Source organism: Microbacterium sp. PF5, assembly GCF_004794315.1.
GTDB classification, from domain to species: Bacteria; Actinomycetota; Actinomycetes; order Actinomycetales; family Microbacteriaceae; genus Microbacterium; species Microbacterium sufflavum.
Genome location: NZ_SSDQ01000151.1, coordinates 1 through 57671, shown reverse-complemented (window position 1 = coordinate 57671; position 57671 = coordinate 1). Strand labels below are relative to the sequence as shown.

Below are 57671 nucleotides of genomic sequence, written 5' to 3'. Positions count from 1 at the left end.
CCGCGCCCTGGAGATCGCCGCCGACGTGGCCCGCACCACGCTCCCGGCCGACCCGTTCGACGTGGGCACCTCGATGGGCGCGATCGTCAGCGAGAAGCAGCTCTCCGGCATCGCCGGCTTCGTGGAGCGGGCACAGGCCGAGGGCGGCGAGCTGGCGGCCGGCAGCCCCGAGCGCTTCGCCGCGGTCGACGGCGGCAGCTACTTCGCCCCCGTCGTGCTCGGGGTCACCCCGCAGCACGAGGTCGCACAGCGCGAGGTGTTCGGCCCGGTGCTCTCGGTCATCGCGTACGACGACGTGGAGGAGGCCCTGGCCATCGCCAACGGCACCGAGTACGGGCTCGCCGCCGCGCTGTGGAGCACCGACCTCAACGCCGTGCACACCCTCTCGCGGCGCCTGCGCGCCGGGGTCGTGTGGGTCAACTGCTTCGAGGAGGGCGACATGACCATCCCGTTCGGGGGCGTCAAGGGCTCCGGCTTCGGGCGCGACAAGAGCCTGCACGCGATGGAGAAGTTCACCGACCTCAAGACCACCTGGATCGAGCTGTCGTGACCCGCCCGCTCATCGGCATCACCACGTGGCGCCGCCTCATCGACACCGACCTCGGCACGGGTCGCCCGGCCCACACGCTCGGTGCCGAGTACGCCGCGCCGGTCGAGGCGGCCGGCGGCGCCGTCGTCCTGCTGCCGCCCACCGGCGGGGTGGACGAGGTGCTCGACCGACTCGACGGGCTGGTGCTCTCCGGCGGGGAAGACGTGCACCCCTCCCGCTACGGCGCGGCCCCGCAGGACGGCAAGACATACGACTCCGCCCGCGACGGCTACGAGATCGCCCTGGCCCTCGGCGCCCGCGACCGCGGCCTCCCCGTGCTCGCGATCTGCCGCGGCCTGCAGGTGAGCACCGTCGCCTTCGGCGGCTCGCTGATCGTCGACATCCCCGCCACCGAGCATCACCATCCCGTGCGCGGCGCCGACGAGCAGCTCTCGGCACGGCACCCCGTCGTGTTCGCCGAGGACAGCCGCCTCGCCGCCCTGTACGGCACGACCGAGCGGATCGTGAACACCATCCACCACCAGTCCGTCGATCGGTCCGCGCCCGGCCTGCGGCCCGTGGCCTGGGCGCCCGACGGCATCGTCGAGGCCGTCGAGACCGACGGCGAGTGGCCCTTCTGGGCGGTGCAGTGGCACCCCGAGAAGATGATCGACCCCGATGAGGCCGCCGGGGAGCGCCCGCTGTTCGCGGCGTTCGTCGAGGCCGCCCGTGAACGAGCGGCGGAATCCTCCGCCGCGAAGAAAGGAACCCGATGACCAAGCAGATCTTCCTCGAGTACGAGAACGGCGTCCGCGCCGTCGCCACGCTGTTCGAGGACCTCGCCCCCCGCACGTGCGAGGCGATGTGGGGCGCGCTGGAGAAGCCGGTCACCATGCAGACCATGCACGCGATGTACGCCGGGCCCGAGGTCATGATGGGACTGCCCGAGGAGGCGCAGAACTTCGACCCGGAGGCCGTGCCCGCCGAGAACCAGCAGGTCGTGCCCGCACCCGGTGATCTGCAGTGGTACTGGCAGCGCCCGATGCAGATGGGCGGGCTGCCGTTCGAGTGGTATGAGATCGGCGTCTTCTACGATCGTGGTGCCCGTATTCTCGGCCCGCTCGGATGGACACCCGTCAACATCTGGGCCGGCATCACCGAAGGACTCGCGGAGTTCGCTCAGGAGAGCGCCGCGATCCGCATCGACGGAGCGAAGCAGCTCACCCTCGGACGCCTCTAGGCGTCACCCCTCCCCCCGTGCTGGACCCATCCCGAAGGAGCAGTGCATGAACACCCGCAGAATCCTCACCGCCGGAGCGCTCGTCGCCACCGGCGCCCTCGTCCTCGCCGGCTGTGCCGCCGGTGACGACGAGTCCTCCGCGTCCGGCGGCGAGAAGGAGTTCGCCGGCGAGACCCTGGTCGTCACGTCGTTCGGCGGCGACTGGGAGAAGGCCTTCATCGAGGCCGTCGTCGACCCGTTCGAGGAGGAGACGGGCGCGAAGGTCGAGCTGATCACCCTGTACAGCGCCGACGCGCTCGCGCAGGTCACCGCCCAGAAGGCGAGCCCGCAGATCGACGTCGTGCACTTCTCCGGCGGCCAGGAGTTCACCGCCGCCGAGCAGGGCCTCATCGCGCCGATCGCCGCCGACGACCTGTCGGAGTCCGGCGACCTGATCGACATCGCGACCGCCGGTCTCGAGCGCGGCGAGGGCCCCGTCATCCAGCTCGCCCCGATCGGCCTGGTCTACAACACCGAGGCGGACGCTCCGGCGCCCACCTCGTGGGAGGACCTGTTCGACGACGCGTACGCCGGTCACATCGCGCTGACCGACTTCTCGAACACGTACGGCGTGCTGTCGATGCTGCGGGTGGCCGACACCCTCGGCGGCGGCATCGACGACCCGTCCGAGGCGATCTCGGAGCTCGGGGCCCTGGCCTCGTCGGGCGACGCGATCGTGGTGCCGACCTCGCCCGACCTGCAGACCGCGTTCGCCCAGCGCGACACCTGGCTCGCGCCGTACGCCATGGACTACGCGGGCACGCTGCAGGACGCGGGTCTCCCGGTGGAGTTCATCGTGCCCGAGGAGGGTGCGACGGCGTCGCTCATCACCGCGAACGTGGTCGAGGGTCGCGACAACCCCGACCTGGCGAAGCTGTTCATCGACTTCGAGCTGCGCCCGGAGGCGCAGGCCGTCTTCGCGGAGAACATGCGCTACTCCCCGGTCAACACCAAGGCCGAGCTGTCGGACGAGGCGGCCGAGTCCGTGCTGACCGGCGACGAGCTCGACGACGTCGTCGTCTACGCGCCCGGCGACATCGCCGCGTCGCGTCAGTCGTGGACCGACGAGTGGAATGCGCTGATCACCAAATGAGCGTCCGAACCCGTAAGGAGCCCTGGCTCCTGCTCCTGCCGGCGATCGTGCTGCTCGCGCTCGCCTTCCTCACCCCGGTGGCCGGCATGCTTCTCATGAGCGTGCAATCGCCGGCAGGCGGGTTCACCCTCGACAACTTCACCCGCTTGTTCGCGAGCGAATATCACCTCCAGGCGGCGCTGCGTTCGCTCCGCCTGGGGGTGATCCAGACGGTGATCACGCTGGTCATCGCCATCCCGCTGTCGTACATCATGGCCAGGGCCGGCTCGAAGGTGCGCTCGTTCCTGCTGATCGTGGTGATCCTGCCGCTGATGACCAGCGTCGTGGTGCGCACGTTCGGCTGGGTGGTGCTGATGGGTCCGTCGGGCCTGATGATGCAGATCCCCGGCGCGGAGCTCCTCGTCGGCGGCACCCAAGGCTTCCTCGGCACCGAGACCGGCGTGGTGATCGCGATGGTGCAGGTGCTCCTGCCGTTCGCGGTGCTCAGCATCCTCGGCGTGATCTCCGGCATCAGGCCGCAGCTGGAAGAGGCGTCGCGCACGCTCGGCGCCGGCTTCTGGCGCACGCTGCGCCACGTGGTGCTGCCGCTGTCGGTGCCGGGCATCGTCGCGGGCGCCTCGCTGGTGTTCGTGCTGTCGGTGAGCTCGTTCATCACCCCCCGCTTCATCGGCGGCTCGCAGATCCCCGTGTTCGCGCAGACCATCTACGTCGACGCGACCACCAACCTCGACTGGGCGTTCGCGGCGGCGCAGGCCGTGCTGCTGTTCGCGGGCGTCATGCTCGTGCTCGCGGCCACGTCCCGGCTCGGGAAGCAGAAGGTGTGACCATGGTCCGTTCCGTTCCGATCCTCGGCCGGATCCTCGCGATCCTCCTCGGCGTCGTCGTGACGCTGTACATGCTCGTGCCGCTGCTCGTCGTCGCCGGCGCCTCGGTGGGCGAGAACCGCTTCCTCACGTTCCCCGGTCAGGGCTTCACGCTCGACTGGTACGTGGAGGCGCTCACCTCCGACACCTACCTGGAGCCGTTCCGCCTGAGCCTCGTGGTGGGTGTGACGGTCGCGATCGTCGCCGCGGCGATCGGCACGGCGGCCGCGCTGGCGCTCACCCGCTTCCGCGTCCCCGGCGGAGCCGCGATCCAGGCGCTGCTGATGTCGCCGCTGACGATCCCCACGATCATCCTCGCCATCGGTGCGCTGTCGATCGCGTCCCTGACGATCGGCTCGCCGAACGTCGGCGTGCTGATCGCGATCCACGTGGTCATCGCCATCCCGTACGTGATGCGCACCGTGACCGGGGTGATGACGCGCGCCGACCACTTCACCGAGGAGGCCGCGCGCACCCTCGGCGCCAGCACCTGGAACCGCTACCGGCTCGTCGTGCTCCCCATCGCTCGCCCCGGCATCGCGGCCGGCGCGTTCTTCGCCTTCAACATCTCGTTCGACGATGCGGTCATCGCCCTCTTCCTGCGCACCCCGCAGCTGGAGACGCTGCCCATCGCCATCTACGGCCAGCTGGAGTTCAGCACGTCGCCCACCGTGGCGGCCGTCTCGACCCTCATGGTCCTGCTCACCGTCGTCCTCATGATCGTCCTCGAACGCATCATCGGCCTGGGAAGGTTGTTCGTCTGATGACAACGCTCACCATCACCTCACTCACCAAGGACTTCAAGGGGACGAAGGTGCTCAAGGGCATCGACCTCTCGATGCGGTCCGGCGAGTTCGTCTCGCTGCTCGGTCCGTCGGGCTGCGGCAAGACCACGCTGCTCCGCTGCATCGCCGGGCTCGAGTCGCCCACCAGCGGCACGATCGAGATCGCGGGACAGGACGTCACGAAGCTGCCGCCCGAGAAGCGGCACCTCGGCATGATGTTCCAGAGCTATGCGCTGTTCCCGCACATGAGCGTGGTCGAGAACGTGCGCTTCGGGCTGCGGATGGCCGGCGACAAGCCCAAGGCCGAGCAGAAGGAGCTCGCGGTGCGGGCGCTGGAGCGCGTGCAGATGGGTCACCTCGCCGACCGCATGCCCGCCCAGCTGTCCGGCGGCCAGCAGCAGCGCGTGGCCCTCGCCCGAGCGATCGCGTTCGAGCCGCGGGTGCTGCTGCTCGACGAGCCCCTGTCGAACCTCGACGCGCGACTGCGGGAAGACATGCAGGTGGAGCTGAAGGAGCTGCACCGCACCCTCGGCCTCACCACGGTGTTCGTCACGCACGACCAGGAGGAGGCCATGAGCCTGTCCGACCGGATCGTGCTGATGAACGGCGGCGTGATCGAGCAGGAAGGTGCGCCCGCCGAGCTGTACGGCTCCCCGCGCACCCCGTTCGCGGCGGACTTCATCGGGGCGGCGAACCTGCTCCCCGCGACCCGCTCCGGTGTGACCGCGACGGTCGACGGCACGGGCGTGCAGGTGCCGCTGACCGGTGCGGGCGCCGACGGCGCGGGCGAGGTGGTGCTGCGTCAGGAGGACCTGCACCTGGCGCCGACGGTCGGCGCGGACGCCCCGGTGGCGGTCGAGGTCGTGGCGCACGTGTACCGCGGTGCCGACGTGGTCTACATCGTCGAGTTCGCCGGGAAGCGGCTGCGCGTCGTCCGCCCCCGCCACGAGCAGCCGATCCCCGAGGGCCCCGCCGGCCTGGGCTGGCGCGACGGCGCGGTCCTCTGGATCCCCGCCGCCTGACCCGCCCTCGACCATTCACAACTCCGGAGTTCTCGGGCGACACGTCGTCTCCTGCGCTGCGATCCGGCCATGGGGCTCGATTTCTCCGGAGTTGTGAACAGCGCCCAACCCCTGCGGAGCCGCCCCGCCCGGTCATAGGATCGGCGCATGGCCGACGAAGACTCCCCCTCCCCGTCTCCCGCCCCCCGCGACACGTCCCGCCGCGGGTTCTTCAAGGTGGGGGGTGCCGCACTCGCGGGGGCCGTCATCGGCGGGGCCGGAGGCGCGGCGATCGGCGCGTCCGTGGCGGGGAACAACCCGCGCGACGGCTTCGCGACCGGCGATGATCCGTTCGCCGCCCTCACGCCGCGGAAGGAGCCGGGCTTCGACCACGTGGTCGTGGTGATGGGCGAGAACCGCTCGTTCGACAACCTGCTCGGGTACCTCTACACGAAGGACAACCTGCCGAAGGGCGAGACGTTCGAGGGTCTCGCGTTCGGCTCGCACAGCAACACGGCCGCCGACGGCACCGTGGTCGATGCGCATGTCTACCAGGGCGACACCGACCGGATCATGAGCCTGCCCGACCCCGACCCGGGCGAGGAGTACCCGCACGTCAACACCCAGATCTTCGGCACGGTCGACCCGAAGACCAACGCCGACCTGTTCGTCGACCAGATGTCCGCGCCGTTCAACGCCCCGACGCACGGTGAGAAGGCGACGATGTCGGGCTTCCTCGAGGACTACATCATCAACTTCCGGCGGCTCCGCGGCGGCACGGAGCCGAGCGTCGACGAGGCCCGGCACATCATGGGCTCGTTCTCGCCCGAGATGCTGCCGGTGCTGTCGACCCTGGCGTCGGAGTTCGCCGTGTTCGACCACTGGTACGCGGCCGTCCCCTCGCAGACGTTCTGCAACCGCTCGTTCTTCCACGCGTCCACCTCGCACGGGTTCGTCACGAACCAGGCCGGCGGCGGCTACAAGAAGTGGATCGACGCCCCCGCGGCACCCACCGTGTTCAACCGGCTGGAAGACGCGAAGGTCAGCTGGAAGATCTACATCGACAAGCTGCAGCTCGTGTCGTTCACGGGCATGCTGCACGCCGCGGTGCTGGAGAAGTACTGGCGCACCGAGCACTTCGGCACGATGGAGGACTTCTACGCCGACGCGAAGAACGGCACCCTCCCCGCCTACGCGTTCATCGAGCCGCGGATGGTCTACGACCACAACGACTTCCACCCGCCGTTCGGGTCGCCGCGGGAGAGCGTGGTCGACGGCGAGCCGGTGTTCGACAGCGCCATCTCGGACGTGCGCGCCGGTGACCGCCTGATCCACGACATCTACGAGGCGGTGCGCACGAGTGCGACGCCCGACGGCTCGAACGCCGTGAACACCCTGCTGCTCATCACGTTCGACGAGCACGGCGGCTGCTACGACCACGTGCCGCCGCCCGCCGCCACGAAGCCGACGCCCGACACGAAGGCCGGCGAGATGGGCTTCACGTTCGACCGTCTGGGCTGCCGGGTGCCCGCGATCGCGGTGTCGGCGTACACACGCCGCGGCACCATCATCCACGACGAGATGCACCACGGCTCGGTCACCGCGACGCTGTCGCGGTTGCACGGCCTGAAGCCGCTCAACGACCGCGACCAGTCGGCGAACACGCTCATGAACGTGGTGAACCTCGACAGGCCGCGGCATCCGGCCGACTGGCCCGTGACCACCCCGGCCTACACGCCGCCGAACCCCGAGGAGGGCACGCCGCAGCCGAACGAGGCGGACCACCTCAAGCCGCTGACCCCGCCGGCACGCGGGCTGCTCGGCCTGCTCATCGCGCGCTACGGCACGCCCGGCGAGCCCGAGCCGCAGACCTTCGCCGACGCGTACAAGCTCCTGCACGAGCACGGCCAGGAGCTGTTCGGCCCCGCGAAGGGCTGATCCGAGCCGCGGACGGCGCGGGGCGACCCCCGTCAGGTGACCGGGTCGCCCTGCACGGGTCCCTCGGTGTTCGGCTTCCACCCGAGCGCCGGGGCCACGTGCTCCGCGAACGCCTCCAGCACGTGCAGGTTGTACTCCGGGCCGAGCTGGTTGGGGATCGTGAGCATGAGGGTGTCCGCGGCCATCACGGCCTCGTCCGCGAGCAGCTGCTGGATGAGCACGTCGGGCTCCGCGGCGTAGGTCTTGCCGAACGTGGAGCGGAACCCGTCGATCACGCCGATCTGGTCGCCGTTCTCCTCGCTGCGCAGCCCGAAGTAGGCGCGATCCATGTCGGAGATCAGTGGGAAGACGCTGCGGCTCACCGACACCCGCGGGGTCCCGGTGTGCCCGGCCTCCTGGTACGCGGCGCGGAACAGGTCGATCTGCTCGCGCTGCAGCTCGTGGAACGGCTGTCCCGTGGCCTCGGTCACGAGGGTCGAGCTCATCATGTTGAGGCCCTGGCGTCCGGTCTCCTCGGCCGTGGCGCGCGAGCCGGAGCCCCACCAGATGTGGTCGCGGAGGGTGGGCGACTGCGGCTCGATGGCCAGGTACTGCCCGGCACCCACCATGCGCGGGTCGCCCGGGGCGAGGCGCTCCCCGTCGATGGCGCGCAGGAAGATCTCGAACTTCTCGCGCGCCAGCACACTGCCGCGCTCCGGGTCCTCGGTGTCGCGGAAGCCGAACGTCTCGTAGCCGCGCAGCGCGGTCTCGGGTGAACCACGGCTCACGCCGAGGGCGATGCGGCCGTCGGCGATGAGGTCGAGCGCGGCGGCCTCCTCCGCGAACTGGAAGGGGTTCTCGTAGCGCATGTCGATCACGCCGGTGCCGACCTCGATGCGCTCGGTGCGCGCGGCCATGGCGGTCAGCAGCGGCATGGGGGAGGCGGCCTGGCGCGCCCAGTGGTGCACGCGCACGTACGCGCCGTTCACGCCCAGCTCGTCGGCCCCCTCCGCGATCTCGATCGTCTGCTTCAGCATGTCGCCCGCGGTGCGGGTCGCCGAGCCGGGCACGTCTGCGTAGTGCCCGAAGGAGAGGAATCCGAAAGCCTTCATGATGTATTCGAACGCATGGATGCCGCGTCTATTCCCCCGGTGTCAGGAAGCCGTCGCGCACGAGGGAGCGGATCTTCGGCTCCAGGTCGGCCCACAGGTCCGCCAGCGGCACGTCGAACAGGTCGGCCAGCGCGCCGACGATCTGCGCCACCGTGAGCTCCCCGTCGCACGCGCCGACGAACCCGGCGAGCGCGGAGTCCACCCCCACCGTGCGCGCGAAGCCACCGCCCTGCCGCAGCTCGATCACGCTGGGGTCGTCGTCGCCCGGCATGAGGTGTCTGGCCTCGGTCACGTCGGGCGCCACGAGCAGCGTCGACGGCAGCCCCGCCGCGAGCACGTCGTGCGCGGCGAGCCCCGCGGCGAGCGCCGCGCCCACGTTCGACACCGACTGTCCGAGCCGTTCCACCCGCCGCAGAGGCTCGCCGTCGCCGCGGCGCAGCAGCACGTACCCGAAACCGACCGCGGTCACGCCGCGGGCCGCGAAGTCGTCGAGCCACGCGGTGAGCAGCGGCACGAACGCGGCATCGCGGGGCGTGGTGCCTCCGTCGCGGATCCACAGTTCCGCGTACGCCAGGGGCGTCAGCTCCTCGCGCTCGATCACCCACAGGTCGAGGTCGGCGGGCACCCACGCCTCGAGCCGCGCGAGCCCGGTGACGCCCTGCCGCGACTCCCAGTTGCCGAGCATCTGCGCGATGCCCCCGCGGGTGAGATGCGCCGGGGCCGCGCGCACGAACGTCTCCACCAGCGCGTCGCCGACGAGCCCGCCGTCGCGGTACTCGTACGCGGGCACGCCCTCGGTGCGCGGGGTGATCACGAACGGCGGGTTCGACACGATCAGGTCGAACGCCTCCCCCGCGACCGGGTCGAACATGCTGCCGTGACGGAAGTCGATGTTCGTCACGCCGTTGAGCTGCGCGTTGAGCTCGGCGTAGGCGAGGGCGCGGCGGGAGATGTCGGTCGCGACCACCGTGCCCGCGCGCCGGGCGACCAGCAGCGCCTGGATGCCGCAGCCCGTGCCGAGGTCGAGCGCGCGCTCCACCTGCACCGGCACGACGGTCTCCGCGAGGGTGCGCGACGCCCCGCCCACGCCCAGCACGTGGTCGGCGGGCAAGGGGCCGTCCAGCGCCACCTCATCGAGGTCGCTCGCGATCCACCACTCGCCCACCCCGTCGGCGTCGACGAACGATTGCGGGCGCAGCAGCGCGCACGGTGCGACCGTGTCGCCCTCGACGCGCGCGAGCCCCAGGGCCACGAGGCCGTCCACTCCGAGCGTCGGGAGGGCCGACGCGACGGCGGCCTCCGGCTGCGGGAGCCCGAGCACGAACAGGCGGCCGAGGGTCGCGAGCACACCGTCGTCGTCGGCGATCGCGCGGAGGATCGGCTCGCGCATGCCGCGGCCGAGCGCGTCGTCGGCCTCCGTGCCCCACAGCTGCCGGAGCGGGTCCGACCGCAGGTCGGCGGCGTCGAGATCGGCGGCGAGGCGGGCGCTGCGGACGGGGTCGGGGACGGGTGCGGGGGCGTCGGACACGGCCGTCACTCTACGCGTCTTCAGGGTTCTCCTCCCTCGCGCCTCCTAGAATCGCAGGGTCAGTACTCACGATCCGCCCCTCCCCGGCGTTCGAGGAAGACCTTCATGACCGCGATCACCCCCCACACGGGCCTCCGTGTGCGCCTGCGACGGCTGGCGGCCGCGGTGATCGCCGCCTCCGTGTGCGCTGTCGCGGTTCCCGCGGTCGCGGCCGCCGCGGATCAGAAGAGCGACGACGACACCCGCACGGTCGAGCTGCACGTCTCCGCCGGGCTGCGCGGCGTGGTCGCCCCCGGCACCTCCACGTCAGCGGTCGTCACGATCACCAACGGCACCGAGACCGAGCTGAGCGCCGGACGGGTCGAGATCGAGCTCGGCAGCACGCCCCTCACCACCTCCGACGCCGTGAGCGACTGGCTCGACGACGGTGAGACAACCGGCTCCTTCATCTCCCTCGGCGACGAGGCGTCGAAGGCCGCCGACCCGGACGGCATCGCCACGACCACGGTGTTCGTGCCGCAGGAGACCATCGAGACCCTGGCCCCCGGCGTCTACCCGCTGCGGGCGGCACTGACCGGGGCGCGCACGGGCGACACCGGCGGCGAGCGCGCGGCCACGTGGGACACCACGGCCACGAGCGTGCTGGTGGTCAACGCGCCCTCGGCGAGCCCGGTCGGCGTCCTCGTGCCCGTCACCGCGACCCCGGCCGGCGGCGCCCTGCTGACGGCGGAGGAGCTCACGACGCTGACCGCACCGGAGGGCGCGCTCACGGCGCAGCTCGACGGGGTCTCCGGCACCACGGCCGTACTCGCGATCGACCCCGCGATCCTCGCGTCGATCCGCGCCCTCGGCACCGCGGCACCGGAGTCGGCGAGGGAGTGGCTGACGCGGCTCGACGAGCTCCCCAACCCCCGGTTCGCGCTGCAGTTCGGTGATGCCGACGTCACGGTGCAGGCGCAGACGGGCCTGAGCGCGCTGCTGTCCCCGCTGCCGTTCGCCGCCCTCCTCGACCCCGCCGCGTTCCCGCAGCAGCAGGCCACCGCCGAGCCCACGTCCGCGCCGGGGTCGACACCGAGCCCCTCGCCGGGGAGCACGAACGCGCCCGCCCTGCCCGACGACGCGACGCTCACCGAGGTCGACGGCGCTCTCCCCCGCATCGTGTGGCCGGAGCAGGACCTCACCCAGGCCGACGTGACGGCGTTCGCGGGGTACCTCGGCCAGGGCACGACCACGGTCGTGTCGTCCGACACGGTCGGCGGACCCACCGCCGCACACGCCACCGCGGGCGGACAGGACCTGCTGGTGACCGACGCCGCGACGTCCGCTGCGCTCTCGGGCGCCGCCGGGGCGTCGGATCCGGTCGTGCGGCAGCGTCTGCTCGCGGAGGCCGCCGCGCAGCTGTTCCTGGCGCAGGGCGCCACGGGCGGCGCACCGCTGCTGGTCGGACTCGACCGCGACGAGACCCGCACGGCCGACGCACTGCGCGACGCGATCTCCGCCGCCGACTCCGTCGGGTTCGAGCTGTCGACGGTCCGCGCCGCCGCTCCCGTCGCGGTCACGCTGCCGGAGGCGGCCGCCGCCCCCCGCTCGGCCGACCTCGTGAACCTGCTCACCGACGAGCAGTCGCTCACCGCGTTCTCGTCGATCCTGAGCGAGCCCGACGTGCTGCTCGCCCCGGAGCGGATGCGCATCCTGCGCACGATCGCGGTGGGGTCGTCCGACGCCGCGTTCGCCGAGAAGGTCGCGGCCCACCGCGCCCGCACGACCACGACCCTGTCGAGCGTGAGCATCCCCCCGTCGAGCACCATCCAGCTCCTCACCGCGAACGCCGACCTGCCGATCGCGGTGCGCAACGACCTCCCGTGGCCGGTGACCGTGCGGCTGTCCGCCTCGCCGAGCGACCCGCGCCTCGAGGTGAAGCCCATGATCGAGACGGTCGTGCAGCCCCAGTCCAGCACGCGGGTCAAGGTGCCCGTGTCGGCGCGGGTGGGCAGCGGCGAGCTCGACCTCCGGCTCAGCCTGTCCAGCCCCACGGGCGTGCCCATCCAGTCCGAGCAGTCGGTGCGGGTGGCGGTGCGCGCGGAGTGGGAGACGATCGGGCTCGTGGTGTTCGGCGGCCTCGCCGTGCTGCTCATCGCCCTCGGCGTGGTGCGCACGGTGCGCCGCAAGCGCCGGGAGGCCATCGAGGAGCACGCGGTCGAGGTGGCCGTCGACGAGCTGATCGAGGAGAAGGAGGCCGAGGCGGCGGCGCAGGAGCGCGCACTCGACCGCGACGCCCCGCCGACGAAGGAGACCCCGTGACGAGCCTCGGACGCGCGAGCGCCATCATCGGTGCCGGCACCCTGGTGTCACGCCTCACCGGTCTGCTCCGCAGCATCGTGCTGGTGGGCGTGCTGGGCGCCGTGGGCTCGGAGGCCGCCGACGCCTTCACCTTCGCCAACACCCTGCCCAACAGCGTGTTCTCGCTGATCTCGGTCGGCGTGCTGACGGCGGTGATCGTGCCGCAGATCGTGAAGGCCACGGCCGACGCCGACGGCGGCAACGCGTTCATCTCGAAGCTGTTCACGCTCGGCACGGTGGTGCTGGTCGCGACCACCGCTGTCGCGACGATCGCCGCCCCGTGGCTGGTCGTGCTCGTCGCCGGCCGGGCGCCGCTGGAGGCGCAGGCCCTGGCGACCGCGCTCGCCTACTGGTGCCTCCCGCAGATCCTCTTCTACGGCCTGTACGCGCTGCTGGGCGAGGCCCTCAACGCGCGGCGCATCTTCGGCCCGTTCACGTGGGCGCCGGTCGTCAACAACATCGTCTCGATCATCGGCTTCCTGATCCTGGGGGCGCTGTTCGCCCCGGTGCCGACGAAGGCGGCGGAGTGGACGCCCGCGATGATCGCCACGCTCGGCGGCACGGCCACGCTCGGCATCGCGCTGCAGGCGCTGGTGCTGCTCGTGTTCTGGCGGCGCACCGGGCTGGCCCTCAAGCCCGACTTCCACTGGCGCGGCGTGGGCCTGGGCACGGTCGGCAAGCTCGCCGGCTGGACCTTCCTGATGGCGTTCGCGAGCCTGGCCGCCGGCGTGCTCCAGGGCAACATCGTGAGCGAGGCCTCCGGTTCGGGCGCCTCCGCGACGGTCACCGCGAACGCGTGGCTGATCTTCATGCTGCCGTACTCCGTGATCGTGCTGTCGATCGGGACGCCCTACTTCACGCAGATCAGCGAGCACGCCGCGGCCGGACGCGACCCCGAGGTGCGCGCCGACATCTCGCGCAGCATCCGCACGCTGCTGTTCTTCATCGTGGCGGCCGTCGCCGCCGTGGCCGCCGCTGCGATCCCCGCGTCGCGCGTGTTCACGAGTTCCGCGCCCGACGCCGAGGCCGCCGCGCTGGTGCTGCTCTGCTACCTCGTGAGCCTGATCCCGCTGACGATCCTGTTCATCGTGCAGCGCACCTTCTACGCCTACGACGACACTCGCACGCCGTTCTGGTTCACGATCTTCCAGTGCGTCCTCATCGTCGCGACGGCGCTGCTCGCGGGCGGGCTGTACCAGGCCGGGGTGATCCCGATCACGATGCTCGCGGCCGCGGTCGCCCTCGGCCAGTCCGTCGCGAGCACCCTGCAGACGATCGTCGCGACCTGGCTTCTGCATCGTCGCCTCGGCGGTCTCGGCGTGCGCACGTGGGCGACCTCGATCGGCCGCTTCGCTGTGGCGGCGATTCCCGCGGGCTTCGCCGGGTGGGGCGTGTTCCAGCTGATGGGCGGCGCCGACGGCTGGACCGCCTCGGACAAGATCCAGGGCGCCGTGGGCACGGCGATCATCGGCCTCGTCGTGGTCGCGGTGTACATCGCGCTGCTGGCGGCGATGCGGGCGCCCGAGCTGAAGGCGGCGGGGGGCCTGATGCGCCGTTTCCTCCCTGGTCGCTGAGGCCCGCGCGCGCCTGCCGCTGGGGAATGCCCCGCGGTTACCATGGGTTGAAGCAGTCGGACGTCTTTCGACGGCACCGCCTTTCTAACGGAGATCACATGCGTCAGGTCATCATCATCGGCTCCGGCCCCGCCGGATTCACGGCTGCCATCTACGCCGCACGCGCGAACCTGGAGCCGCTGCTCATCGCGAGCTCGGTCGAGGTCGGCGGTGAGCTGATGAACACCACCGAGGTCGAGAACTACCCGGGCTTCCCGGAGGGCATCCAGGGCCCCGAGCTGATGGCCAAGTTCCAGGAGCAGGCCGAGAAGTTCGGCACCGAGGTCCTGTACGACGACGTCACCGAGCTCGATGTCGCCGGCCCGGTCAAGAAGGTCACGCTCGGCTCCGGCGCCACGCACGAGGCGAAGACCATCATCTATGCGACGGGCTCGGCCTACCGCAAGCTCGGCATCGAGGGCGAGGAGCGCCTGTCGGGCTTCGGCGTGTCCTGGTGCGCCACGTGCGACGGCTTCTTCTTCCGCCAGAAGACCATCGCGGTCGTCGGCGGCGGCGACTCGGCGATGGAGGAGGCGACCTTCCTCACGCGCTTCGCCGACAAGGTGTACGTGATCCACCGCAAGGACACGCTGCGCGCCTCGAAGATCATGCAGGAGCGGGCGTTCGCGAACGAGAAGATCGAGTTCGTGTGGAACAGCGAGGTCGCGGAGATCCTCGGCGAGACCGCGGTCACCGGTGTGCAGCTGCGGTCCACGGTCGACGGCTCGCTGCGCGACCTGCCCCTCGACGGCCTCTTCATCGCGATCGGCAACGACCCGCGCACGCACCTCGTGCACGACAAGCTCGAGCTCACGTCCGAGGGCACGATCTGGGTCGACGGCCGCTCCTCCCGCACCTCGGTCCCCGGGGTGTTCGCGGCGGGCGACGTGATCGACCCGACCTACCGTCAGGCCATCACCGCCGCCGGCACCGGCACGGTCGCCGCGCTCGACGCGGAGCACTTCCTCGCCGATCTGGAGGACGCCTCGGTCGAGGTCCCCGCCGCGGAGGCCGCCGAGGTCATCACGGCCTGATCAGCGCCGGGAACACTTTCCCCTCGCCCGTTGTTGTAGCAGGCGAACCTCGAACAAGGAGAACTCTGATGAGTGCAAAGGCAACGAGCCAGGCGACCTGGGAGCAGGACGTGCTGCAGGCCGATGGTCCCGTGCTGGTGGACTTCTGGGCCGAGTGGTGCGGTCCGTGTCGTATGGTCGCGCCGGTGCTGGACGAGATCCAGGCCGACAACCCCGACAAGATCACCATCCTCAAGCTCAACGTCGACGAGAACCCCGAGCTCGCCATGAAGTACCAGATCACGTCGATCCCGGCGATGAAGGTCTTCCACGGCGGCGAGGTCAAGACGACCATCATCGGCGCCAAGCCGAAGTTCGCCCTCGAGAAGGACCTCGCCGACTTCATCGGCTGATCCTCCCGGACGACGAGAAGGGGCCGCACCTCCCGGGGGTGCGGCCCCTTCTGCGTCCCCGGCCCTCAGTGCCGCGGGGTCACGTCGTCGAGAAGCATCCCGAACGTCACGCCGTCGTCCGTCCGACGCAGCTCCGCGAAGCCGAGGCGACGGTAGAACGCGATGGCGCCGGTGTTGCGCGTCCCGGCGGTCAGCTGCATCCCCGGCACGCCCCGGTCGCGCAGCAGCGTCGCGAGCGTGTCGATCAACCGCCGCCCCCACCCGTGGCCCTGCGCCTCGGGCAGCAGGTCGATGTGCAGATGCGCGGGGTAGCGGTCCACGAACGGCACCCGACCCTCGCCGATCCTCCGGGCGAACGCGACGATGGTCGCATCCCTGCCCCCGTCGGCACGGTCGCCCCGGTGCCGCGCCTCGCGGGGAGGCCACCACGCGTGCCGGAACCACTGCTCGTACGCGGTCGTGTCGGGCGCGCACACCACGTACCCGAGTACGCGGTCGCCGGCGTCGAGCACGAGACACGTCTCGGGGCTCCACGCCGCGTAGGGCAGCGCGAACACCTCCCCCAGCAGCCGTGGCGAGCGGTAGAGGCCCGTGGCGTCGGCGCCCGAGTCTCCGGTGCGCAGGCACACGGCGGCGAGGTCGTCCTCGTCGCCCACGCGGAAGGGCCGGAGGCGCAGACGCACCTCCGGCCCTTCGGTCGAGCGCTCGGGGCTCACGGCCCTGCCAGCTCGGCGCCCTTGTCGCCGCGCTTGAAGCCGCACGCCCGGGTGGTGCCGGCCAGGCAGCCCTTCGCGAGCATGTTCGCGCTGTAGTAGTCGATGTACCGGAACCCGTAGGTCTCTCCGCGGGCGAAGGCCTGGCCCTGGATGGCTGCCCGCCAGGTCTCGAACGCGGCGTCGGGGATGTCCACGTACAGGTCGGGCGTGAAACCCTCCGCGTCTTCCCAGTTGTCCGCGTGCAGGAACTGCGAGATGCCGTGGCGTCCGTACGGGCTGTCCACGGGGAGAGACGCGAGGAACCGGCCGCGCTCCGCGAGGATCGCCGCGCGCTCGTGGTCGCGGTGGATGCTCGTGGTCCAGTGCGTGATGAGGATCTCGGGCTTCTCCTGCCGGATGATGTCGGCGATCTGCTCCGCGGCGGAGTCGTCGTCGGGCAGGAAGCCGTCGGAGTAGTCCAGCACGCGGAACTCGGCACCGATCGCCGCCGCGAAGGCCTCGCCCTCCGCCACCTTCTGCTTCCGATACTCGTCGGGCGCGATCGTGGGGTGGCCCCGCTCGCCGTAGGTGCACGCGAGGATGATCGCCCGGTCCCCCTCCTGCACCATCTTGGCGAGGGTCGGACCCGCCGTGAGGTCCATGTCGCCGATGTGCCCGCCGATGGCGAGTACGGTCCTACCCATTGTCATCACTCCGTTTCGTGGGGGTCACTTCATTCCGCTGAGCATGACGCCGCGGACGTAGTACTTCTGCAGGAAGAGGAAGATCAGCAGCACCGGGAGGGTGCTGATGACGATGCCGGCCATCACGATCGGCATGGTGCGGTTCGGGTCGATGAAGCTCTGCAGCATCTGGATGCCGACGGGCAGCGTCATCAGGTCGGGGTTGGCGGAGGCGATCAGCGACGACCAGATGTACTCGTTCCACTGGCCGACGAACGTGATCACGCCGAGGGTGATGGCCACCGGCGTCGCCTGCGGCAGCACGATGTTGAAGAACAGCCGCCACTCCCCCGCACCGTCGATGCGCGCGGCCTCGAGCATCTCGTCGGGCACGCCCACCATGAACTGGCGCATCAGGAAGATGCCGAACCCGCTGACGAGGAACGGCAGCATGAGCGAGACGATGTTGTTCGTCATACCGCCGAACCCGCCCTGGCCGAGGATGTTGTTGCCGCCCACCAGCGGCCAGTTCAGCATGATCAGGAAGTCGGGGATCAGCAGCAGGAACGGCGGCAGCATCATGGTCGCGAGCACGAACCGGAAGATCACGTCGCGACCGCGGAACCGCAGCTTCGCGAGCGCGTAGCCCGCCATCGCGGAGGTGATGAGCACCGACGCGGTGACCACGAGCGTCACGACCGTGCTGTTGAAGAACAGCTTGTCCAGCTGCAGCTGCTCGAACGCGGCGGTGTAGTTGTCCCAGGTCCAGTTCTCCGGGAAGAACCGGTACGGGAAGATGCCGTACTCACCGGGGCCCTTCAGCGAGCTGAAGACCGTGTCGAAGAACGGGACCACCATCATCACGCCACCGATGGCGACCACGAGGTAGGAGATCCACGGGAACGGGTGGCGCTTGCGCTGACGGACGCCCATCAGTCGTCTCCTCCGGTGCGACGGCTGATCCAGAGCTGGAGCAGCGTGATGATGAAGATGATCAGGAAGAGCACCATGGCCATGGCGCTCGCGGTACCCCAGGCGCCGAACTTGAACGCCTGCTGGTACATCTCGAACGCGGCGACGTTCGTGGCGTTCGCGGGTCCGCCGTCCTTGGTCATCACGATGATGAGCGCGAACGACTGCAGGCCGGCGATGCACTGGGTGATGAAGACGAACACCAGGGAGGGCCGCAGCAGCGGCAGCGTGATGCTCCAGAACGTGCGCCAGGAGTTCGCGCCGTCGATCTCCGCGGCCTCGTACATGGTCTTGTCGATGCCCTTGATGCCCGCCGTGAGGATGAGCACGGCCGCGCCGATCGAGGCCCACGCCTGCACCACGGCGACCGCGGGGAGGGCGAGGTTCGGGTCGGACAGGAAGCCGATGGAGTTCACGCCGAGGGCGTTGAGCACGGCGTTGATGAGGCCGGCCGGCTGGTAGAGCATCTTCCACACGTTGCCGATCGCGACCACGGTGGCCACGACGGGGAGGAAGTACAGGAACCGCCAGAAGCCCTGGAACTTGAGGCGTTCGATGAGCTGGGCGACGACGACCGAGCCGCCGACCGCGAGGATCACGGCGATGATCGCGAACAGGAACGTGTTGATGAGGATCGGCTGCACGAACGTGCTGTCGATCTGCAGGATCTCCAGGTAGTTCTGGAACCCGGTGAACTCGATCTTGGTGAGGTCGTATCCGCCCCAGGTCGACAGCGACAGGAAGATCGCGAAGAAGGTGGGCAGGATCAGGAAGACGGTGAAGAACAGCAGGGAGGGCGCGAGGAACAGGTAGCCGGCACGGGCTTCGCGGCGGAACCGACGCGAACGCGGCTTGGCCTTCTTCCCGACCGTCGTCACCGCGATCGTGTCCTCCGCGGCTTCCTGCGCCGCCGTCATGAGAGTGGGGTTGGCCATCGGCCCTCCGTGGGTGGTCTCGGGGTGGAGGGCGGGGACGCGCGTGGTCCCCGCCCTCCGGTGGTGCTACTGGGCGTCGATCTCCTTGACCAGCTTCGAGAAGGTGGTCTTCACGTCGGCGCCGTTGACGATGATGTCGTTGAGCGCCGTGTTGGTGGCGGTCTTCGCCTCGTAGGCGTTCGACGCGTTCGACTCAGCCATCGCGTAGTCGGCGGCGGCGTAGATCGCCTCGAGGTTCGGCTCCTCGGCGAGGTACTTCGGGCCGAGGATCTCCGCGTCCGTGGTGCGCGGCGGGATCAGCCCCTGCGTGGCGAGGAAGTCGCCGAGGGCGGTGACGCCGTCCTCGTTCTCGTGCGAGTTGAGCCAGCTGAGGAACTTCCAGGCCTCTTCCTGGTGCTGGCTGCCGGAGTTCACGCCGGTGAAGAAGCTGTAGGCGAGGGAGCCCACGTCACCGGTCTCCGGGCCGGGCACGGGGGCGACGCCGACGTTGGCGTAGTCGTCGCCCATCGAGGCCTTCAGGCTGCCGATCCACCAGCCGGCCTGCACGGCCATGGCCACGCCGCCCGTGGGGAACGCCTTCGTCGGCATGATCGAGGTCGAGGTGGCGCCGGTCTCGGCCAGGTCGGACTCGAGCTGCATCACGTCCTCGGCCTTGTCGTCCATGGCGGACTTCCCGTCGGCCGCGAGGAACTCGCCACCGGCGGAGTCGAGCAGCGACAGGAACGGGTGCACCGTGTGGTTGTCGCCGTCCTGGATGAGGGAGAGGCCCTGCACGATCGTGTTGCCCGAGCCGTCCTTCTTCGTGGTGGCGTTGGCGGCCTCGACCAGCTCGTCCCAGTTCGCCGGCGGGGCGTCGTAGCCCGCGTCGGCGAGGAGCTGCTTGTTGTAGAACAGCGCGTACGTGTTGAACTCGGTCGGGTATCCGAGGATCTCGCCGTCACCGGTCGTGACCGAGGCGAGCGCCGCGGGGCTGTAGTTGTCGGTGATGTCGGCCGCGACGTCCTTGGGCGGAGCGGAGAGCACGCCGTTGGCCTGCAGCTGCCCACCCCACAGGGAGTACGAGCTGACGATGTCGGCGCCGCGTCCGCCGGTCTGGCGCACGTTGAGGGTGGTGAGCAGCTCGTCGAAGTTGACGGCCTGCGAGGTCACCTGGATGTCGGGGTTCTCCTCGTTCCACTGGTCGATGAGGTCGCCGATCCCGGTCTTGAACGGGTCGCTGCCGTAGTGGCTGAGGAAGGTGAGCTTCACGACGCCGTCGTCTCCGCCCCCTTCCGCCCCGGTGGTGCATCCGGCGAGGGCGAGCGCGGCCGCGCCCGTGAGCGCGACGGTGGTCACCAGGCGTCGGCGGTGACGCTGTGCTGCAGACTTCATGTGATTCCTCTCGGGTGGGCCGCGTCAGGCGGCGGTGGGGGCGTGCAGGATCGTGAAGGTGCGAGTGATCTCGAACCCGGTGTTCAGGTACAGGTGTCCGGCGGCGGAGGTCTCCTCGGTCCACAGGAACCAGGCGCTGTGGGCGCCCAGGGCACGCATGCGCTCGAGCGTGAGGTGCAGCAGGATCTTCCCGAGTCCCGTGCCGCGGCTCTCCGGCAGCACCCCGAACGGGCCGAAGCGCTCCAGCACGTTCTCGTACGTGCCGTGCATGGCCCAGCCGAGCATGGCGCCCTCGGGGTTGCGGCAGACCATGATGCGCTCGAGCGACTGTCCGCCGAGCACGCCCTCGCGGATACCGCGCGACCAGTCGGCGTTGAAGGTGCCGGCGATCTCGATCAGGTCGACCAGGTCGTCGCCCGTCGGTGAGAAGAACGTCCAGCCCTTGGCGCGGAGCTCGGCGATGCGGGCGCGCACGTCGTCGGGCATGGCGTAGTCGTTGAGCGTGCGGTCCATGGCGACCGAGGTGTACTGCGTCTGGAAGCCGACGGAGCGCAGGAACGCGTCGGCTTCGGGGTAGCGGTCGGCGTCGAGCCCGGGGAGGAAGTAGTTGGGCGTGTACGACGAGAAGTAGACGGTCTCGACGCCGTGCCCGCGCAGCCACTCCTTCGCGGCGGCCATCAGGGTGGTGGCGATGCCGTGGCGTCGGGCGGACGGGACGACGAAGAAGAACGGGATCCAGCCGGAGGTGGGCTCCAGGTCGTCGCCGTCGGCCGCGATCTGGCGGCGGACGGCGTAGACCGCGCCGACGATGTCGCCGTCGGACTCGGCGAGGAAGAGGCCGTCGGCGTCGAAGTTGCGGTCGAGCAGGATCAGGTCGCGGAACCGCTCGTAGCTGATGCCGTCGGCGGGCGCCGCTTCGGTCCAGGCTCGCGCGATCTCGGGGCCGTCTCCCGCGCGGAAGGTCCGGACGATGCTCTCCATTGATATCTCCTCGGGTGAAGGGGGGTGCGGCAGCGCGATGGGAATGAAAGTACATTCACCGTCGCGTCGATGTCAATAAGTTTTGGTCACGATTAACATGACGGAAATAGTTTTCAGCGTGGGTAGAGCAGCACGTCGTCGCCGTACGCGTCCGCGACTCGCTGAGGCCCCGCGGACAGCGCCGCCAGGTCTCGCCCGGCGTTCAGCGCCTCACGGAGGCTGGTGGACCCCCACAAGCGGTCGAGCGCGTAGCCGGAGTCGCCTGGATCGAGCCGCTGTCCCGCATCCAGGCTGTGCACGTCCTCCGGCGCCGACGTACGGGCGGCCTCCAGCACCGCCAGGGCGGTCCCCACCGGGTCATACGCCCGGTGGTCGGTGATGTGCAGCTGCACGCCCCGAGCGGTCTCCCCCACGTGCTTGTGGAACGTCGGCTGGAAGGCGATGTCGCGGAACAGCACACCCGGCAGGTCGCGCCCGCGCAGGTCCTCCGCGAACGCGGCCGTCAGGAACGGAGCGCCGATGGTCTCGAACGGCCGCGTGGTGCCGCGCCCCTCGCTCAGGGTCGTGCCCTCGACGAGCCCGGTGCCGGCGAACGCGTACACCGAGTCGAGCGTGGGGATGTTGGGCGACGGCGGCACCCACGGCAGTCCGGTGGCGGTCCAGTCCCGCGCGGGGTCCCAGTCCGTCAGCGTCACCACGTGCAGGTCGAGCTCGAGGCCCTCCGCGGCGAGGTCGCGGCGCGCGAAGAGGCGTGCCAGCTCCCCGGCGGTGAGGCCGTGGCGCTGGTGGATGTCGCTGCGCCCCACGAAGCTCGTGAAGCGCTCGCCCTCGATCCCGGGGCCCGCGAGCACGGCGCCGCCCAGCGGATTCGGTCGGTCGAGCACGGTGAACGGCAGCCGGAGGCGCGCGGCGCTGCGCATCGCGTCGTACATGGTCCAGATGTAGGTGTAGAAGCGCACCCCGATGTCCTGCATGTCGAAGGCGAGGGCATCCACGCCGGACGCGGCGATCATGTCGTCCAGCGCAGCGCCCTCGGTGAGGTAGGTGTCGCTGAACGGGAGCCCGGAGCGTTCGTCGCGCTCGATCGCGGTGCTCTCCCCCGCCTGCACCGAGCCGTCGAGACCGTGCTCGGGGCCGAACAGGTGATGCAGTCGCACACCCGCGGCCGTGAACGCATCGATGTTCCGGGACAGGTCGGGCATGGTCCCGGTGAAGTTGGTGAGCAGGCCGATCCTGCTCCCGGGGATCAGGTCTGCCCGGTCTGCTGCACGCTCCGCTCCGATGCGTAGGCGTGACGTCATGGCGAACTCCCTTGTCTTTCATGAACACACGGAAGTGCCGGTCAGTGCCCGCCCCGCCGCGTTGCTGTCACCTTTTTACCAGCATGAAGCGATTTATGAAAATCATGTTCAGAAGTCTTGTGCGTCGCACCCGTCCCTGATCATCCGCCTCCGTCGCCCCGGCGCCGGCCGCGCACCCACCTCGCACTGCCCCCACACCGCCCCCCGCGCTGCAGCGGGCCCGGCCCACGCATCCCCCGCGCCGCCGCATCGCGCCCGCCTCACGCATTTCCCGCGCCGCCGCATCGCGCGCACACGCCGTCGCACCGCCCCACGCATCCACGCGTGTCGAGCCTCACCGCCGGTGCGTGCGGACGCCGCGCGGAGGAATCGAAAGAGCCGTCAGGAGGCGTCGGCGATGCGCGGGTCCCACCGGCGGTGGCGCTGCTGTTCGTCGAGCAGTCCCCACACCGCCGGGGTGAGCTCCGGGTACTCCAGGGCGATCTGTCGCAGCACGCGGTAGTGCCGCGCGGCGTTGGGTCGCACGCCGTCGTTCGCGGCGATGTTGTCAGCGCGGAGCAGGTACACCACGAGCTCGTCGACGCTCGGCAGCTCCTCCATGAACTCCCACGGGTCTTCCCCGCCCAGCAGCCGCTCCTGGATCAGCACCGCGAGTTCGTCGGCCGCTTCGGCGCGCAGCACTTCCAGGCTGGCGCGGCGTGGGACGGACTCGGTCATCCGTCCAGCCTACGCGCGTGCGCGACCCCGTCGGCGCTCGACCTTCGCGTCCTCGGTCATGTCCTCGAGCTCCCGGCCCTTGGTCTCGGGCACCTTGAAGAACACGAAGAAGAACGACAGCAGAGCGAAGAACGCGTAGAACCCGTAGGCGAAGGTGAGTCCGATCTCCGCGAAGGCCGGGAACGTCGTGGAGATGAAGAAGTTCGCGACCCACTGCGCAGCGGCCGCGACGGCGAGTGCGCCAGCCCGGATCGAGTTCGGGAAGATCTCGCCGAGGAGCACCCAGACGAGCGGTCCCCAGCTGGCGCCGAAGAACACCACGAATCCGTTGGCGCAGACGAGGGCGACGGTGGCCCAGGGGTCGGGCAGCGTCGCGGTGCCCTGCGCGTCCAGCGTGCCGAAGGAGAACGCGACCGCCATCAGTCCGAGGGTGACGGTCATGCCGACCGAACCGACGAGCAGCATGATCCGCCGGCCCACCTTGTCGACCAGGAGGATCGCCACGATCGTCACCACGATGTTCGTCACGGAGGTGATCACCGAGGTCAGCAGCGCGCTGGACTCGTCGAACCCGACCGACTGCCAGAGCGTCGTGGAGTAGTAGAAGATGACGTTGATGCCGACGAACTGCTGGAACACCGACAGCAGGATGCCGATCCAGACGATCGGCTTGAGCCCGAGGCGATTCCCTCGCAGGTCACGCAGCGACTCGGCGCGCTCGGTGTCGATCGTCCCGGTGATCTCCTTGATCTTCGCCTCGGTGTCGATCGTGCCCGTGACGGTCTGGAGCACCTCTGCGGCGCGTTTCGTCTCGCCCTTGCGCACCAGGTAACGCGGCGACTCCGGCAGCCGGAGCGAGACGAGCCCGTAGACGAGCGCGGGAATGGCCGCGACCATGAACATCCAGCGCCAGGCGGTGAGCCCCCACAGCGGCTGATCCGCTTCGCCGGCGATTCCCGCGAGCAGCGCGTCGGAGAGGAGGGCGGCGAAGATACCCGTGACGATCGCGAGCTGCTGCAGCGAGCCGAGTCTCCCACGGATGGCGGCCGGCGACACCTCGGCGATGTACGCCGGAGCGATGACCGAGGCTGCCCCCACGCCCAGTCCGCCGATCACGCGCCAGATGATGAGGTCGACCACGCTGAAGGCCAGACCGGAGCCGATCGCGGAGACGAAGAACATGGCGGCTGCGACGACCATGACCGGGATGCGCCCGAACTTGTTCGAGATCGGGCCGGCGAACCAGGCGCCGACCGCGCAACCGATCAGCGCGGACGACACGGCGAAGCCCTTGAGGCCGGTACCGAGGTCGAACCCGGACACGTCGCCCGCGAGAGCGTCGACGGCACCGTTGATCACCGCGGTGTCGAAGCCGAAGAGGAAGCCACCCAATGCCGCGGCGATACTGACCGCGATCACACGGCGCTTGATGCTCGCCGCGTCAGCTGCTCTGCTCATGACCTACCCCCGCATCGTCAAGATGACGCGAGTCTAGGCCCTCCCTGACACCGTGCGGGGTCAGCGCGCGGAGCCGTACCCTTCTTCGCCCAGCTCCTGCAGGATGCGGTTGAGGTCCTGGATCGACGCGAAATCGATCGTGACCTGGCCCTTTCGCGTCCCGAGCGAGATCTTCACCCGCGTGTTCAGGCGATCGCCGAGCTTGCCCGCCACCTCGTCCAGATAGGCCCGTCGCGCTCCCGGCGTGGCCTTCGGGGTCTTCCCCGCGCTCGGCTGCGCCTTGGCGGCGACCTCCGTCGCGCGCACCGACAGGTCTTCGTTCACGACCTTGTCGGCAAGGCGCTGCATCGCCTCCGGGGTGTCGAGACTCAGGATCGCGCGGGCGTGACCGGCCGACAGCACTCCGGCTGCGACGCGCTGCTGCACGGGGACGGGCAGTTTGAGCAGGCGGATGGTGTTGCTGATCTGCGGACGAGACCGGCCGATGCGGGTTGCGAGCTCTTCCTGGGTGATGCCGAAATCCTCGAGCAGCTGCTGGTACGCCGATGCCTCTTCCAGCGGGTTCAGCTCGGAGCGGTGCAGGTTCTCGAGGAGCGCATCGCGCAGGAGGTCCTCGTCGGCGGTGTCGCGCACAATGGCCGGGATCGCGTCGAGCCCGGCTTCGCGTGCAGCCCGCGTCCGACGCTCCCCCATGATGAGTTCGTAGTCGCCGTCGCCGTTCTTGCGCACGACCACCGGCTGGAGCACCCCGAACTCCCGCACGCTGTGCACGAGTTCGGCCAGGTCCTCCGGGTCGAAGTGCGTCCGCGGCTGACGCGGGTTCGGCACGATCGCGTGCGGGTCGACCTGCACCAGGTGGATGCCGGGGACCGCCTCGAGGGTAGCTTCCGCAACCGCGGCTGCGCCGGAGTCGGTCGTGTCCGGGCGCAGGCTCGCGCCGGGGAAGAACACGTCGACGGGTCGCTCCGCCTGATCCGCGGTCGGAATGAGGGCACCGATGCCCCGGCCGAGTCCAGTGCGCTTCGCCATTACTTCTCCTTGCTCTGCGTCACACGGGACGCGATCTCGACAGCGGCCTCGCGGTAGGCGATCGCGCCGGCGGACTGTCCGTCGTACGCGATGACCGTCTGGCCGAAACTGGGGGCCTCGGACACGCGGACCGACCGAGGGATGACGGTGTTCAGCACCTGGGTGGGGAAATGCGTCCGAACCTCTTCCGCAACCTGCTGCGCCAGCCGGGTACGGCCATCGAACATCGTCAGCAGGATGGTGGAGAGGTGCAGAGCCGGGTTGAGGTGCTTCTGGATCATCTGGATGCTTCCCAGAAGCTGGCTCAGACCCTCCAGCGCGTAGTACTCGCACTGGATGGGGATGAAGACCTCGGAGGCTGCGGTGAAGGCGTTGATCGTCAGAAGCCCGAGCGACGGCGGGCAATCGATGATCACGAAGTCCACCGGGTGGTCGACGAGGTAGTCCTGCAGAGCGCGTCGGAGCCGATGCTCTCGCGCGACCTGCGCCACCAGCTCGATCTCGGCGCCCGCCAGGTGGATGGTGCTCGGAGCACAGAACAGTCGTGGGCTCTCCGGGCTGGGCTGCACGATCTCCGCGAGCGGGAACTCATCGATCAGCACGTCATACACGCTCGGCGTGTCCGCGTTGTGCGGAACCCCGAGTGCCGTGGACGCATTCCCCTGGGGGTCGAGGTCGATCACGAGAACCGAGGCACCGAGTCCGGCCAGCGCGGAGGCGATGTTCACCGCACTCGTGGTCTTGCCGACGCCGCCTTTCTGGTTCGACACGGTAAGCACCCGGGTCTCCCCGGTGAACTCCACGTGAACGGCTTCGAGGGCCCTGCGGCGCGCGGAGAGGTCGGCGAGTTCGCGAGCAAGCGGGGTATCCATCCCGAACGAGTCGTTTGCCGGTGTCTTTTCGGACTGTTTCACGTGAAACATCCACTCCTTTCGGGGCCGCATCCCACTCTAACCGCAGGGACGGACCTCGAACCGCGCACGCCCGTCAGCATCGACCCTGAGCGCACTTCCGTCCGCGGCTCGTACCGGCCCACGACCGGCAGCCGCATCGATTCCGGGAGTTCCTCGTCGCAGCGAGCGAGCGCCGCGCGCTCCCGGTGCCGCATCGATGACCGCAATCGGTCGTCTGAAACAGCTGCCGGGCCTCCTCGCTCGCGCCGGAGATCCCCGACCAGGCGCATCCAGGATCACGTCTACATGAACCGCCGCGTGAGCTGCCCCCTCAGCACCTCCTCCCCCACCCGCGACGGTTCTTGAAGAAGCCCCGACCTGCCCCCCGGCGAACGCCGCCCCGCATGAGCGCCTTTCACCGTTTCACGTGAAACACTGCGCCTGTTCCGCGGCGTGTTCGGTCCGTCAGCGACCGCGTCGTCTCGCCCTTCATGGCCCCGACCTCGCGGCTCACCCAGCCCTCCCCGCGATCCAGCACACCCGGTCCCGTCTCCGTCCGGGCTTGCCCCCATCGGGCCAACACCGCACGTCCGCGCATTTCCCTGGTGCGGTCGGTCGTCCACTGCGTCTCGTGAGCCGACGGACCTCCGTGTTGTCGGGGCCCGCATGCCTCCACCCTCGGCGCCCGCTCTTCCCCACCCCGCTTCGTCCCCACCCCGCTTCTCCCCCACGCCCGCCCCTTCCCCGACGCCCGCCTCCTCCCCACGCCCGCCTCCTCCCCAGACCCGCCTCCTCCTCACGCCCACCTCCTCCCCCGCACAAACACCGCACCTTCCACGGTCGCGCCCGCTCGTCCGTCTTGCGCTCACCGACGACTCGCCACCAGCCCGCGACAGCCGGTCGGAGGCCCCCGCTCCTGACTCGGCAGCTCCGCTCATGGCCGTGCAGTCCCGTCTCCCCGTGCCTCGCCCCACAGCTTCCGGTGCGGAACGGCCCGATTCGGGCAGATGCTCTGCACTCACGGCTCGTGCAGCTGGCCCCTGATGTCCCTCGCGGCACCCGGGCACTCCGCCGACACCGTGCCGCCGGGTGCCACATGCCCTCCACTCCCCTACGCCATCGTCATCCGTACCGCGCACCCACCCCTCACGCAAGCAAGGCCCGCACGACATCCCCAGCTGAGCCTGGCGTCCCTCTCCGACCGACTCTCATGCTTCTCCTCACCCACAGGACACCCCGCACGACCCCCGCACCGCACCCACACGTCCCCGACTCCATCGTCATCCGCGCCCTGCCCACCCCTTTCACCTGAGCAACCGCACGCGCGGAATGCCCCGACCCTGCACGCCCGCACCACGTCGTCCCACCCGGTCGCCGCACCTCGCGCTCGTCCCTGCCCTCCCCACCCCCAGCCAGGGAACTGTGGACCCCCAGCTCATCGAAGCCTCAGTACACGGAGCCCTGTGGACATCAGCTCATCGAAGCCTCACCACACGGGTCACTGTCGACCCCAGCTCAGCGAACCCTCAGCACCAGAGGTGCAACCCCCCATCATCTTCCCCTCGTCGGCGCGAAGCCGTCACCCCCGGCGCCCATCACACATTCCCGTTCGATACAGGGACGCCTCAACTCCTCGGCCCGTGACAGCCCCTTTCTGAGGCGCCTCATCTCCCTCATCTGTAGTGCCCCGACTACCGGAGTCCCTGACGCTGCGCGACGTATGCAGCCGCACACTCCCTCACGCCCTACCGACTGCGCCACCGATCGCCCACACATCTCGAGTCCCCGCCCGTTCCGCTGTGTTTACAAGCGCGCCACCGCGCCGTGCCCGGCGCATCCGATCTCCCGCCACCCCGAAGCCTCCTCCCCTCCCGGGAGCCGACCACCATGAAGCTCACGCAGCATGGTCATCTCGCGCGTCGACGACTCGCGCACTCGGGCTGCTGGTCGTATTCACTCGGATCATCGGTTGCAGAGCCGTAGCGCGGTCAGGCCCGCACCACCCGACATCCAGGGCGCCGAAGTAGACCTGCGTTCCCCCGACACCGCTCCTTCTGGGGACACCCAGTGAATCCGCGGCCGCGGAAACTCTCACACGACTCGCCGCGGGGGCAGGATGCGCACCACCCCGCGGGCCCCCGTCGACACCGCGGCCAGTCCCTCCCTACGATTGCGACCCACCGGACCGGAGTTCGTCCGCAGCGCACGAACAGCGGCGCTCACCCCCTATACGCCCTCGGATCTGCTCATCAATCCACCAGCATCCCGCTGCCCATCGATCTCAACCGAGGGCCGCACTAAGACCACTCGGTCGCGATGCAAGCCACCTCACCGTCACCTGTCCGACCTCGCCGTGTTTCACGTGAAACATAGCCTCCGCCTGAGGTGCTGACGTCGATGTTTCACGTGAAACGGGCTGCCGGTGCGCTCGAACCGTAAGCACGTCAGGCACCGGGGAAGGGCGCGGGGCCTGCAACCAGCGGCTGGTGGCGCGGTCAACCACATCCCCACCTCGCGAGCCCGCGCCCGGTCAATCACCGGCTGCACCGCACACGATGACGATCCGCCATGCAACTGCGCTGGGCGTGTGTGTCTAGGAATGCCGCCGTCACACCCCTCACCAACGGCTGACGCTCCGTCGGCGGTCAGGGATCTGTTCGCATGTCGGGCACCACGTTCTAAACGCGAGGGGAGGACACGTGGCCACATAGGATCTCACCCCAAACCGGGCGGGACCCATCGCAGGGATCGCATCGCGCGACCGCGAGTCGCCGACGTCACGCTCGCCCGACCGACCGACCGTCGCCGTGCTGTCCGTGTTGGACGCGCTCGGTCAGACACGCCGCTCGGCGCGTGACGAAGACACGGCGGCGCCAAGTCATCCCCTCCGGCGAGAGTCGCCCGCTCCCGCACGTCGGATGCAGCCCGCACCCCCGGCAACCGCCGAAACTTCCGCGGCATAGTCGTGCCGAGTACGCCTCATCAGGCCGGATGTTTCACGTGAAACGGCGATGTCACCGCACGCGTGCACGCACGACGCGAGTCGTCTCGGGAACCACTCCCTCGCCGAGGACTTCTACCCGCACGTCGGAAAGGCGGTACTTCTTGATCTGCTTCTGCGCAGCCTCGATCTCGTTCGCCGCGTTTGCCCCCTTGAGCAGGGCGAGCTCCCCTCCGTCACGGACCAGCGGAGCTGTGAGGGGAAGGAGAGTCCGAAGCGCGCTCACGGCGCGAGCGGTCACGACGTCGAATCCATCGCCCGCCTTCACGTCTTCCGCGCGCGACCGCAGCACCGTGACGTTGTCGAGTCCCAGAGCCGCGACCTGCTCGTTCAACCAGGTGATCCGGCGTTCCATCGGCTCGACCAGTGTCCAGGTGACATCCGGTCGCGCGATCGCCAGGACCAGACCAGGGAGCCCGGCGCCCGACCCGATGTCCGCCACGGTGCCGTGGAAGAGGGGCGCGGCGATCGCGCTGTTCAGAATGTGACGGGTCCACAACCGCGGGAGTTCGAGGGGTCCGATCAGGCCCCGCTCCTCACCCTCACGAGCAAGAGCGGCCGTGAACTGTCGCGCGACGTCGATACGGTCGCCGAAGAGTTCAGCGGCGACGGCCGGCTCTGCTTCGACCACACCGGTTTCGGGTGCGCCGGGTTCGGTGGACGAGTCCGACGCCGACATCACCGACGACGCAACACAGTGTGGCGGTCCGCGCCCTCACCGTACGACTCGGAGACGAGGCCGCGGTCGGCAGCGATGTCATGCACCAGCTTCCGCTCGTAGCTCGACATCGAGGGAAGCGACGCCTGCGACGACCCCTCGTCGAGCTTCGCGGCCGCGGCGTCGACCAGCGTTTCGAGCTGCCGACGCCGGGTGTCGCGCGAACCACCGATATCGAGGATCAGCCGGGAGAACGAACCGGTCTTGTTCTGCACCGCCAGTCGAGTGAGCTCCTGCAGCGCCTGGACCGTGTCAGGTGCAGAGAGCACGGACAGTCCATCGCCCTCGGCCTCCACCGACACATAGGCGCGGCCCTGACGCACATCCAGGTTCAGATCGCCGTCGATGTCGGCGATGTCGAGCAGCTCTTCGAGGTAGTCGGCGGCGACGTCGCCCTCGAGCTCCAGCTGCGCCACCGTCGGCTCCGTGCTCCCGGTCACGACCTCGCTCATGAACCGCTTCCCTTCTTCTTCGCCCGCTTCTTACCCACGGGCTGCTGACGCTTCGGTGCCTCTGCCTTGGCCTTCTCGGCCTCCTCGAGCAGACGCTGCTGCTCGGCCTCGTACACCGACATCGGCACCACCTTGCCCGACGAATCGATGGCCTTGCCCTTGCGCGCCAGGCGTTCCTCGCGGGCCTTCGCCGCCTCAGAACCCGGGGTCGGCATCTCACGGATGACGAGGAACTGCTGCCCCATGGTCCACAGGTTGGAGATGAACCAGTACACGACGACGCCGAGCGGGAAGAAGACGCCCGAGAAGATGAAGCCCAGCGGCAGCACGTAGAGCATGATCTTCTGCATCTGGTACGCCTGGCCGGTCTTGGCCTCGGGCGAAAGGTTCTTGGAGATGATCTGCAGCTGCGTGAAGAACTGCGACCCGATCATGAGCACCACGAGCGTGACCAGGATGATGATGGCCGTCGTGTTCTGCGCATCGATCGCGTTGCCCAGCGTCTCGTGCAACGAGGCGACGCCGAAGAGCTTCGCGTCGTAGAACTCCTTCGTCAGCTCGGGGCTGAGGAGACCGACACCGCCGATGTTGTCTCGCGCGTGCTTGCTGACATCGCTCAGCACGCTGTAGAGCGAGAAGAAGATCGGCATCTGAACGAGGAGCGGCAGACAGCTCGACATCGGCGTCGTGCCGTGCTTCTTGTACAGCGCCATCGTCTCGCGGCTCATGGCCTCGCGAGAGAGCTGATCCTTCTTCCCGCGATACTTCTCCTGAACTTTTCGCAGTTCAGGAGCAATTTCCATCATCTTTCGCTGGCTCTTGATCTGCTTCACGAAGAGCGGGATCAGCGCCGCGCGCACCACCACGACGAGGCCGACGATCGACAGCACCCACGTGATACCGGAGGCTGCAGGAAGGCCGACGGCCGTGAGCAGCCAGTGCCAGGCGACCAGGATGAGCTCGACGACCCACTTCAGCGGCCAGAGGATCGTGCCGAGCAGGTCGAACCCCCCGGCAGCCGGTTCGGGGCTGGGGGTGGTGCTGGCGAGCAGGAGGTCAAGACCCACCGGTCAGTCCTTTCGGGAGGGAACGACGAAACCATGGGAGGTCAGGTCGTAGCGGAAGTGTTGGTGCGGCGTGACGTCGTCGACGCCTCCGCTGGTCCAGGGATTGCAGCGGAGGATGCGCCACGCGGAGAGCAGGGCTCCGCGCACGGCACCGTGCTGCTGCACCGCACCTACAGCGTAGGCGGAACAGGAGGGGTAGTACGCACAGACATCGCCATAGAGCGGGGAGATGACCTTGCGGTACCCGGACAGGAAGGCGATGACCGCGTTCCGCGGGAGCAGCGGGATGCTGCGCACGATGTCGCGTCCGCGCATCTCCCCGGTCCCGACCGACGAGGCGGGAAGCGCGGTCATGAGGAGACCTCGCTCGGAGCCAGACGCTGCAGGCACCTCTCGACGTCGGTGCGCAGCTCGGCGAACGACGCCACGGAGGATGCAGGAAGGGCACGGATGACGACATCCGTGCCCTGAGGAACACGCGGGAGCGCCTCCGCGCAGACGGCTTTCAGACGCCGACGCACGGTATTGCGCACCACGGCGGTGCCCACCTGCTTGCTGATGATGAAACCGAACCGCGGCTCACGCCGCTCACCCGTCGACAGGATCGAGGTGATGACGCGCGCCCCGCCACAACGCGATCCGCGTCGAACGACCATCCGGTAGTCGCTCCCGCGGGTCAGACGGAACGGGCGGGCGAGCACGGCTGCTTACGCAGAGAGCTCGGTGCGGCCCTTCGCGCGGCGTGCCGACAGGATGGCACGGCCGGCGCGGGTACGCATGCGAGCACGGAAACCGTGCTTCTTGGCGCGACGACGGTTGTTGGGCTGGAAGGTGCGCTTGCTCATGAGATCACTCCGGGAATGCTGCCACCGGATTCACTTCGACCGGAGACATGGGGAACTGCCCAAAAAGGCATAAGTCAACCGACTAAGGGTACGTCTTGGCGGCGCACAGGGCAAATTAGCGCCCTGCGACGCTCGAGTCCTCTCGCGAACCGCACAGCCATTATCCACAACCCGGACGCGCCCGATGCGCACAACACGCCCCCGTGTTTTCAAGGGCAGGTTGCCGTTCGTGGCCGGTGTGACTACCGTGGCATCCGAAGTTATCCACAGGGGCACGGCACGTCGACCGCGACCCGAACCGTCGTCCGGAGCACCATGTCCTCACCAGCCCAGCCCGACGTCCCGATCTGGACCACGGTGCAGGAGCTGCTGGAAGCCGACGATCGCGTCACTCCTCAGCTGCAGGGGTTCCTGAGCCTCGCCGTCCCGGCGGGAGTGATGGCCGCGACGCTGTATCTCGAGGTGCCGAACGATCTGACCGCCGCGCAGATCAACAAGCGTCTCCGGCTGCCGATCATGGAAGCCCTCGCCCACATCGGCGACGAGGTCACGTCGTACCGGGTCGTGGTGAACCACGAACTGGCCGATCAGCCGACCGCGCCGATCGCCGTCGCCGACTTCGGTCGCCAGGAGCAGCCGCGCGAGTCGCCGATGGAGCAGCCGACGCAGCTGCGCCACGAGTCACGGCTGAACCCGAAGTACACCTTCGACAACTTCGTCATCGGCCAGTCCAACCGCTTCGCCCACGCCGCCGCGGTCGCCGTCGCCGAAGCACCGGCCAAGGCATACAACCCTCTGTTCATCTACGGCGACTCCGGACTCGGCAAGACCCACCTCCTTCACGCGATCGGCGACTATGCCCAGTCCCTCTACGCCGGCGTGAAGGTGCGCTACGTGTCCAGCGAGGAGTTCACGAACGATTTCATCAACTCGATCGCGAACAACCGGGGTGCCGCCTTCCAGGCCCGGTACCGCGATGTCGACATCCTCCTGATCGACGACATCCAGTTCCTCCAGGGCCGTGCCGAGACGCAGGAGGCGTTCTTCCACACGTTCAACACGCTGCACGACCACAACAAGCAGGTCGTGATCACGAGCGACGTGGCACCGAAGCACCTGACTGGTTTCGAAGATCGCATGCGCAGCCGCTTCGAGTGGGGACTGATCACCGACGTCCAGGCGCCCGACCTCGAGACCCGTATCGCGATCCTGCGCAAGAAGGCGCAGAGCGAGGCGCTCCACATCCCCGACGAGGTGCTGGAGTACATCGCCACCGTGGTGTCGTCCAACATCCGTGAGCTCGAGGGTGCGCTGATCCGTGTCTCGGCGTTCGCCAGCCTCAACCGTTCCGCGCTCGACATCTCGCTGGCGCAGACCGTGCTTCGCGACATCATCGACACGGCGGAAGACAACATCATCTCGCCGACCGACATCATCACGGCGACCGCCCAGTACTTCAAGCTCACGGTCGACGACCTCTATGGCTCCAGCCGGTCGCAGCAGATCGCGACCGCCCGACAGATCGCCATGTATCTGTGCCGTGAGCGCACGAGCCTCTCTCTGCCGAAGATCGGGCAGCTGTTCGGCAACCGCGATCACACCACGGTCATGTATGCGTACAAGAAGATCAGCGAGCTCATGAAGGAGCGCCGCTCGATCTACAACCAGGTCACGGAGATCACCACGCAACTCGGCCGTCGCTGACGGAACCGGAGGAAGGGCGTCGTCCGTCGAGGACGGCGCCCTTCGTCGTTCTTGACAACGGCCGGACGTCTCCGATAAATGCGTCTATGCACATGTGGATAACTTGTGGATGATTCGGGATCGCGGCGCTCAGGATGTGGGCCGAGTGGGGAAACCTGTGGATAACCGTCACGAGCCCTCGAGTCTCCACATCCTCGATAACCCGCGGATTCCTCAGCGTCTCCACAAGTGACAGTCGTGTAGTTCCCTACTCGCGTCTGCTTTCCACCGACTTATCCACAGTATCCACAGCGGTTAACACCGTTAAGGAGTTAAGTCATTCAAGGGGCGATCCGATCACCAGACGGTGGGGACAACCCGACAGGTGCGTCGCCGGTGCTCCGGCGTAGGGATCCGCGGGACTGTAGGGCTAGCATGGGAAGCCCTGCACTGGCAGGACCCGACGACGACCCGTCATGACGACGACAAGGGAGCACCCGTGAGGTTTCAGGTCAACCGCGATGTCTTCAGCGAGGCTGTGTCCTTCGTCGTCAAGCTCCTCCCCCAGCGCAACCCGCAGCCGATCCTGGCCGGTGTGCTGATCGAGGCAGACGGTTCAGGGCTCACCCTTTCGGCCTTCGACTACGAGGCATCCGCCAGGACGACCATCGAGGCCACGGTCGAGACCCCGGGGACGATCCTGGTGCACGGCCGACTTCTGTCCGACATCGCGAGCCGTCTGCCGAACGCACCGATCGAGATCGCCGTCGAGGACGACGGGGGCATCGCGGTCACCTGCGGCTCTGCGCGATTCACGCTCGCGGCCATGCCGGTCGAGGAATACCCCTCGATCCCCGAGGTCTCCGGCTCCTCCGGTGTCGTCCCCGCCGATGACTTCGGCACCGCGATCGCCCAGGTCGGCTTCGCGGCCTCGCGTGACGACGTCACGCCGGTCCTCACCGGCGTGCAGCTCGAGGTGACCGGGCAGACGCTCAGCCTCGTGGCCACCGACCGCTACCGGGTCTCGCTGCGCGATGTGCCCTGGGACGGAGAAGCCGTCGAGGCCACCGCGCTGGTCCCGGCCCGCACCCTGCTCGAGGTCGGGAAGACGTTCGGGCACGCCGGCACGATCCAGATCGCGTTCTCCGGCGCGGGCGACCGTGAGATCATCGCGTTCACCGCGGGCAACAAGACCGTCACCTCGCTGCTCATCAAGGGCAACTTCCCGCCGGTGCGTCGTCTGTTCCCCGAGCAGACGGATCACTACGCGGTCGTGAACACCGCCGACCTGATCGAGGCCGTCCGCCGCGTGTCCCTGGTGCTCGACCGCGCCGCCCCGCTGCGCTTCACCTTCTCGGCCGACGGCGTCACGATGGATGCGTCCGGCAGCGAGCACGCACGCGCGTCCGAATCGGTCGACGCCATCCTGTCCGGCGGTGACGAGGTCACGCTCGGCCTCAACCCGCAGTACCTGATCGAGGCGCTCGGCGCGGTGAAGAGCGAGTTCGTGCGGGTCACCTTCACGTCGAGCGACAACGCCAACAAGCTGAGCCCGGTCCTGATCACCAGCCAGACGTCGGTGGATCAGGCGGGCCTGGACTCGTTCAAGTACCTGCTGCAGCCGAACCTGCTCCTGCGCTGAGCGCGTCGCGTCGCCCCGGCGGCGGGGAGGATGTCCGACCCGAAAGGTAGGCTGGCTCCGTGATTGTGGAGCACCTGAACCTGGTCGATTTCCGCAATTACGCGACCGCTGATCTGGCTCTTCATCGCGGCCCCAACGTCCTCGTCGGACGGAACGGACAGGGCAAGACGAACCTCGCGGAGGCCGTCGTCTTCCTGGCCACGCTCGGCTCGCACCGGGTGTCGTCGGATGCGCCGCTGGTGCGAGACGGACAGGACTTCGCGGTCATCCGCGCGCGGCTCTCCCATGGCGAACGGCGTGTGCTGGTCGAGGTGCAGGTGAACCGGCAGGGATCCAACAAAGCCCGCATCAACGGCTCGCCATCGAAGGCGAACGAGCTGCCACGCTACGCCCACGTCGTCCTCTTCGCGCCGGAAGACCTGCAGATCGTCCGTGGTGATCCGTCAGCCAGACGACGGTTCGTCGATCAGCTGCTGATCCAGCGCACCCCCCGGATGGCTGCGGTGCTAGGCGACTACGACCGCGTGCTCAAGCAGCGCAACGCCCTGTTGAAGTCGGCCAGGGCGCGGGGCGTCCGCGGCGAGGGCTTGAGCACGCTCGACGTGTGGGATGACAAGCTGGTCGCGCTCGGCGCCGAGATCATCACCGCGCGCCAGCGTCTCGCCGCGGATCTGCAGCAGCCCGTGGCCGAGGCCTACGCTGCGATCGCCGGCGCCGACCACCGGCCCCGGTTGGAGTGGGCGCTGTCCGTGGCCGGTGCCGATCCGGAGGACGATGCCGACGCCGAGGAGCAGGAGGTGTCGTCGGCCGCGGCCGAGCAGCGCATCGACGTCGCTCGCACGGCCGAGCTGTTCCGCGCGTCCCTGACAGCGAAGCGAACCCAGGAGCTCGACCGCGGGCTCACGCTGTCGGGTCCGCACCGCGACGACCTTGTGCTGCGCGTGCGGGACCTCCCGGTCAAGGGGTACGCCTCGCACGGGGAGTCCTGGTCGGTGGCCCTCGCGCTGAGGCTCGCCTCGGCCGAACTGCTGCGCAGCGAGTCACCCGCGGGTGATCCGGTCCTGATCCTCGACGACGTGTTCGCCGAGCTCGACGCGGATCGACGCCAGCGCCTCGCGTCCCTCACCGCGGGCTACGAACAGGTGGTCGTCACCGCGGCGGTGGAGGAGGATATCCCCGAGGTGCTGCACGCACACGTGGTGCGGATCACGGCGGGCACCATCACCGACGAGCGGGAGGCACCGGATGAGTGACGTGGCCGCCGACGCCGTCATCGAAGCTCCCGAGACCGTCGCCACCTACTTGCGTCTGCGCGGTCTGACGCCGAGTGCGAAGAACTGGAAGCGCAAGCGTCGGATCACGGTCGACGACGACAACGCCCCCTTCACACCGGGCCGCGACCCCGGAACGCTCGGCGATGTGCTCGACCGGCTCAGCCGCGACGCAGGGTGGGAGACCACGCTCGCCAGGGAGGACCTCGTCCGGCAATGGGCCGACCTGGCCGGCGCCGACACCGCGAAGCACTCCGAGCCGGTGTCGCTGGAGCGTGGACTGCTGACGGTGAAGTGCGACTCGACTGCCTGGGCGAAGAACCTGCAGTTCATGCGCGCGACGATTCTGACGGAGATCGGGAGACGGTATCCGGAAGCGGGCGTCGAGAACCTCCGCTTCATCGGACCGGACGTCCCCTCCTGGAAATGGGGTCCCAGAGTCGTTCCAGGACGGGGCCCGCGCGATACCTACGGGTAGGGCACCATGCAAGGGGTCTGACACGCTCAGAGGGCCACACGCGGCCGTTGAGCGGCATATCGACTCGAAACCCGGCTAGAATGGGAGTTCGAGCTATCGATCTGGAGAATGCCCTCTGATGACGCCTGAATCCCCTGCTGACGAGACGGAATCGAACACCGGGGGAACCCCCGCACCCGAGGGAACCACCGAGTCGTCCGCCAACCGCCCGAAGCAGCAGCCGGGAGAGTACGGCGCCGACTCGATCCAGATCCTCGAAGGCCTCGAGGCCGTCCGCAAGCGCCCCGGCATGTACATCGGATCGACGGGACCGCGGGGTCTGCACCACCTGGTCTACGAGATCGTCGACAACTCGGTCGACGAGGCCCTCGCCGGCTACGCGGACACGATCCTGGTGACCCTGCTGGCCGACGGGGGCGTCCGCGTCGTCGACAACGGCCGCGGCATCCCCGTGGACCCGCACTCGTCCGACCCGTCGAAGTCGACGGTCGAGGTCGTGCTCACGATCCTCCACGCCGGTGGCAAGTTCGGCGGCGGCGCGTACGCGGTCTCCGGCGGTCTGCACGGCGTCGGCTCGTCGGTGGTGAACGCGCTCTCCACGCGCTTCGACGTCGAGGTGAAGCAGAAGGGCTTCGTCTGGAACCACAGCTTCGCGAACGGCGGTGTCCCCCAGCAGAAGCTGGAGAAGGGTGCCGCGACCGACGAGACCGGCACCAGCATCACCTTCTGGCCGGACGCGGAGATCTTCCAGGAGACGGTCGAGTTCGACTACGACACGCTCCGTACGCGCTTCCAGCAGATGGCGTTCCTCAACAAGGGACTGCGGATCGAGCTGTCCGACGAGCGCCCGGACTCCGCGTACGAGACGGAGGAGGACGGGCAGGCCGTCACCAAGCAGCCGTCCGACGTGTTCTTCTACGAGCGCGGTCTCGTCGACTATGTCGAGTACCTCAACAAGGTGCGCAAGGCCGAGGTCGTGAACGACGAGATCATCGCGTTCGAGTCGGAGGACACCACGCGCAAGATCTCGCTCGAGGTTGCGATGCAGTGGACCACGTCGTACACCGAGAACGTCTTCACCTACGCGAACACGATCAACACCCACGAGGGCGGCACGCACGAGGAGGGGTTCCGCGCGGCACTGACCACGCTGGTCAACCGCTACGCCCGCGCCAACAACCTGCTCAAGGAGAAGGACGACAACCTCTCCGGCGACGACGTGCGCGAGGGCCTCACGGCCGTGATCTCCATCAAGCTCGGGGAGCCGCAGTTCGAGGGCCAGACCAAGACCAAGCTCGGTAACACGGAGGCGAAGGCATTCGTGCAGAAGGTCGTCGGCGACCAGCTCGGCGACTGGTTCGAGCGCAACCCGAACCAGGCGAAGAACGTGATCCGCAAGGCGATCGACGCCGCGACCGCCCGACTCGCCGCCCGCAAGGCCCGCGAGACCGCGCGCCGCAAGAGCGTGTTCGAGTCTGCGGCCATGCCCGACAAGCTCAAGGACTGCACGAGCAAGGACCCGTCGATCAGCGAGATCTTCCTCGTGGAGGGTGACTCGGCCGGCGGCTCGGCCGTGCAGGGCCGCGATCCGCACACGCAGGCGATCCTCGCGCTGCGCGGCAAGATCCTCAACGTCGAGCGTGCGCGCCTCGACAAGGCGCTCGGCAACAAGGAAGTCCAGGCGATGATCCAGGCCTTCGGCACGGGCATCGGCGAGGAGTTCGACATCGAGAAGGCGCGGTACCACAAGATCGTGCTCATGGCCGACGCCGACGTCGACGGTCAGCACATCACCACGCTGCTGCTCACGCTGCTGTTCCGCTACATGCGCGGGCTCATCGAGGCGGGCTTCGTGTACCTCGCGATGCCGCCGCTCTACCGCCTCAAGTGGTCGAACGCCCCGCACGAGTACGTGTTCAGCGACGCCGAGCGCGACGCCCTCCTGAAGTACGGGCTCGACAACGGCAAGCGCATCCCGAAGGACGCCGGCATCCAGCGGTACAAGGGTCTCGGCGAGATGAACGCCAAGGAGCTGTGGGAGACCACGATGGACCACACCACGCGCACCCTGCGTCAGGTGACCATCGAAGACGCCGCGGCCGCCGACGAGATCTTCAGCGTGCTGATGGGTGAGGACGTCGAGTCGCGACGCAGCTTCATCCAGCGCAACGCCAAGGACGTCCGCTTCCTCGACATCTGAGCGCGAGCTCGCCTCCTCGCTCGCTCAACGACCGGAAATTGAAGAGAACACATGACTGACGAAGAACGTCCCGACATCAACGAGGGCCACGACCACGGCAAGATCGACCAGGTCGACCTGCAGTCGGAGATGCAGCGCAGCTACCTCGACTACGCCATGGCCGTGATCGTCGGGCGCGCGCTCCCCGACGTGCGCGACGGCCTCAAGCCCGTGCACCGCCGCGTGATCTACGGCATGTACGACGGCGGATTCCGCCCGGACAAGTCGTTCTCGAAGTGTGCCCGCGTGGTCGGCGAGGTCATGGGGCAGTACCACCCGCACGGTGACTCCGCGATCTACGACGCTCTGGTGCGCCTGGTGCAGCCGTGGTCGCTGCGGTACCCGCTCGCGCTCGGCCAGGGGAACTTCGGCTCCCCCGGCAACATGGGCGCGGCGGCCCCCCGATACACCGAGACGAAGATGGCTCCGCTCGCGCTCGAGATGGTGCGCGACATCGAAGAGGAGACCGTCGACTTCACCGACAACTACGACGGACAGACGCAGGAGCCGACGGTCCTGCCGGCCCGGTTCCCGAACCTGCTCGTCAACGGTTCGGTCGGCATCGCGGTCGGCATGGCCACGAACATCCCGCCGCACAACCTGCGCGAGGTGTCGGACGCGGCGCTGTGGGCCCTCGACAACCCGGACATCTCCCGCGAGGAGCTGCTCGACGGTCTGATCCAGCGGATCCCCGGGCCGGACTTCCCCACCGGCGCGCAGATCCTCGGCACGAAGGGCATCCACGAGGCCTATCGCACGGGACGCGGCTCGATCACGATGCGCGCGGTCGTGAACGTCGAGGAGATCCAGGGCCGCACGTGCCTCGTGATCACCGAGCTGCCGTATCAGGTGAACCCCGACAACGTCGCGGTGAAGATCGGCGACCTCGCGCGCGACGGGAAGATCACCGGCATCGCGGACATCCGTGACGAGTCCTCCGACCGCACCGGTCAGCGCCTCGTCGTGGTGCTCAAGCGTGACGCGGTCGCGAAGGTCGTGCTCAACAACCTGTACAAGCACACGCAGCTGCAGGAGAACTTCGGCGCGAACATGCTCGCGATCGTCGACGGTGTTCCGCGCACGCTCGCGATCGACGGCTTCGTCACCAACTGGATCGCGCACCAGATCGACGTGATCGTGCGGCGCACCCAGTTCCGCCTCAACGAGGCCGAGAAGCGCATGCACATCCTGCGCGGCTACCTGAAGGCGCTCGATGCCCTCGACGAGGTGATCGCGCTCATCCGCCGATCGCAGACCACGGCCGACGCGAACGAGGGCCTGCAGAAGCTCCTCGACATCGACGAGATCCAGGCCGATGCGATCCTGCAGATGCAGCTGCGTCGCCTCGCGGCCCTCGAGCGCCAGAAGATCATCGACCAGGCCACCGAGCTCGAGGCGCAGATCACCGAGTACAAGGCGATCCTCGCCGACGAGGGCCGGCAGCGCACGATCATCCGCGAGGAGCTCACCGCGATCGTCGACCGCTTCGGCGACGAGCGTCGCACGCACATCCTGCACGGGTTCGACGGCGACGTCTCGATGGAAGACCTCATCGCCGAAGAGGAGATGGTCGTCACCGTCACGCGCGAGGGCTACATCAAGCGCACGCGCAGCGACAACTACCGCTCGCAGCACCGCGGTGGCAAGGGCGTCAAGGGCGCCCAGCTCCGCGCCGACGACATCGTGGAGCACTTCTTCGTCACCACCACGCACCACTGGCTGCTGTTCTTCACGGACAAGGGCCGCGTCTACCGCGCCAAGACGTATGAGGTGCCAGAGGCCGGTCGCGACGCGAAGGGCACCCACGTCGCCAACCTGCTCGCCCTGCAGCCCGACGAGAGCATCGCCCAGGTGCTCGACATCCGCGACTATGAGGTCGCCGACTACCTCGTCCTCGCGACCCGCGACGGTCTGGTGAAGAAGACCCGACTCGACGCGTACGACACGAACCGTCAGGGCGGCGTGATCGCGATCCGCCTCAACGAGGAGGACGAGCTCGTCAGCGCGCTGCTCGTCAACGCCGAGGACGACATCCTCCTCATCAGCCGCCGAGGCATGTCGGTGCGGTTCGAGGCGACCGACGAGGCGCTGCGCCCCATGGGTCGCGCGACCGCCGGTGTGCGCGGCATGAAGTTCAAGATCGACGGCGACTGCCTGCTGTCCGCCTCGGTCGCGGCCGCCGGGAAGTTCGTCTTCGTGGTCACCGACGGCGGGTACGCGAAACGCACGGCGGTCGAGGAATACCGGGTCCAGGGCCGTGGTGGAACGGGCATCAAGGTCGCGAAACTGAACGACGATCGGGGCACTCTCGCGGGTGGTCTGATCGTCGCGGAGGACGACGAGGTCTTGGTGGTTCTGTCCAGCGGCAAGGTGGTACGCTCTGCCGTGGCCGAGGTCCCCGCGAAGGGTCGAGACACCATGGGAGTGGTGTTCGCCCGCACGACGGAGGCCGACCGCATCCTCGCCATCGCCCGTAACGGTGAGCGCGGTCTCGCAGAAGACGAGGCCGAAGCGGATGTCGACACCGAGGCCCCCCAGACGACAGAGACACCCGAGGATACAGACGCATGAGCACAGTGGCCGACAAGCTGGCGAAGAAGTCGACCCGCAAGACCAGTGGCAAGCAGGTTCGCCTCCGCCTGGTGTACGTCGACTTCTGGTCAGCGGTGAAGCTCTCCTTCCTGGGAGCCGTGGCTCTCGCCGTCGTCACGATGGTCTCCTTCTTCCTCATCTTCCTGGTGCTCCAGGCGACGGGCATCATGTCGACCGCAGACGAGTTCCTCCAGGGCATCACGGACAACGCGTTCGTGCTGTCCGAGGTCGTCGGCCTGCCGCAGGTGATGGCCTTCGCCGCGGTCGTGGCGATCCTGAACCTGATCGTCTTCACGGTGCTCGGCGCCGTGATCGCCGGCATCTACAACCTCGCCGTGAAGGTGACGGGCGGCCTGCTCGTCGGCTTCATGTCGAACTGACGCGAGTCACGACGAAGGGCGGGTGCCGCAGCACCCGCCCTTAGTCGTGTGCACGGCGCGGCGGCTCAGACCACGCCGGTCGTTCCGAGGAGCGTGCCGATCAGCCACGTCGCGAGCAGCGCGAGCGCTCCGCCGATCACGAGCCGCAGTGCCGCTCGGCCCGGCGCGGATCCTCCGATCCTCGCCGAGATCGTGCCCGTCGCGGCCAGGGCGATCAACACCGCGACGAAGGTCACCGGGACTCGCCAGTCGGGCGGGGGCAGCAGGATCGCCAGCAAGGGGAGCAGCGCGCCGAGCGTGAACGCGATCGCGGAGGACAGCGCCGCGTGCCACGGGTTGACCAGGTCGTCCTGATCGATGCCGAGCTCCACCTCGAGGTGTGCCGACAGAGCGTCGTGCGCGGTGAGCTCCTCGGCCACACGGCGCGCGGTGACCTCCGTGAGCCCCCGGTCGCGGTACAGGGAGGTGAGCTCGGCGAGCTCCGCCTCCGGCATCGTGCGCAGCTCTTCCTTCTCCTTGGCAATGAGCGCGCGCTCGCTGTCGCGCTGGCTGCTCACGGAGACGTACTCGCCCAGAGCCATGGAGATCGCCCCACCCACCAGACCGGCGACGCCCGCGGTGAGGAGCGCGGCGTTATCCGTGGTGGCACCGGCGACGCCCACGACCAGCGATGCCACCGACACGATCCCGTCATTCGCTCCGAGGACACCGGCGCGAAGCCAGTTGAGGCGCTGACCCACTCCGGTGCCGTGCGGTTCTCCCTCGTGGGCTGTCATGCCACCAGTGAAGCAGACGAGGACAGTGGCGAGGGCGGTCCCGGGTAGGGAAAACCCGAACCGGAGTGTCCGGCTGCCTCGGTGCCCGCGTGGCACCCTCCCCCGTACCGTGGAAACATGACCACTCAGCCTGCGCCTCCGGCCGCCGCTCCGGCGAAGCCACCGCTGCGCCTCTTCCTCACGGTCCTGCATCTGGCGGGCATCGGCGTCCTCGGCGGCGGGATCTTCGCCACCCTCGGCGCACTGCTCGGGACGGGGATCGGCCTCGTGTTCGTCGCCGGCATCGGTATCGTCCTGCTCGTCGGTCTCGTCTACGCGCTCTACGGCCTCGGCTGGTTCGAGGTCGCGCGCGTCGCCGGTCTCTACCGCACCCCGCTCGCGCCCCTGCGACTGCAGCCGCGCGATCGTCCCGGCTTCGCCGGCTGGCTCCGCGCCCTCGGGCGACAGGCCATCGACGGACGCATGTGGCGTGCCGTCGCGAACTTCGCCATCTCGGCAGTGCTGGGCTGGGTCGTGCTCCGCCTGGCCTGGAGCCTCGTGTGGTCGATCATCATCTCCTTCGCCCCCCTGACCTCTGCCGACAGCATCATGGGACCCTTCGGCGGTGCCGGGATCCCCGTCGCCTGGGCTCCGCTCATCGGGATCTTGGGCGTCGCCGCATCGGCGGCCGGCATCATCGGACTCGCATTCCTGCACCGCACCCTGTCCCTGGCGATCGTCGCCCGCAGTCGGGAGACCGAGCTCACGGAGCGGGTGCGTGCCTCGACGGCGCAGCGGGAGGGAGCCGTGCGTGCGGCCGACGTGGAGCGCACCCGCATCGAGCGGGATCTCCACGACGGCGTGCAGCCGCGTCTCGTCTCGGTCGGCATGACCCTGGGCCTGGCCCAGCAGAAGATCGACACCGATCCCGACGCGGCCAAGGACCTCATCTCGGAGGCGCACACCTCGACGAAGGCGGCGATCACCGAGCTGCGGCAGCTCGCGCGGGGCATCCACGCCTCGGTCCTCGACGACCGCGGGCTGGACGCGGCGCTGTCCGCACTCGCCGGCCGTTCGCACATCCCCGTGCACCTCGACGTGCGGATGGACGGGCGGTGCAGTCGTGAGGCCGAGGCCGCGGTGTACTTCTCGATCGCGGAATCCCTCACCAACGCCGCCAAGCACTCTCGCGCGAGCGAGGCCCGGGTCACGGTGCGACTGCGCGAGGGCAACGTGCTGTGGGCCCGCGTGGAGGACAACGGCATGGGCGGCGCGCAGGTGCTCCCCGGCGGCGGCCTCGACGGCATCGCGAACCGGATCCTCGCCGCCGGCGGAACGTTCCGCCTGGACAGCCCGCTCGGTGGTCCGACCAGCCTGGAGGTGAACGTGCCATGCGCATCCTGATCTGCGAGGACTCGGTCCTGCTGCGGGAGGGGCTCGTGCGTCTGCTGGAAGACGCGGGTCATCAGGTGGTGGCCGCGCTCACCGACACCGACGGTGTGGCGGAGGCCGTGGCATCCGCCGACCCGGAGCTCTGCATCCTGGACGTGCGGCTTCCTCCGACGTTCACCGACGAGGGGATCCGTGCGGCGCTGGCGCTGCGGGCGACGCATCCGTCCCTTCCGATCCTCGTGCTGTCGCAGTACGTGGAGGAGCGCTACGCGTCTGACCTGATCGCGGCGCAGGGAGGGCCCCTGGGTTACCTGCTGAAGGACCGGGTCGCCGACGTCGCGGAGTTCATCGAGTCCGTGCAGCGGATCGCCGACGGAGCGACCGTGCTCGACCCGGAGGTCGTGGCGCAGCTGCTCACGCGACGCAACCGCGACGACCGGATGCTGCGCCTCACGGAACGTGAGCGCACCGTGCTGGCACTGATCGCGGAGGGCAAGTCGAACCAAGCGATCGCCGGACTGCTGTTCGTCTCCGAGGCGAGTGTCGAGAAGCACATCACCTCCATCTTCCAGAAGCTGGGGTTCGAGCAGGACGAGTCGGGAAACCGTCGCGTGCTGGCGGCCCTGGCACACATCGAGAACACGGGCGGCCCCACGCCGCCGACCGGACAGACAGGAATGGCACGATGACCACCGAAGATCAGGGCCCCCAGGGCGGCCACACGCCGCTCACCCCTCCCCCTGCGACGGCACCTCACGCCCCGGCCGAGCCCGCACCGATGGTGTCGGGCGGCTCCGGTACCGAGCCCGGACGTTCCTCGGGCGCCACGGCGATCCTCGTGATCACCGCGGTGGTGGGCGGCCTCGCCCTGCTCGGCGCCGGAGGCACGGCGGCGGCCGCAGCCGCGGGCTCCGTGATGTCATCGAGCCGACCCGACTCGGTCCAGACCGTCGGCGTGGACGGGATCGACGGCGTCGACCTCGATGCCGACGCGAGCAGTGTGCGGGTGGAGTTCGGTGACGTGGACGACGCCGAACTGGCGGTCACGAACGGCCGCGGGCAGGCCTGGACGTTCGAGCGGGAGGGCGACGAACTCGTCGTGAAGAGCCCGCGGGGTGTGTTCGGCTGGTGGTTCGGCAACTGGTTCGGCGACGAGGAGGTCGCGGTGCTGACGTTGCCCGAGAGCCTGCGCGACGCCGGTCTGGATGCGAACCTCACGCTCAACGCGGGCAGCCTGGATGTGACGGGTGACTTCGGTGACCTCGAGCTCGACGTGAACGCGGGGTCGCTCGATGTCGAGGGCGCGGCGGAGACGCTCGACGTGCAGATGAACGCCGGGCGCGCCGACATCGTGCTGGACTCCGTGGCCGAGGCCGACCTGGGCATCTCGGCGGGCGATCTCACGGTGGAGCTCACGGGCTCGGCGCCCGCGCGCACATCGGTCGATGCGAGCGCGGGATCGGTCGACCTCACGCTGCCCGACGTGGAGTACAGCCTCACCCAGGACGTGAGCGCCGGCTCGCTCGATGCCACCGTCGATCAGGGGTCGAACGCGCGACACACGATCGACGTCTCCCTCGCGGCGGGGAACGTGACGATCCGACCCGGGCGCTGAGCCGCGGGAGCACGGAGGGGCCGGTACTCGGAGAGTGCCGGCCCCTCCGTGCCGTCGCTCACGGCGTCGGCGAAGTTATCCACAGTTCTCTCCACAGCATGGGGAGAATTACACCGATGTTATTCACAGGCGTTAACAACTCTGTTAACAACTCGGGATCAGGCCAAAAGGAGCAGCGGCGGAACGAACGCCACGATCACGAGCAGGAGAACCACCAGGGCCGAGAGGAAGACGATCTGCCACACGCGCTGCTCACGGCGTTTCGTGCGCGTATAGATGAAGGCCACGATCGCGCCCACGATGGCCCCGCCCAGATGCGCCTGCCAGGAGATACCGCCGGCGAAGAACCCGAAGGCGAAGTTGATCGCGAGGATGACGAGGATCCCGGTCACGTTCGCCCCGATGTGGCGGCCGATGATCAGCAGCGACGCGAGCAGACCGAAGATGGCGCCGGAGGCTCCGACCGTCCATGAGCCCGGCGCGAGGATCGCGACCATGACCGATCCACCGAGTCCGCTGATCAGGTACAGCGCCAGGTAGCGCGCCCGCCCCAGCATGGGTTCGAGGCTCTGGCCGAGCATCCACAGCGCCAGCATGTTGAGCGCGAGGTGCACGAAGCCGCCGTGCACGAACAGCACCGTCAGCAGTCGCCACGGCTCGAACGGCACCGCGAACAGGTTGGGGTAGAGGAACGGTGCGTAGAAGCCCAGCGCCTGTGTGATCGGCTGGTTGAGCCCGGGGATGAGCTGCACGAGGCCGATGAACGACGTGATCGCCAGCAGCACGTAGGTGACGACGGGCTTGCCGTCGCGGGTCATCGCCAGAGCACCGCCGCGGTTCCCCCAGCGTCGGGCGGCCTTCTTCTGGGCGGGAGTGCGGTTCTTGCGTTCGGCCGCCATGCACTCCGGGCAGATCACGCCGACGGCGGCCTGGGTCTGGCACTCGGGGCAGATGGTGCGCAGACACCGCTGGCAGAGCACGAAGCTCTGCCGATCCGGATGCCGGTAGCAGAAGTTGTCGCGATTACTCGTGAACTCGGGCGTCGACATCCGGATCGGCCGCGGCTTCCGTCAGGCGGCGACGATGTCGATCGACTGCAGCACGACCGGCTCGACCGGGCGGTCACCGGCCGCGGTGGGCACGGCGGCGATGGCGTCGACGACCTTCTTCGAGGCGTCGTCGGCGACGGCGCCGAAGATGGTGTGCTTGCCCTGCAGCCACGGGGTCGGGTCGGTCGTGATGAAGAACTGCGAGCCGTTCGTGCCCTCGACCTTGCCGGTGATGGCGTTGCGGCGCAGGCCGGCGTTGGCCATCGCGAGGATGTAGGGCTCGTTGAAGTCGAGCTCCCCGTTGATCTCGTCATCGAAGTTGTAGCCGGGGCCGCCCACACCCTGACCGAGCGGGTCGCCGCCCTGGATCATGAAGTTGGGGATGATGCGGTGGAAGATGACGTCCTTGTAGAGAGGACCCTCACCCGGCTTGCCGGTGGCGGGGTGCGTCCACTCCTGGGTGCCGTCGGCCAGGCCGACGAAGTTCTTGACCGTCTTGGGAGCGTGGTCGCCGAAGAGGTTGATGACGATGTCACCGTGGTTGGTGTGCAGAGTTGCGACGTGGGAAGCGTGAACCATGCCCTCATTCTCGCAGAGCTTCCGATGAGTGGCCCGGGTCTGTACATCCCCTCGGCGGATGATGCAAGGGGCGGGCGATTCCCTCCCCCCATCCAGGGTGTCGTGGCAAGATGGGGAACCCGTACTCCAATGGACAGGAGAGCATCGTGAGCCTCAGCCGCAAGCGGAAGAAGCAGCTTCGTCGTCTTCAGAAGGACGCCAACCAGCTGTGGGAGGACCAGCAGGTGCTCGTCGGCCACGCCGCCGACGTCGCCCGAGAGGCCGGCCGTCAGCTCGGCAACTTCAATCGGGAACAGCTCGTCCCCGCCGTCCAGGACACCTACAACCGTCGTGTCGCCCCCGTGGTCGACCGCGGCGTGAAGGTCGGCAGGCACGTCGTCGACGACAAGGTCGTGCCGATCGTCGGCGGCGTCGTCGGCACCGCGCTCACCGCGTGGGATGTCGCCAACGCGAAGCGTCAGGGCATCGAATACAAGGCCCGCAAGGCCGTCGCTCCGAAGAAGGGCCCCGGCCTCGGCTCGGTCATCGCGATCGTGCTGGGTGCGGCTGCGGCCGTCGGAGTGCTCTACGCCGCCTGGCAGGCCCTCCGCGCCGACGACGAGCTCTGGGTCGCCGACGACCCGCTGTCGGCTCCCGACGCGTGACCACCCCCGACCCGCACGCGCGGGTGCGGGATGCTGCGGCCGCCCGCGGACTCGACATCGAGATCCGCGAGCGGCCGCAGGCGCGCAGCCTGCATGAGGCCGCGGAGATCCTGGGCATCCCGCCGTCCGGCATCGTAAAGACCCTCGTGGTGAAGCGCTCCGACGACACCTATCTGTTCGCCCTGGTCCCCGGCGGTCGGTCGATCTCGTGGCCCAAGCTGCGTGCCGTGGTCGGCGTCAACAAGCTGCGACTGCCCGAACCCGAGCTCGCCCTCGCGGCCACGGGGTATGAGCGGGGCACGATCGTCCCGATCGGCAGCACGACCGATTGGCCCGTGTACGCCGACGAGTCCATCGTCGGGCAGCGGATCGCCATGGGAGCGGGTGCGCACGGTTACAGCCTGTTCGTGGACGCCGACGACCTGATCGCCGCCTACGGCGCCACCGTCGCCGACATCTCCATTCCCGAGGAGCGCTGACCGCCAGCGCTCAGGCGAGTCCCGCCATCCGGATGGCGATGTCGACCAGCTTGACCCGCTGCAGCCCCGCGACGGCCGCGAGCGGAAACCACTCGGCCCTGTCGGTCGAGCCCTCGGTCTCGAAGCGCAGCCGTCCGCCGGTGACCTCGGCGCGGTAGACGATGCGCAGTGTGTGGAGTGGTTCCGCCGCCTTCTGCACCCGCCGCCCTGCCGGGATCACCCGCGAATGGATACCGAGCAGCGCGCCGACCCGCACGGTGTACCCGGTCTCCTCGCGCAACTCCCGGCGGACCGCGTCCTCCGGGGCCTCGCCCGGCTCGAGCCCGCCGCCCGGCATGGTCCACGCCGTGCGACGCCCCTCGATCCAGCGCGCCAGGAGGAGCCGGCCACCCTCATCGGTGACGACCCCGTATGCGGCGACGCGCAGGTCCATGGCTCACACCCTATCCGCAGGGCACGCCACGCTCCGACCACGTGTCGGCCGGCGCGCATCGATCACGAATCGAGAAGCGACGGCGCTCGGATGGTTCCTATTCTGTGGAGATCAGCCACACCGAGAGGACGGAAACCATGGCCGCCGACAACGAGAAGAACTTCACCGCCGAGGAGCGCGAGGCCATGCAGGCCGCCGCGAAGGAGGCCCGCACCCGACGGTCGCGTGCCAAGAAGTCGCCCGAGGAGCTGAGGGCGGCCGGCGAAGCCGATATCACGGAGGCCATCGACAAGCTCGACGAGCACGACAGGACGCTGGCGCGGAAGCTGCACGACCTGGTCTCCGAAGTCGCCCCCGACCTGGTGCCGCGCACGTACTACGGCATGCCCGCGTGGGGTCGAGACGGGAAGGTGCTGTGCTTCTTCCAGCCCGCGAGCAAGTTCAAGGTGCGCTACGGGACGTTCGGGTTCGAGCCGATCTCGAACCTCGACGACGGCACCGTGTGGCCCACGGCGTACGCTGTGATCGACCTGACGCCGAAGGACCGGGAGTTCCTCGCGGACCGGCTGCGCCAGGCCATCAGCTGAAGCGCTCCGAAGCCGAGACAGCGACGGCACCCCGGCACTACCGTGGAACCGTGAGCACTCCCCCGTTCCCCGCCTCCGTCTACGCCTCCCGACTCACCCGTGCAGCCGCGCTCGCCGCGGACGCCGGACTCGACGCCGTGGTCGTCGGACCGGGGCCCGACCTCCAGTACCTGCTCGGGGTCGAGGGGGACACGATCGAACGGCTCACGGCGCTGGTGCTCACCCCCGACGCGCGCGCGACCATCGTGGTGCCGCGCATGGAGCTGGCGAAGATCCGCAGCACCGCGGCCGGCGAACTCGGTCTGACCATCGCCGACTGGGTGGACGGGGAGGATCCGTATGCCCTGGTGCTCGCGGCGGCGGGCGAGGTCCAGCGGGCCGGGGTCTCCGACGCGCTGCCCGCGCTCCACGTGGTGCCGATCGCGGAACGCCTGGGGGTGCGGGTGGAGCTCGCGACCCCGGTGCTGCGCGAGGGGCGGATGATCAAGGACGACGCGGAGATCGCGGAGCTCCGGCGTGCGGGTGCCGCCATCGATGCCGTGCACCGCCGCGTGCCCGAGTGGCTGCGCGCCGGACGGACGGAACGCGAGGTGGCGGGCGACATCGCCGCCGCGATCGTCGAGGAGGGCCACCGCACGGTCGAGTTCGTGATCGTCGGATCCGGTCCGAACGGGGCCGACCCGCATCATGAGGTCTCCGACCGGGTGATCGAGGAGGGCGACATCGTCGTGGTCGACATCGGCGGTGCGGTGCCCAGCGGCTACAACTCCGACAGCACACGCACCTACGTCGTCGGCGACCCCGGCGCGGAGGAGGCCGAACGCATCGCCGTGCTCGTGCGGGCGCAGCAGGCCGCGGTCGATGCCGTGCGTCCCGGGGCGACGGCCGCCGAGGTCGATGCCGCCGCGCGCACGGTGCTCGCCGAGGCCGGACTGGGCGAGGCGTTCCTGCACCGCACGGGCCACGGGATCGGTGTCTCGGTGCACGAGGAGCCCTACATCGCTCCCGGCAACGACCTCGTGCTGCGGCCGGGGATGGCGTTCAGCATCGAGCCGGGCATCTACTTCCCCGGTCGGTGGGGCGCCCGGATCGAGGACATCGTGATCGTGACGGACACCGGAGCGGAGCGGGTGAACCTGGCCCCGCACGCCCTCGTCTCCGCCGCTCGGCAGTGACCTTCGGCTATCAGCGAATACCTAAAGTCATCACGGTGAATTCCTAAAGTCACCCATCGTCGCATTTCCGGCGGGGCTAGCCTGCTGAGTGCTGGAGCCCCGTGCTCCGGCGATTGCTGATTCCATCTGGCGGGGGTTGCCGGAGGGTCGGATGTTCGCCTCAGAACACCACAATTTCATCGCGCCGACTGCAGGACGGAACGAGACGAGACGCCGCTGGGCGATCATCGCCCTGCTCGCGCTGCTCGCCAGCCTCCTCGTGACGGTCGTCGCGCCGCCCAAGCCGGCCGAAGCCCAGTTCCAGTTCTCCTGTACGAGTACGGAGGGCGTCGGGTACTTCGTCAACACGGGCTCCGGCTCCGTCTCGATGATCTACACCGGCACCGACACGAACATCCGGAACATCCCCGTCGGCGGCACCCCCTACGGTGTGACGTCGCTCCCGGACGGATCGCGGGTCTACGTGGCGAACGGCAACGGGTCCGTACAGGTGATCGACACCGCGACCCTCGCGGTCACGACGATCAACCACCCGTCGTTCTCCGCGTCGGTCGGCGCGTGGAGCTCCGCCGACGGCTCGCAGGTGTTCATCTCGAACATCGGGTCCAACACCGTCAGCGTGATCGACACCGCGACCAACACCGTGTCCCGCGTGATCACGGTCGGCGCCGCCGGTTCTCGTCCGGGATGGGTCGATGCCTACGGAAACGAGCTGTTCGTCGCCAAGGACGACGGCACCAACGGCGGGATCTCCGTGATCGACATGAGCAGCACCTCGACGACGACGTCCCGCGTCATCGCGGGAGCGGCTCCGGCGCACACGGTCGCCGTCAACGCCACGTACATCGCCGCCGCCAGCGAGACCGTCCTGTCGATCCCGATCCGCAACAGGACCGCGCCGTCGGCCCTCGTGCGCACCATCACGACCACCGAGCAGATCCACGGACTCACGTTCGTCCCCAACACCAACTACCTCGTGGCCAGTGGCGAGGCCGGACACACGTTCGTGTACGACGCGTCGACCGGGGCGCTGCTGCGGACGTTCACCGCGGGTGGCTCGAACATGCGCGTGCCCGTGGCCTCGCCGATCAGCAACGAGGTCTACATCGCCGGATACTCCACGCCCACGGGCACGCTGGACCGGCTCGTGACCACCGGGGCTCCGGCCACCTGGACCTACACCGCCAATCAGACGGCCCTGCAGAACGCTCCCGACGGCCACACCCCCGCGTTCTCCTGCCTGCCGCCGCTCTCGGGTTCCAAGTCCTTCGCCAAGTCGCCGATCGCTCAGGGCGAGACGACCACCCTGACGATCACGATCAACAACACCAACCTCGCCCCCACCACCGGCATCACCGGGGCGGCGCTGACCGACAACCTGCCCTCCAACATCCGCATCGCACCGACGGGCACGGCGACGACGACATGTACCGCCGCAACACTCACGGCGCCCCCCGGCGGGACGACCGTCAGCCTGAGCGGTGCTTCGATCCCCGCGGCCACCGGGCCGAACGGGGCGATCGTGCCGGGAAGCTGCACCATCACCGTGCCGGTGATCGGCGTCACACCCGGCGCCCAGACCAACACGATCGAGCCCGGGGCTCTCTCCGCGAACATCGTGGGCGAGACGGCGAACTCGTTCTCCGCACCGATCGAGGTGCTTCCCCCGGCGATGCAGATCGCGAAGACGAACGACGACGCCGACGGGATCGTCGACGGCGGACAGACGCTGACCTACTCGATCACGCTGACCAACGCCGGGACGATCCCGCAGACGGGCGTCACCGTCGACGACGTGCTCCCCGCGGGCGTCACCTATGTGCCCGGGTCCACCGTCGCCACGCAGGGCACCACCGTGCGCGACAACGCGGCGGGAGGGACCAACCCCGACCTCGTCGGCGGCGATCCCGTCGCCGGGTCGCTCGTCGGACCGACGGATCCGTTCACGATCCCTCCGGGCGAATCGCTCGTGGTCACCTACCAGGTGACCGTGGACACTCCCGCGCCGGAGACGATCGACTCGTACACCAACACCGCCAGCGCCAGCTCCACCCAGGAGCCGACGCCGATCAGCACGACCGACACCGTGCAGGCCCTGTCCACCCTCGATCTCGTGAAGTCCGCGGGCACCCCGGTCGACGTCAACGGCAACGGGACCACCGACACCGGCGACACCATCGCCTACACCTTCACCGTCACGAACACCGGTAACACCACCATCGCGAACATCGCCGTCACCGATCCGAAGCTCGGCGCGATCACGTGCGACGCCACGACCCTGGCACCCGACGCCGTGGCCACCTGTACCGCGCCGCCCTACGTCATCACCCAGGCGGAGACCGATGCCGGCGCCGTCGACAACAGCGCCACCGCGGCGGGCACCGACCCCAGCGGCGACCCCATCGCCTCGAACGAGTCGACCACCTCGACACCCACCGAGCAGGCCCCGGCACTGCTGTTCGACAAGACGGCCGCCGCCCCGGTGGATGTGAATGCGAACGGCATCACCGACGCGGGCGACACCATCGCCTACACGTTCAGCGTCGCCAACACGGGCAACGTCACGATGAGTGGCATCACCGTCACCGACCCGAAGATCGGCGCGGTGACCTGCGACGTGACCACCCTGGCTCCCGGTGAGGTCGCGAGCTGCACCGCGCCCGCCTACACGATCACTGCCGCGGACCAGGACGCGGGCGAGGTCGCGAACACCGCGAGTGCCACCGGCACCGATCCCGGCGGCACCGCCGTCCCGTCGAACGACGACAGCACCACCACTCCGGTGGTCGCACCCGCACCGGCCCTCGAGATCGACAAGACCGCGGGAACGCCCGTGGACGTCAACGGGAACGGCTCGACGGACGTCGGCGACACCATCGCGTACACGTTCACGGTGACCAACACCGGCAACGTCACCGTGTCGGACATCGCCGTGAACGACCCCAGGGTCGGCACGGTGACCTGTGATGTCACGGCGCTCGGGCCGACGGGAGTCGCGACCTGCACGGCCGCCCCATACGTGATCACCCAGGCCGACATGGACAACGGCTCGGTGGACAACTCCGCCACCGCGAACGGCACGGACCCGACGGGCGGCCCGGTCGTGACCACCCCCGACACCACGACCACCCCCACCGACCAGGCGCCGGCGCTGTCGTTCGACAAGACCGCAGGCACCCCCGTGGATGTGAACGCCAACGGCATCACGGACGAGGGCGACACCATCGCGTACACCTTCACCGTCACCAACACCGGCAACGTCACGGTGGCGGGCATCGCGGTCACGGATGCCCTCGTCGGCGCCGTCACGTGTGACGTCACCACGCTGACGCCCGGAGCCGTGGCGACCTGCACCGCGGCGCCGTACACGATCACCGCTGCGGACGAGACCGCGGGCGAGGTCGTGAACAGCGCCTCGGCCGCAGGCACGGACCCGGGCGGTGACGCCGTCCCGTCGAACACCGACACGACGACGACGCCGGTCGTTGCCTCGGCACCGAGTCTCACGATCGACAAGGCAGCGGGTGCTCCGGTCGACGTCAACGGCAACGGGGTGACCGACGCCGGCGACACGATCGCCTACACCTTCACCGTGACCAACACCGGCAACGTGCCGCTCGCCGATGTCGCGGTGGACGACCCGAAGGTCGGCGCGGTCACCTGTGATGCGACCACCCTCGCTCCCGGTGCGGTCGCGAGCTGCACCGCCGCGACGTACACGATCACGCAGGCCGACGTCGACAACGGCTCGGTCGACAACTCCGCCACGGCCACGGGCACCCCGCCCGGAGAACCTGCGATCACCTCCGACCCCGACACCACGAGCACCCCGACCGACCAGACCGCGTCGCTCGTGCTGGACAAGACCGCGGGCACACCGGTCGACGTGAATGCGGACGGCCTGACCGACGAGGGCGACACCATCGCGTACACGTTCACCGTCACGAACACCGGCACCGTCACACTGACCGACGTAGCCGTCGACGACCCGAAGGTGGGCACCGTCACGTGTGACGTCACGACTCTCGCTCCCGGGGCCGTGGCCACCTGCACGGCAGCGCCGTACACGATCACCGCCGCGGACGAGACCGCGGGCGAGGTGGCGAACACCGCGACCGCCGCAGCCACCGACCCCGGCGGCGACCCCGCCCCCACCGCCGACGACAGCACCACGACCCCGGTCGTCGCCTCGGCCGCGGCTCTCACGATCGACAAGGTCGCGGGCGCCCCGGTGGACGTCGACGGCAACGGCATCACGAACGCCGGTGACACGATCGCGTACACGTTCACGGTGACCAACACCGGCAATGTGGCGGTGTCGGAGATCACGGTGGACGACCCGAAGGTCGACGCGGTGACGTGTGATGTGACCACCCTGGCCCCCGGTGCGGTCGCGAACTGCACCGCGGCGCCGTACGTGATCACCGCTGCGGATGAGACCGCGGGCGAGGTCGCGAACACCGCGACGGCCGCGGGCACGGACCCGGACGGCGACTCGGTCGCCTCCGACCCCGACAGCACGACCACTCCGGTCGTCACGCCGGCGCCGGCGCTGTCGTTTGAGAAGACGGCGGGGACGCCGGTGGATGTGAATGCGAATGGCATCACGGATGAGGGTGACACGATCGCGTACACGTTCACGGTGACGAACACCGGCAACGTGACGGTGACGGATGTCGCGGTCACGGACGCCAAGGTGGGTGCGGTGACGTGTGATGTGACGACGCTCGCGCCGGGTGCGGTCGCTTCGTGTGCGTCGGCGCCGTACACGGTGACGGCGGCGGATGAGGCTGCGGGTGAGGTGGCGAACACGGCGACGGCGTCGGGGACGGCTCCGAACGGTGACCCGGTTCCGTCCGACCCGGATTCGACGACGACGCCGTCGCAGGCGTCGGCTCCGAGTTCGACGATCGAGAAGACCGCGGGTTCCCCGGTGGATGTGAATGGCAACGGGGTCACCGATGTGGGCGACACGATCGCGTACACGTTCACGGTGACCAACACCGGCAACGTGCCGCTGGCCGATGTGACGGTGAACGATCCGAAGGTCGGCGCGGTGACGTGTGATGTCACCACGCTCGCCCCCGGTGCGGTTGCGAACTGCACCGCGGCACCGTATGTGATCACGCAGGCCGACGTGGACAACGGCTCCGTCGACAACTCCGCCACGGCCACGGGCACCCCGCCCGGAGAGGACCCTGTTCCGTCTGAGCCCGACACGACGACCACCCCCACCGACCAGACCCCGGCGCTCGAGCTGGACAAGGTGGCCGGCACGCCGGTCGACGTGAACGGGGACGGCCTCACCAACGCCGGGGACACGATCGACTACACCTTCACCGTGACCAACACCGGCAACGTGACCCTGACCGATGTCGCGGTCGCTGATCCGAAGGTCGGCACGGTGACCTGCGATGTGACGACCCTGGCACCGGGCGCGGTCGCCACCTGCACCGCCCCGGCGTACACCGTCACCACGGATGACGAGGCCGCCGGCGAGGTCGCGAACACCGCGACCGCCTCGGCGACAGACCCCGCGGGCGACCCGGCACCCACCGACGACGACAGCACCACCACCCCGGCCGTCCCGGCCGCGCCGGCGCTGTCGTTCGAGAAGACCGCGGGTGCTCCGGTGGACGTGAACGCGAACGGCATCACGGATGAGGGCGACACGATCGACTACACGTTCACGGTGACCAACACCGGCAACGTGACCCTGACCGACATCACCGTCAGCGACCCGAAGGTCGGGACGGTCACCTGTGACGCCACCACCCTGGCGCCCGGGGCCGTTGCGAGCTGCACGGCGGCGACCTACACGGTCACGGCCGAGGATGAGGCGGCGGGCGAGGTCGCGAATACCGCTACCGCCACGGGGACGGAGCCCGGCGGTGACCCGGTCCCGTCCGACCCGGATTCGACAACGACCCCGTCGGAGGCGTCCGCGCCGAGTTCGACGATCGACAAGACCGCGGGTGACCCGGTGGACGTCAACGGCAACGGCCTGACCGATGCGGGCGACACGATCGCGTACTCGTTCACGGTCACGAACACGGGCAACGTCCCGTTGTCGG

General features: G+C 69.0%; 50 protein-coding genes (1 of these 50 running past the window's edge). 27 read left to right on the top strand and 23 right to left on the bottom strand.

The window, feature by feature from the left end:
• The 8 genes from DW297_RS14950 to DW297_RS14915 form a co-directional block, all read left to right on the top strand.
• A protein-coding gene (locus tag DW297_RS14950) for an aldehyde dehydrogenase family protein (protein ID WP_136033798.1) crosses the window boundary here: on the top strand, positions 1 to 550 show its 3' portion. 941 nt of this gene lie to the left of the window's left edge; 550 of the gene's 1491 nt are visible here — the last part of the coding sequence; its start codon lies beyond the left edge, outside the window; it ends in the stop codon at positions 548 to 550.
• On the top strand, positions 547 to 1305 hold the full coding sequence (locus DW297_RS14945) for a gamma-glutamyl-gamma-aminobutyrate hydrolase family protein (RefSeq protein WP_168442876.1): 759 nt from the start codon (positions 547 to 549) through the stop codon (positions 1303 to 1305). The genes DW297_RS14950 and DW297_RS14945 overlap by 4 nt, the downstream gene beginning before the upstream one ends.
• The gene (locus DW297_RS14940) at positions 1302 to 1769 is read left to right on the top strand and encodes a DUF3830 family protein (protein WP_136033794.1); all 468 of its coding nucleotides are present in this window, start codon (positions 1302 to 1304) and stop codon (positions 1767 to 1769) included. The genes DW297_RS14945 and DW297_RS14940 overlap by 4 nt, the downstream gene beginning before the upstream one ends.
• Positions 1770 to 1815: 46 nt before the next feature.
• Positions 1816 to 2901 (top strand): ABC transporter substrate-binding protein, encoded by a 1086-nt coding sequence (locus DW297_RS14935; protein ID WP_136033792.1) that lies wholly within the window; start codon positions 1816 to 1818, stop codon positions 2899 to 2901.
• The gene (locus DW297_RS14930) at positions 2898 to 3725 is read left to right on the top strand and encodes an ABC transporter permease (protein WP_136033790.1); all 828 of its coding nucleotides are present in this window, start codon (positions 2898 to 2900) and stop codon (positions 3723 to 3725) included. The genes DW297_RS14935 and DW297_RS14930 overlap by 4 nt, the downstream gene beginning before the upstream one ends.
• Before the next feature lie 2 nt (positions 3726 to 3727).
• Positions 3728 to 4528 carry an ABC transporter permease gene (locus tag DW297_RS14925; protein ID WP_206252167.1) on the top strand — a complete coding sequence of 267 codons (801 nt, stop codon included), beginning with the start codon at positions 3728 to 3730 and terminating at the stop codon, positions 4526 to 4528.
• Positions 4528 to 5571 (top strand): ABC transporter ATP-binding protein, encoded by a 1044-nt coding sequence (locus DW297_RS14920; RefSeq protein ID WP_136033786.1) that lies wholly within the window; start codon positions 4528 to 4530, stop codon positions 5569 to 5571. The genes DW297_RS14925 and DW297_RS14920 overlap by 1 nt, the downstream gene beginning before the upstream one ends.
• 147 nt (positions 5572 to 5718) lie before the next feature.
• The gene (locus DW297_RS14915) at positions 5719 to 7488 is read left to right on the top strand and encodes an alkaline phosphatase family protein (RefSeq protein ID WP_136033784.1); all 1770 of its coding nucleotides are present in this window, start codon (positions 5719 to 5721) and stop codon (positions 7486 to 7488) included.
• A gap of 32 nt (positions 7489 to 7520) precedes the next feature.
• Here DW297_RS14915 and DW297_RS14910 read toward each other — a convergent pair whose 3' ends face one another.
• Both DW297_RS14910 and DW297_RS14905 read right to left on the bottom strand, forming a co-directional pair.
• Entirely contained in the window at positions 7521 to 8579 is a 1059-nt protein-coding gene (locus DW297_RS14910; RefSeq protein ID WP_136033782.1) for an LLM class flavin-dependent oxidoreductase, read from the bottom strand.
• Positions 8580 to 8607: 28 nt separating this feature from the next.
• Positions 8608 to 10116, bottom strand: coding sequence for a N5-glutamine methyltransferase family protein (locus DW297_RS14905; RefSeq protein WP_136033780.1), 1509 nt, complete (start codon positions 10114 to 10116; stop codon positions 8608 to 8610).
• 96 nt (positions 10117 to 10212) lie between these two features.
• On the opposite strand from DW297_RS14905, the gene DW297_RS14900 reads away from it, so the two are divergent.
• The 4 genes from DW297_RS14900 to trxA all read left to right on the top strand — a co-directional run bounded on the left by DW297_RS14900 (position 10213) and on the right by trxA (position 15486).
• On the top strand, positions 10213 to 12408 hold the full coding sequence (locus tag DW297_RS14900; RefSeq protein WP_205828309.1) for a DUF6049 family protein: 2196 nt from the start codon (positions 10213 to 10215) through the stop codon (positions 12406 to 12408).
• Positions 12405 to 14021 (top strand): murein biosynthesis integral membrane protein MurJ, encoded by a 1617-nt coding sequence (murJ, locus tag DW297_RS14895; RefSeq protein WP_136033778.1) that lies wholly within the window; start codon positions 12405 to 12407, stop codon positions 14019 to 14021. The genes DW297_RS14900 and murJ overlap by 4 nt, the downstream gene beginning before the upstream one ends.
• A 98-nt stretch (positions 14022 to 14119) precedes the next feature.
• Complete coding sequence (gene trxB, locus DW297_RS14890) at positions 14120 to 15094, top strand: thioredoxin-disulfide reductase (protein ID WP_136033775.1); 975 nt, start codon at positions 14120 to 14122, stop codon at positions 15092 to 15094.
• Positions 15095 to 15162: 68 nt separating this feature from the next.
• Positions 15163 to 15486, top strand: a complete 324-nt coding sequence (gene trxA, locus DW297_RS14885) for a thioredoxin (RefSeq protein WP_136033773.1) — start codon at positions 15163 to 15165, stop codon at positions 15484 to 15486.
• A gap of 65 nt (positions 15487 to 15551) precedes the next feature.
• On the opposite strand, the gene DW297_RS14880 is transcribed toward trxA, so the two are convergent.
• From DW297_RS14880 to rpmH, 17 genes are all read right to left on the bottom strand, one after another.
• The gene (locus tag DW297_RS14880; RefSeq protein WP_240744642.1) at positions 15552 to 16202 is read right to left on the bottom strand and encodes a GNAT family N-acetyltransferase; all 651 of its coding nucleotides are present in this window, start codon (positions 16200 to 16202) and stop codon (positions 15552 to 15554) included.
• Positions 16199 to 16885: a PIG-L deacetylase family protein gene (locus DW297_RS14875; RefSeq protein ID WP_136033771.1), complete on the bottom strand. Its 687-nt coding sequence runs from the start codon at positions 16883 to 16885 to the stop codon at positions 16199 to 16201. Before DW297_RS14875 ends, DW297_RS14880 begins: the two co-directional genes overlap by 4 nt.
• Positions 16886 to 16909: 24 nt before the next feature.
• Positions 16910 to 17797, bottom strand: coding sequence for a carbohydrate ABC transporter permease (locus DW297_RS14870; protein WP_136033769.1), 888 nt, complete (start codon positions 17795 to 17797; stop codon positions 16910 to 16912).
• Positions 17797 to 18771, bottom strand: a complete 975-nt coding sequence (locus DW297_RS14865) for a carbohydrate ABC transporter permease (protein ID WP_205812707.1) — start codon at positions 18769 to 18771, stop codon at positions 17797 to 17799. Before DW297_RS14865 ends, DW297_RS14870 begins: the two co-directional genes overlap by 1 nt.
• Positions 18772 to 18837: 66 nt before the next feature.
• Positions 18838 to 20142: an extracellular solute-binding protein gene (locus tag DW297_RS14860; RefSeq protein WP_136033767.1), complete on the bottom strand. Its 1305-nt coding sequence runs from the start codon at positions 20140 to 20142 to the stop codon at positions 18838 to 18840.
• A gap of 24 nt (positions 20143 to 20166) precedes the next feature.
• Positions 20167 to 21123, bottom strand: coding sequence for a GNAT family N-acetyltransferase (locus DW297_RS14855; RefSeq protein ID WP_136033765.1), 957 nt, complete (start codon positions 21121 to 21123; stop codon positions 20167 to 20169).
• A 113-nt stretch (positions 21124 to 21236) separates the two neighbouring features.
• Positions 21237 to 22424 carry an exo-beta-N-acetylmuramidase NamZ family protein gene (locus tag DW297_RS14850; RefSeq protein ID WP_136033763.1) on the bottom strand — a complete coding sequence of 396 codons (1188 nt, stop codon included), beginning with the start codon at positions 22422 to 22424 and terminating at the stop codon, positions 21237 to 21239.
• Positions 22425 to 22805: 381 nt separating this feature from the next.
• Positions 22806 to 23141, bottom strand: coding sequence for a tryptophan synthase subunit alpha (locus tag DW297_RS14845; RefSeq protein WP_136033761.1), 336 nt, complete (start codon positions 23139 to 23141; stop codon positions 22806 to 22808).
• Positions 23142 to 23150: 9 nt separating this feature from the next.
• Positions 23151 to 24599, bottom strand: a complete 1449-nt coding sequence (locus DW297_RS14840; RefSeq protein WP_205812708.1) for a sugar porter family MFS transporter — start codon at positions 24597 to 24599, stop codon at positions 23151 to 23153.
• Between the two features lie 60 nt (positions 24600 to 24659).
• A complete protein-coding gene (locus tag DW297_RS14835) occupies positions 24660 to 25628 on the bottom strand; it encodes a ParB/RepB/Spo0J family partition protein (protein WP_136033759.1) in 969 nt (322 codons plus the stop codon).
• The gene (locus DW297_RS14830; protein ID WP_136033757.1) at positions 25628 to 26551 is read right to left on the bottom strand and encodes a ParA family protein; all 924 of its coding nucleotides are present in this window, start codon (positions 26549 to 26551) and stop codon (positions 25628 to 25630) included. The genes DW297_RS14835 and DW297_RS14830 overlap by 1 nt, the downstream gene beginning before the upstream one ends.
• A gap of 2984 nt (positions 26552 to 29535) precedes the next feature.
• Positions 29536 to 30201, bottom strand: a complete 666-nt coding sequence (gene rsmG / locus DW297_RS14820; RefSeq protein ID WP_136033755.1) for a 16S rRNA (guanine(527)-N(7))-methyltransferase RsmG — start codon at positions 30199 to 30201, stop codon at positions 29536 to 29538.
• Entirely contained in the window at positions 30201 to 30692 is a 492-nt protein-coding gene (locus tag DW297_RS14815; protein WP_136033753.1) for a Jag family protein, read from the bottom strand. The genes rsmG and DW297_RS14815 overlap by 1 nt, the downstream gene beginning before the upstream one ends.
• Positions 30689 to 31759, bottom strand: a complete 1071-nt coding sequence (gene yidC, locus DW297_RS14810; RefSeq protein ID WP_136033750.1) for a membrane protein insertase YidC — start codon at positions 31757 to 31759, stop codon at positions 30689 to 30691. The genes DW297_RS14815 and yidC overlap by 4 nt, the downstream gene beginning before the upstream one ends.
• Positions 31760 to 31762: 3 nt before the next feature.
• Positions 31763 to 32113: a membrane protein insertion efficiency factor YidD gene (gene yidD / locus DW297_RS14805; protein WP_136033749.1), complete on the bottom strand. Its 351-nt coding sequence runs from the start codon at positions 32111 to 32113 to the stop codon at positions 31763 to 31765.
• Positions 32110 to 32415: a ribonuclease P protein component gene (rnpA, locus tag DW297_RS14800; protein WP_240744641.1), complete on the bottom strand. Its 306-nt coding sequence runs from the start codon at positions 32413 to 32415 to the stop codon at positions 32110 to 32112. Before rnpA ends, yidD begins: the two co-directional genes overlap by 4 nt.
• A gap of 51 nt (positions 32416 to 32466) precedes the next feature.
• A complete protein-coding gene (rpmH, locus tag DW297_RS14795; protein ID WP_022879826.1) occupies positions 32467 to 32604 on the bottom strand; it encodes a 50S ribosomal protein L34 in 138 nt (45 codons plus the stop codon).
• 15 nt (positions 32605 to 32619) lie between these two features.
• Between rpmH and dnaA the strand changes: the two genes are divergently transcribed.
• The 7 genes from dnaA to DW297_RS14760 all read left to right on the top strand — a co-directional run bounded on the left by dnaA (position 32620) and on the right by DW297_RS14760 (position 42889).
• Positions 32620 to 34308 (top strand): chromosomal replication initiator protein DnaA, encoded by a 1689-nt coding sequence (gene dnaA, locus DW297_RS14790; RefSeq protein ID WP_446724379.1) that lies wholly within the window; start codon positions 32620 to 32622, stop codon positions 34306 to 34308.
• A 478-nt stretch (positions 34309 to 34786) separates the two neighbouring features.
• The gene (gene dnaN / locus DW297_RS14785; RefSeq protein ID WP_136033743.1) at positions 34787 to 35929 is read left to right on the top strand and encodes a DNA polymerase III subunit beta; all 1143 of its coding nucleotides are present in this window, start codon (positions 34787 to 34789) and stop codon (positions 35927 to 35929) included.
• 59 nt (positions 35930 to 35988) lie between these two features.
• Positions 35989 to 37182 (top strand): DNA replication/repair protein RecF, encoded by a 1194-nt coding sequence (recF, locus tag DW297_RS14780; protein ID WP_136033741.1) that lies wholly within the window; start codon positions 35989 to 35991, stop codon positions 37180 to 37182.
• Positions 37175 to 37678: a DUF721 domain-containing protein gene (locus DW297_RS14775; protein ID WP_136033739.1), complete on the top strand. Its 504-nt coding sequence runs from the start codon at positions 37175 to 37177 to the stop codon at positions 37676 to 37678. Before recF ends, DW297_RS14775 begins: the two co-directional genes overlap by 8 nt.
• Before the next feature lie 118 nt (positions 37679 to 37796).
• Positions 37797 to 39878 (top strand): DNA topoisomerase (ATP-hydrolyzing) subunit B, encoded by a 2082-nt coding sequence (gyrB, locus tag DW297_RS14770; RefSeq protein WP_136033738.1) that lies wholly within the window; start codon positions 37797 to 37799, stop codon positions 39876 to 39878.
• Between the two features lie 51 nt (positions 39879 to 39929).
• The gene (gene gyrA / locus DW297_RS14765; protein WP_136033736.1) at positions 39930 to 42488 is read left to right on the top strand and encodes a DNA gyrase subunit A; all 2559 of its coding nucleotides are present in this window, start codon (positions 39930 to 39932) and stop codon (positions 42486 to 42488) included.
• Positions 42485 to 42889 (top strand): DUF3566 domain-containing protein, encoded by a 405-nt coding sequence (locus tag DW297_RS14760; protein WP_136033734.1) that lies wholly within the window; start codon positions 42485 to 42487, stop codon positions 42887 to 42889. The genes gyrA and DW297_RS14760 overlap by 4 nt, the downstream gene beginning before the upstream one ends.
• Before the next feature lie 65 nt (positions 42890 to 42954).
• Here DW297_RS14760 and DW297_RS14755 read toward each other — a convergent pair whose 3' ends face one another.
• A complete protein-coding gene (locus tag DW297_RS14755) occupies positions 42955 to 43665 on the bottom strand; it encodes a VIT1/CCC1 transporter family protein (RefSeq protein ID WP_136033731.1) in 711 nt (236 codons plus the stop codon).
• Positions 43666 to 43782: 117 nt separating this feature from the next.
• On the opposite strand from DW297_RS14755, the gene DW297_RS14750 reads away from it, so the two are divergent.
• Genes DW297_RS14750 through DW297_RS14740 form a run of 3 tightly spaced genes read left to right on the top strand, consistent with a single transcriptional unit; the run spans position 43783 to position 46651 of the window.
• Positions 43783 to 45048 (top strand): sensor histidine kinase, encoded by a 1266-nt coding sequence (locus DW297_RS14750; protein ID WP_136033729.1) that lies wholly within the window; start codon positions 43783 to 43785, stop codon positions 45046 to 45048.
• Positions 45036 to 45725, top strand: a complete 690-nt coding sequence (locus DW297_RS14745; protein ID WP_136033727.1) for a LuxR C-terminal-related transcriptional regulator — start codon at positions 45036 to 45038, stop codon at positions 45723 to 45725. Before DW297_RS14750 ends, DW297_RS14745 begins: the two co-directional genes overlap by 13 nt.
• The gene (locus tag DW297_RS14740; RefSeq protein WP_136033725.1) at positions 45722 to 46651 is read left to right on the top strand and encodes a DUF4097 family beta strand repeat-containing protein; all 930 of its coding nucleotides are present in this window, start codon (positions 45722 to 45724) and stop codon (positions 46649 to 46651) included. The genes DW297_RS14745 and DW297_RS14740 overlap by 4 nt, the downstream gene beginning before the upstream one ends.
• A 158-nt stretch (positions 46652 to 46809) precedes the next feature.
• Here DW297_RS14740 and DW297_RS14735 read toward each other — a convergent pair whose 3' ends face one another.
• Both DW297_RS14735 and DW297_RS14730 read right to left on the bottom strand, forming a co-directional pair.
• Positions 46810 to 47700, bottom strand: a complete 891-nt coding sequence (locus tag DW297_RS14735) for a rhomboid family intramembrane serine protease (RefSeq protein WP_136033723.1) — start codon at positions 47698 to 47700, stop codon at positions 46810 to 46812.
• A 21-nt stretch (positions 47701 to 47721) separates the two neighbouring features.
• Positions 47722 to 48279: a peptidylprolyl isomerase gene (locus tag DW297_RS14730; protein WP_136033721.1), complete on the bottom strand. Its 558-nt coding sequence runs from the start codon at positions 48277 to 48279 to the stop codon at positions 47722 to 47724.
• A gap of 146 nt (positions 48280 to 48425) precedes the next feature.
• Here DW297_RS14730 and DW297_RS14725 point away from each other — a divergent pair, with 146 nt between their 5' ends.
• Positions 48426 to 48923 (top strand): DNA helicase, encoded by a 498-nt coding sequence (locus tag DW297_RS14725; protein ID WP_136033719.1) that lies wholly within the window; start codon positions 48426 to 48428, stop codon positions 48921 to 48923.
• Positions 48920 to 49402: an aminoacyl-tRNA deacylase gene (locus DW297_RS14720; RefSeq protein WP_206252146.1), complete on the top strand. Its 483-nt coding sequence runs from the start codon at positions 48920 to 48922 to the stop codon at positions 49400 to 49402. The genes DW297_RS14725 and DW297_RS14720 overlap by 4 nt, the downstream gene beginning before the upstream one ends.
• 10 nt (positions 49403 to 49412) lie before the next feature.
• On the opposite strand, the gene DW297_RS14715 is transcribed toward DW297_RS14720, so the two are convergent.
• Positions 49413 to 49835 (bottom strand): NUDIX hydrolase, encoded by a 423-nt coding sequence (locus tag DW297_RS14715; protein WP_136033717.1) that lies wholly within the window; start codon positions 49833 to 49835, stop codon positions 49413 to 49415.
• A 137-nt stretch (positions 49836 to 49972) separates the two neighbouring features.
• On the opposite strand from DW297_RS14715, the gene DW297_RS14710 reads away from it, so the two are divergent.
• The 3 genes from DW297_RS14710 to DW297_RS14700 form a co-directional block, all read left to right on the top strand.
• Entirely contained in the window at positions 49973 to 50422 is a 450-nt protein-coding gene (locus tag DW297_RS14710; RefSeq protein WP_136033714.1) for an iron chaperone, read from the top strand.
• Positions 50423 to 50472: 50 nt separating this feature from the next.
• Positions 50473 to 51597 carry a M24 family metallopeptidase gene (locus DW297_RS14705; protein ID WP_136033712.1) on the top strand — a complete coding sequence of 375 codons (1125 nt, stop codon included), beginning with the start codon at positions 50473 to 50475 and terminating at the stop codon, positions 51595 to 51597.
• A gap of 151 nt (positions 51598 to 51748) precedes the next feature.
• Positions 51749 to 57671 (top strand): DUF7507 domain-containing protein (locus tag DW297_RS14700; protein WP_136033710.1); only part of this gene is annotated, 5923 nt, incomplete at its 3' end.

Coding starts and splice junctions, on each gene's coding strand:
- DW297_RS14940 (WP_136033794.1), top strand. CDS start 1,302: ATGACCAAGCAGATCTTCCTCGAGTACGAGAACGGCGTCCGCGCCGTC.
- DW297_RS14935 (WP_136033792.1), top strand. CDS start 1,816: ATGAACACCCGCAGAATCCTCACCGCCGGAGCGCTCGTCGCCACCGGC.
- DW297_RS14930 (WP_136033790.1), top strand. CDS start 2,898: ATGAGCGTCCGAACCCGTAAGGAGCCCTGGCTCCTGCTCCTGCCGGCG.
- DW297_RS14925 (WP_206252167.1), top strand. CDS start 3,728: ATGGTCCGTTCCGTTCCGATCCTCGGCCGGATCCTCGCGATCCTCCTC.
- DW297_RS14920 (WP_136033786.1), top strand. CDS start 4,528: ATGACAACGCTCACCATCACCTCACTCACCAAGGACTTCAAGGGGACG.
- DW297_RS14915 (WP_136033784.1), top strand. CDS start 5,719: ATGGCCGACGAAGACTCCCCCTCCCCGTCTCCCGCCCCCCGCGACACG.
- DW297_RS14910 (WP_136033782.1), bottom strand. CDS start 8,579: ATGAAGGCTTTCGGATTCCTCTCCTTCGGGCACTACGCAGACGTGCCC.
- DW297_RS14900 (WP_205828309.1), top strand. CDS start 10,213: ATGACCGCGATCACCCCCCACACGGGCCTCCGTGTGCGCCTGCGACGG.
- trxB (WP_136033775.1), top strand. CDS start 14,120: ATGCGTCAGGTCATCATCATCGGCTCCGGCCCCGCCGGATTCACGGCT.
- trxA (WP_136033773.1), top strand. CDS start 15,163: ATGAGTGCAAAGGCAACGAGCCAGGCGACCTGGGAGCAGGACGTGCTG.
- DW297_RS14875 (WP_136033771.1), bottom strand. CDS start 16,885: ATGGGTAGGACCGTACTCGCCATCGGCGGGCACATCGGCGACATGGAC.
- DW297_RS14870 (WP_136033769.1), bottom strand. CDS start 17,797: ATGGGCGTCCGTCAGCGCAAGCGCCACCCGTTCCCGTGGATCTCCTAC.
- DW297_RS14865 (WP_205812707.1), bottom strand. CDS start 18,771: ATGGCCAACCCCACTCTCATGACGGCGGCGCAGGAAGCCGCGGAGGAC.
- DW297_RS14860 (WP_136033767.1), bottom strand. CDS start 20,142: ATGAAGTCTGCAGCACAGCGTCACCGCCGACGCCTGGTGACCACCGTC.
- DW297_RS14855 (WP_136033765.1), bottom strand. CDS start 21,123: ATGGAGAGCATCGTCCGGACCTTCCGCGCGGGAGACGGCCCCGAGATC.
- DW297_RS14850 (WP_136033763.1), bottom strand. CDS start 22,424: ATGACGTCACGCCTACGCATCGGAGCGGAGCGTGCAGCAGACCGGGCA.
- DW297_RS14845 (WP_136033761.1), bottom strand. CDS start 23,141: ATGACCGAGTCCGTCCCACGCCGCGCCAGCCTGGAAGTGCTGCGCGCC.
- DW297_RS14840 (WP_205812708.1), bottom strand. CDS start 24,599: ATGAGCAGAGCAGCTGACGCGGCGAGCATCAAGCGCCGTGTGATCGCG.
- DW297_RS14835 (WP_136033759.1), bottom strand. CDS start 25,628: ATGGCGAAGCGCACTGGACTCGGCCGGGGCATCGGTGCCCTCATTCCG.
- DW297_RS14830 (WP_136033757.1), bottom strand. CDS start 26,551: ATGTTTCACGTGAAACAGTCCGAAAAGACACCGGCAAACGACTCGTTC.
- rsmG (WP_136033755.1), bottom strand. CDS start 30,201: ATGTCGGCGTCGGACTCGTCCACCGAACCCGGCGCACCCGAAACCGGT.
- DW297_RS14815 (WP_136033753.1), bottom strand. CDS start 30,692: ATGAGCGAGGTCGTGACCGGGAGCACGGAGCCGACGGTGGCGCAGCTG.
- yidD (WP_136033749.1), bottom strand. CDS start 32,113: ATGACCGCGCTTCCCGCCTCGTCGGTCGGGACCGGGGAGATGCGCGGA.
- rnpA (WP_240744641.1), bottom strand. CDS start 32,415: ATGGTCGTTCGACGCGGATCGCGTTGTGGCGGGGCGCGCGTCATCACC.
- rpmH (WP_022879826.1), bottom strand. CDS start 32,604: ATGAGCAAGCGCACCTTCCAGCCCAACAACCGTCGTCGCGCCAAGAAG.
- dnaA (WP_446724379.1), top strand. CDS start 32,620: ATGCTGCCACCGGATTCACTTCGACCGGAGACATGGGGAACTGCCCAA.
- DW297_RS14775 (WP_136033739.1), top strand. CDS start 37,175: ATGAGTGACGTGGCCGCCGACGCCGTCATCGAAGCTCCCGAGACCGTC.
- gyrB (WP_136033738.1), top strand. CDS start 37,797: ATGACGCCTGAATCCCCTGCTGACGAGACGGAATCGAACACCGGGGGA.
- gyrA (WP_136033736.1), top strand. CDS start 39,930: ATGACTGACGAAGAACGTCCCGACATCAACGAGGGCCACGACCACGGC.
- DW297_RS14760 (WP_136033734.1), top strand. CDS start 42,485: ATGAGCACAGTGGCCGACAAGCTGGCGAAGAAGTCGACCCGCAAGACC.
- DW297_RS14755 (WP_136033731.1), bottom strand. CDS start 43,665: ATGACAGCCCACGAGGGAGAACCGCACGGCACCGGAGTGGGTCAGCGC.
- DW297_RS14750 (WP_136033729.1), top strand. CDS start 43,783: ATGACCACTCAGCCTGCGCCTCCGGCCGCCGCTCCGGCGAAGCCACCG.
- DW297_RS14745 (WP_136033727.1), top strand. CDS start 45,036: ATGCGCATCCTGATCTGCGAGGACTCGGTCCTGCTGCGGGAGGGGCTC.
- DW297_RS14740 (WP_136033725.1), top strand. CDS start 45,722: ATGACCACCGAAGATCAGGGCCCCCAGGGCGGCCACACGCCGCTCACC.
- DW297_RS14735 (WP_136033723.1), bottom strand. CDS start 47,700: ATGTCGACGCCCGAGTTCACGAGTAATCGCGACAACTTCTGCTACCGG.
- DW297_RS14730 (WP_136033721.1), bottom strand. CDS start 48,279: ATGGTTCACGCTTCCCACGTCGCAACTCTGCACACCAACCACGGTGAC.
- DW297_RS14715 (WP_136033717.1), bottom strand. CDS start 49,835: ATGGACCTGCGCGTCGCCGCATACGGGGTCGTCACCGATGAGGGTGGC.
- DW297_RS14710 (WP_136033714.1), top strand. CDS start 49,973: ATGGCCGCCGACAACGAGAAGAACTTCACCGCCGAGGAGCGCGAGGCC.